Origin of the sequence: Lichenicoccus sp. (genome assembly GCF_965277665.1) — a bacterium.
Lineage (GTDB): Bacteria > Pseudomonadota > Alphaproteobacteria > Acetobacterales > Acetobacteraceae > Lichenicoccus.
Genome location: NZ_OZ255835.1, coordinates 3,399,990 through 3,455,495, shown reverse-complemented (window position 1 = coordinate 3,455,495; position 55,506 = coordinate 3,399,990). Strand labels below are relative to the sequence as shown.

At 67.3% G+C, this 55,506-nt stretch carries 57 protein-coding genes and 2 tRNA genes (2 of these 59 running past the window's edge); 32 read left to right on the top strand and 27 right to left on the bottom strand.

Annotated elements, in window-relative coordinates; genetic code table 11:
• The 5 genes in view from ACQY4O_RS16180 to rpiA are tightly spaced (at most 16 nt apart) and all read left to right on the top strand, a layout consistent with a single transcriptional unit that may run on beyond the window.
• Nucleotides 1-985 carry the 3' portion of an aldehyde dehydrogenase family protein gene (locus ACQY4O_RS16180; protein WP_428377370.1) on the top strand. 467 nt of this gene lie to the left of the window's left edge, so the window shows 985 of its 1,452 coding nt (coding positions 468-1,452); its start codon lies beyond the left edge, outside the window; it ends in the stop codon at nt 983-985.
• Nucleotide 986: 1 nt separating this feature from the next.
• Nucleotides 987-2,513, top strand: coding sequence for a xylulokinase (gene xylB, locus ACQY4O_RS16175; protein ID WP_428377369.1), 1,527 nt, complete (start codon nt 987-989; stop codon nt 2,511-2,513).
• Complete coding sequence (locus tag ACQY4O_RS16170; protein ID WP_428377368.1) at nt 2,510-3,160, top strand: HAD-IA family hydrolase; 651 nt, start codon at nt 2,510-2,512, stop codon at nt 3,158-3,160. The genes xylB and ACQY4O_RS16170 overlap by 4 nt, the downstream gene beginning before the upstream one ends.
• Before the next feature lie 9 nt (nt 3,161-3,169).
• Nucleotides 3,170-4,003, top strand: coding sequence for a MurR/RpiR family transcriptional regulator (locus ACQY4O_RS16165; protein ID WP_428377367.1), 834 nt, complete (start codon nt 3,170-3,172; stop codon nt 4,001-4,003).
• A gap of 16 nt (nt 4,004-4,019) precedes the next feature.
• Nucleotides 4,020-4,736, top strand: coding sequence for a ribose-5-phosphate isomerase RpiA (gene rpiA / locus ACQY4O_RS16160; RefSeq protein ID WP_428377366.1), 717 nt, complete (start codon nt 4,020-4,022; stop codon nt 4,734-4,736).
• Between the two features lie 17 nt (nt 4,737-4,753).
• Here rpiA and ACQY4O_RS16155 read toward each other — a convergent pair whose 3' ends face one another.
• From ACQY4O_RS16155 to ACQY4O_RS16145, 3 genes are read right to left on the bottom strand one after another with little or no spacing between them, the layout of a single operon-like run.
• Nucleotides 4,754-4,939, bottom strand: a complete 186-nt coding sequence (locus tag ACQY4O_RS16155) for a hypothetical protein (protein WP_428377365.1) — start codon at nt 4,937-4,939, stop codon at nt 4,754-4,756.
• A gap of 52 nt (nt 4,940-4,991) precedes the next feature.
• The gene (locus ACQY4O_RS16150) at nt 4,992-5,354 is read right to left on the bottom strand and encodes a hypothetical protein (protein WP_428377364.1); all 363 of its coding nucleotides are present in this window, start codon (nt 5,352-5,354) and stop codon (nt 4,992-4,994) included.
• Nucleotides 5,351-5,947, bottom strand: a complete 597-nt coding sequence (locus tag ACQY4O_RS16145; protein WP_428377363.1) for a hypothetical protein — start codon at nt 5,945-5,947, stop codon at nt 5,351-5,353. The genes ACQY4O_RS16150 and ACQY4O_RS16145 overlap by 4 nt, the downstream gene beginning before the upstream one ends.
• Nucleotides 5,948-5,974: 27 nt before the next feature.
• On the opposite strand from ACQY4O_RS16145, the gene ACQY4O_RS16140 reads away from it, so the two are divergent.
• Nucleotides 5,975-6,568 (top strand): cytochrome b, encoded by a 594-nt coding sequence (locus ACQY4O_RS16140; protein WP_428377362.1) that lies wholly within the window; start codon nt 5,975-5,977, stop codon nt 6,566-6,568.
• A gap of 19 nt (nt 6,569-6,587) precedes the next feature.
• Here the strand turns inward: ACQY4O_RS16140 and ACQY4O_RS16135 are convergent, their stop codons facing one another.
• The 5 genes from ACQY4O_RS16135 to ACQY4O_RS16115 all read right to left on the bottom strand — a co-directional run bounded on the left by ACQY4O_RS16135 (nt 6,588) and on the right by ACQY4O_RS16115 (nt 13,947).
• On the bottom strand, nt 6,588-7,709 hold the full coding sequence (locus ACQY4O_RS16135; RefSeq protein WP_428377361.1) for a Gfo/Idh/MocA family protein: 1,122 nt from the start codon (nt 7,707-7,709) through the stop codon (nt 6,588-6,590).
• 23 nt (nt 7,710-7,732) lie between these two features.
• Nucleotides 7,733-9,811 (bottom strand): DUF6311 domain-containing protein, encoded by a 2,079-nt coding sequence (locus tag ACQY4O_RS16130; protein ID WP_428377360.1) that lies wholly within the window; start codon nt 9,809-9,811, stop codon nt 7,733-7,735.
• Nucleotides 9,812-9,850: 39 nt separating this feature from the next.
• The gene (locus ACQY4O_RS16125; RefSeq protein ID WP_428377359.1) at nt 9,851-11,113 is read right to left on the bottom strand and encodes an AI-2E family transporter; all 1,263 of its coding nucleotides are present in this window, start codon (nt 11,111-11,113) and stop codon (nt 9,851-9,853) included.
• Between the two features lie 57 nt (nt 11,114-11,170).
• Complete coding sequence (locus ACQY4O_RS16120; RefSeq protein WP_428378224.1) at nt 11,171-12,958, bottom strand: ATP-binding protein; 1,788 nt, start codon at nt 12,956-12,958, stop codon at nt 11,171-11,173.
• 287 nt (nt 12,959-13,245) lie between these two features.
• Entirely contained in the window at nt 13,246-13,947 is a 702-nt protein-coding gene (locus tag ACQY4O_RS16115) for a response regulator transcription factor (protein WP_428377358.1), read from the bottom strand.
• Between the two features lie 83 nt (nt 13,948-14,030).
• On the opposite strand from ACQY4O_RS16115, the gene ACQY4O_RS16110 reads away from it, so the two are divergent.
• The 9 genes from ACQY4O_RS16110 to ACQY4O_RS16070 all read left to right on the top strand — a co-directional run bounded on the left by ACQY4O_RS16110 (nt 14,031) and on the right by ACQY4O_RS16070 (nt 25,343).
• The gene (locus ACQY4O_RS16110) at nt 14,031-14,750 is read left to right on the top strand and encodes a HugZ family protein (RefSeq protein WP_428377357.1); all 720 of its coding nucleotides are present in this window, start codon (nt 14,031-14,033) and stop codon (nt 14,748-14,750) included.
• 92 nt (nt 14,751-14,842) lie between these two features.
• Nucleotides 14,843-15,514: a nucleotide exchange factor GrpE gene (locus ACQY4O_RS16105; RefSeq protein ID WP_428377356.1), complete on the top strand. Its 672-nt coding sequence runs from the start codon at nt 14,843-14,845 to the stop codon at nt 15,512-15,514.
• A 161-nt stretch (nt 15,515-15,675) separates the two neighbouring features.
• Nucleotides 15,676-17,625 (top strand): molecular chaperone DnaK, encoded by a 1,950-nt coding sequence (dnaK, locus tag ACQY4O_RS16100; protein WP_428377355.1) that lies wholly within the window; start codon nt 15,676-15,678, stop codon nt 17,623-17,625.
• Between the two features lie 156 nt (nt 17,626-17,781).
• The gene (gene dnaJ / locus ACQY4O_RS16095) at nt 17,782-18,918 is read left to right on the top strand and encodes a molecular chaperone DnaJ (RefSeq protein ID WP_428377354.1); all 1,137 of its coding nucleotides are present in this window, start codon (nt 17,782-17,784) and stop codon (nt 18,916-18,918) included.
• A gap of 237 nt (nt 18,919-19,155) precedes the next feature.
• Nucleotides 19,156-20,211 (top strand): IS110 family transposase, encoded by a 1,056-nt coding sequence (locus ACQY4O_RS16090; RefSeq protein WP_428374762.1) that lies wholly within the window; start codon nt 19,156-19,158, stop codon nt 20,209-20,211.
• 488 nt (nt 20,212-20,699) lie between these two features.
• Nucleotides 20,700-21,473 (top strand): 4-hydroxy-tetrahydrodipicolinate reductase, encoded by a 774-nt coding sequence (dapB, locus tag ACQY4O_RS16085; RefSeq protein WP_428377353.1) that lies wholly within the window; start codon nt 20,700-20,702, stop codon nt 21,471-21,473.
• 124 nt (nt 21,474-21,597) lie between these two features.
• Complete coding sequence (metK, locus tag ACQY4O_RS16080) at nt 21,598-22,782, top strand: methionine adenosyltransferase (RefSeq protein ID WP_428377352.1); 1,185 nt, start codon at nt 21,598-21,600, stop codon at nt 22,780-22,782.
• Entirely contained in the window at nt 22,779-23,477 is a 699-nt protein-coding gene (gene trmB / locus ACQY4O_RS16075; protein ID WP_428377351.1) for a tRNA (guanine(46)-N(7))-methyltransferase TrmB, read from the top strand. The genes metK and trmB overlap by 4 nt, the downstream gene beginning before the upstream one ends.
• 24 nt (nt 23,478-23,501) lie before the next feature.
• Nucleotides 23,502-25,343: a cation:proton antiporter gene (locus tag ACQY4O_RS16070; RefSeq protein WP_428377350.1), complete on the top strand. Its 1,842-nt coding sequence runs from the start codon at nt 23,502-23,504 to the stop codon at nt 25,341-25,343.
• Here the strand turns inward: ACQY4O_RS16070 and ACQY4O_RS16065 are convergent.
• Nucleotides 25,327-26,271, bottom strand: a complete 945-nt coding sequence (locus ACQY4O_RS16065; RefSeq protein ID WP_428377349.1) for an oxidoreductase — start codon at nt 26,269-26,271, stop codon at nt 25,327-25,329. The two genes, ACQY4O_RS16070 and ACQY4O_RS16065, sit on opposite strands and share 17 nt — an antisense overlap.
• Nucleotides 26,272-26,421: 150 nt before the next feature.
• Here ACQY4O_RS16065 and ACQY4O_RS16060 point away from each other — a divergent pair, with 150 nt between their 5' ends.
• From ACQY4O_RS16060 to ACQY4O_RS16045, 4 genes are all read left to right on the top strand, one after another.
• On the top strand, nt 26,422-26,889 hold the full coding sequence (locus ACQY4O_RS16060) for a nucleoside deaminase (RefSeq protein ID WP_428377348.1): 468 nt from the start codon (nt 26,422-26,424) through the stop codon (nt 26,887-26,889).
• Between the two features lie 151 nt (nt 26,890-27,040).
• On the top strand, nt 27,041-28,669 hold the full coding sequence (locus ACQY4O_RS16055; RefSeq protein ID WP_428378223.1) for a 4Fe-4S dicluster domain-containing protein: 1,629 nt from the start codon (nt 27,041-27,043) through the stop codon (nt 28,667-28,669).
• Between the two features lie 27 nt (nt 28,670-28,696).
• A complete protein-coding gene (locus ACQY4O_RS16050) occupies nt 28,697-29,446 on the top strand; it encodes an electron transfer flavoprotein subunit beta/FixA family protein (RefSeq protein WP_428377347.1) in 750 nt (249 codons plus the stop codon).
• Nucleotides 29,447-29,448: 2 nt separating this feature from the next.
• Nucleotides 29,449-30,390: an FAD-binding protein gene (locus ACQY4O_RS16045; RefSeq protein WP_428377346.1), complete on the top strand. Its 942-nt coding sequence runs from the start codon at nt 29,449-29,451 to the stop codon at nt 30,388-30,390.
• A gap of 313 nt (nt 30,391-30,703) precedes the next feature.
• On the opposite strand, the gene ACQY4O_RS16040 is transcribed toward ACQY4O_RS16045, so the two are convergent.
• Together ACQY4O_RS16040 and ACQY4O_RS16035 are read right to left on the bottom strand one after the other, a co-directional pair.
• Entirely contained in the window at nt 30,704-31,087 is a 384-nt protein-coding gene (locus tag ACQY4O_RS16040; RefSeq protein ID WP_428377345.1) for a VOC family protein, read from the bottom strand.
• Nucleotides 31,088-31,218: 131 nt separating this feature from the next.
• Nucleotides 31,219-31,809, bottom strand: a complete 591-nt coding sequence (locus tag ACQY4O_RS16035; protein WP_428377344.1) for a TetR/AcrR family transcriptional regulator — start codon at nt 31,807-31,809, stop codon at nt 31,219-31,221.
• Nucleotides 31,810-31,818: 9 nt separating this feature from the next.
• Here ACQY4O_RS16035 and ACQY4O_RS16030 point away from each other — a divergent pair, with 9 nt between their 5' ends.
• Entirely contained in the window at nt 31,819-32,766 is a 948-nt protein-coding gene (locus ACQY4O_RS16030) for an SDR family NAD(P)-dependent oxidoreductase (RefSeq protein ID WP_428377343.1), read from the top strand.
• A 168-nt stretch (nt 32,767-32,934) separates the two neighbouring features.
• Complete coding sequence (locus ACQY4O_RS16025) at nt 32,935-33,396, top strand: hypothetical protein (protein ID WP_428377342.1); 462 nt, start codon at nt 32,935-32,937, stop codon at nt 33,394-33,396.
• Between the two features lie 44 nt (nt 33,397-33,440).
• On the opposite strand, the gene ACQY4O_RS16020 is transcribed toward ACQY4O_RS16025, so the two are convergent.
• The 3 genes from ACQY4O_RS16020 to ACQY4O_RS16010 are packed head-to-tail and all read right to left on the bottom strand — an operon-like array spanning nt 33,441 to nt 35,982.
• Nucleotides 33,441-34,502, bottom strand: coding sequence for an SDR family oxidoreductase (locus ACQY4O_RS16020; protein WP_428377341.1), 1,062 nt, complete (start codon nt 34,500-34,502; stop codon nt 33,441-33,443).
• 47 nt (nt 34,503-34,549) lie between these two features.
• The gene (locus ACQY4O_RS16015) at nt 34,550-35,332 is read right to left on the bottom strand and encodes a class I SAM-dependent methyltransferase (RefSeq protein ID WP_428377340.1); all 783 of its coding nucleotides are present in this window, start codon (nt 35,330-35,332) and stop codon (nt 34,550-34,552) included.
• Between the two features lie 14 nt (nt 35,333-35,346).
• Nucleotides 35,347-35,982, bottom strand: a complete 636-nt coding sequence (locus ACQY4O_RS16010) for a DedA family protein (protein WP_428377339.1) — start codon at nt 35,980-35,982, stop codon at nt 35,347-35,349.
• On the opposite strand from ACQY4O_RS16010, the gene ACQY4O_RS16005 reads away from it, so the two are divergent.
• Nucleotides 35,956-36,180, top strand: coding sequence for a hypothetical protein (locus ACQY4O_RS16005; protein WP_428377338.1), 225 nt, complete (start codon nt 35,956-35,958; stop codon nt 36,178-36,180). The genes ACQY4O_RS16010 and ACQY4O_RS16005 overlap by 27 nt on opposite strands.
• Here ACQY4O_RS16005 and ACQY4O_RS16000 read toward each other — a convergent pair.
• The 4 genes from ACQY4O_RS16000 to ACQY4O_RS15985 all read right to left on the bottom strand — a co-directional run bounded on the left by ACQY4O_RS16000 (nt 36,161) and on the right by ACQY4O_RS15985 (nt 37,906).
• Nucleotides 36,161-36,475, bottom strand: a complete 315-nt coding sequence (locus ACQY4O_RS16000) for a hypothetical protein (protein WP_428377337.1) — start codon at nt 36,473-36,475, stop codon at nt 36,161-36,163. The two genes, ACQY4O_RS16005 and ACQY4O_RS16000, sit on opposite strands and share 20 nt — an antisense overlap.
• Nucleotides 36,476-36,506: 31 nt before the next feature.
• Entirely contained in the window at nt 36,507-36,818 is a 312-nt protein-coding gene (locus ACQY4O_RS15995) for a putative quinol monooxygenase (RefSeq protein WP_428377336.1), read from the bottom strand.
• Nucleotides 36,819-36,991: 173 nt separating this feature from the next.
• Nucleotides 36,992-37,067: transfer RNA gene (locus tag ACQY4O_RS15990), tRNA-Ala, on the bottom strand.
• Nucleotides 37,068-37,147: 80 nt separating this feature from the next.
• The gene (locus ACQY4O_RS15985) at nt 37,148-37,906 is read right to left on the bottom strand and encodes a Maf family protein (protein ID WP_428377335.1); all 759 of its coding nucleotides are present in this window, start codon (nt 37,904-37,906) and stop codon (nt 37,148-37,150) included.
• Nucleotides 37,907-38,113: 207 nt separating this feature from the next.
• Here ACQY4O_RS15985 and hemE point away from each other — a divergent pair, with 207 nt between their 5' ends.
• From hemE to ACQY4O_RS15965, 4 genes are all read left to right on the top strand, one after another.
• A complete protein-coding gene (hemE, locus tag ACQY4O_RS15980) occupies nt 38,114-39,169 on the top strand; it encodes a uroporphyrinogen decarboxylase (RefSeq protein WP_428377334.1) in 1,056 nt (351 codons plus the stop codon).
• Nucleotides 39,162-39,509, top strand: a complete 348-nt coding sequence (locus ACQY4O_RS15975; RefSeq protein ID WP_428377333.1) for a hypothetical protein — start codon at nt 39,162-39,164, stop codon at nt 39,507-39,509. Before hemE ends, ACQY4O_RS15975 begins: the two co-directional genes overlap by 8 nt.
• On the top strand, nt 39,506-39,955 hold the full coding sequence (gene hemJ / locus ACQY4O_RS15970; protein ID WP_428377332.1) for a protoporphyrinogen oxidase HemJ: 450 nt from the start codon (nt 39,506-39,508) through the stop codon (nt 39,953-39,955). The genes ACQY4O_RS15975 and hemJ overlap by 4 nt, the downstream gene beginning before the upstream one ends.
• Before the next feature lie 77 nt (nt 39,956-40,032).
• Nucleotides 40,033-41,181, top strand: coding sequence for a glycoside hydrolase family 5 protein (locus ACQY4O_RS15965; protein WP_428377331.1), 1,149 nt, complete (start codon nt 40,033-40,035; stop codon nt 41,179-41,181).
• 33 nt (nt 41,182-41,214) lie between these two features.
• On the opposite strand, the gene ACQY4O_RS15960 is transcribed toward ACQY4O_RS15965, so the two are convergent.
• The 6 genes from ACQY4O_RS15960 to mnmE form a co-directional block, all read right to left on the bottom strand.
• Nucleotides 41,215-41,290: transfer RNA gene (locus tag ACQY4O_RS15960), tRNA-Lys, on the bottom strand.
• Between the two features lie 178 nt (nt 41,291-41,468).
• Entirely contained in the window at nt 41,469-42,365 is an 897-nt protein-coding gene (locus tag ACQY4O_RS15955) for a ParB/RepB/Spo0J family partition protein (protein WP_428377330.1), read from the bottom strand.
• Nucleotides 42,362-43,162, bottom strand: coding sequence for a ParA family protein (locus ACQY4O_RS15950; RefSeq protein ID WP_428378222.1), 801 nt, complete (start codon nt 43,160-43,162; stop codon nt 42,362-42,364). The genes ACQY4O_RS15955 and ACQY4O_RS15950 overlap by 4 nt, the downstream gene beginning before the upstream one ends.
• 13 nt (nt 43,163-43,175) lie before the next feature.
• Nucleotides 43,176-43,775: a 16S rRNA (guanine(527)-N(7))-methyltransferase RsmG gene (rsmG, locus tag ACQY4O_RS15945; RefSeq protein ID WP_428378221.1), complete on the bottom strand. Its 600-nt coding sequence runs from the start codon at nt 43,773-43,775 to the stop codon at nt 43,176-43,178.
• A 14-nt stretch (nt 43,776-43,789) separates the two neighbouring features.
• Nucleotides 43,790-45,697 (bottom strand): tRNA uridine-5-carboxymethylaminomethyl(34) synthesis enzyme MnmG, encoded by a 1,908-nt coding sequence (gene mnmG, locus ACQY4O_RS15940; protein WP_428377329.1) that lies wholly within the window; start codon nt 45,695-45,697, stop codon nt 43,790-43,792.
• Nucleotides 45,698-45,706: 9 nt separating this feature from the next.
• A complete protein-coding gene (mnmE, locus tag ACQY4O_RS15935; protein WP_428377328.1) occupies nt 45,707-46,990 on the bottom strand; it encodes a tRNA uridine-5-carboxymethylaminomethyl(34) synthesis GTPase MnmE in 1,284 nt (427 codons plus the stop codon).
• Nucleotides 46,991-47,107: 117 nt separating this feature from the next.
• Here mnmE and ACQY4O_RS15930 point away from each other — a divergent pair, with 117 nt between their 5' ends.
• Nucleotides 47,108-47,551 (top strand): methylated-DNA--[protein]-cysteine S-methyltransferase, encoded by a 444-nt coding sequence (locus ACQY4O_RS15930; RefSeq protein ID WP_428377327.1) that lies wholly within the window; start codon nt 47,108-47,110, stop codon nt 47,549-47,551.
• Nucleotides 47,551-48,525 carry a quinone oxidoreductase family protein gene (locus tag ACQY4O_RS15925; protein WP_428377326.1) on the top strand — a complete coding sequence of 325 codons (975 nt, stop codon included), beginning with the start codon at nt 47,551-47,553 and terminating at the stop codon, nt 48,523-48,525. The genes ACQY4O_RS15930 and ACQY4O_RS15925 overlap by 1 nt, the downstream gene beginning before the upstream one ends.
• 69 nt (nt 48,526-48,594) lie before the next feature.
• On the opposite strand, the gene rho is transcribed toward ACQY4O_RS15925, so the two are convergent.
• The 3 genes from rho to ACQY4O_RS15910 all read right to left on the bottom strand — a co-directional run bounded on the left by rho (nt 48,595) and on the right by ACQY4O_RS15910 (nt 51,650).
• A complete protein-coding gene (gene rho, locus ACQY4O_RS15920; RefSeq protein WP_138327013.1) occupies nt 48,595-49,869 on the bottom strand; it encodes a transcription termination factor Rho in 1,275 nt (424 codons plus the stop codon).
• 222 nt (nt 49,870-50,091) lie between these two features.
• A complete protein-coding gene (locus ACQY4O_RS15915; protein WP_428377325.1) occupies nt 50,092-50,724 on the bottom strand; it encodes a hypothetical protein in 633 nt (210 codons plus the stop codon).
• A complete protein-coding gene (locus tag ACQY4O_RS15910) occupies nt 50,721-51,650 on the bottom strand; it encodes a magnesium transporter CorA family protein (RefSeq protein WP_428377324.1) in 930 nt (309 codons plus the stop codon). The genes ACQY4O_RS15915 and ACQY4O_RS15910 overlap by 4 nt, the downstream gene beginning before the upstream one ends.
• Nucleotides 51,651-52,047: 397 nt before the next feature.
• Here ACQY4O_RS15910 and trpB point away from each other — a divergent pair, with 397 nt between their 5' ends.
• The 4 genes from trpB to ACQY4O_RS15890 all read left to right on the top strand — a co-directional run.
• On the top strand, nt 52,048-53,310 hold the full coding sequence (trpB, locus tag ACQY4O_RS15905; protein WP_428378220.1) for a tryptophan synthase subunit beta: 1,263 nt from the start codon (nt 52,048-52,050) through the stop codon (nt 53,308-53,310).
• Nucleotides 53,307-54,173 carry a tryptophan synthase subunit alpha gene (gene trpA / locus ACQY4O_RS15900; RefSeq protein ID WP_428377323.1) on the top strand — a complete coding sequence of 289 codons (867 nt, stop codon included), beginning with the start codon at nt 53,307-53,309 and terminating at the stop codon, nt 54,171-54,173. The genes trpB and trpA overlap by 4 nt, the downstream gene beginning before the upstream one ends.
• A 5-nt stretch (nt 54,174-54,178) precedes the next feature.
• Nucleotides 54,179-55,078, top strand: a complete 900-nt coding sequence (accD, locus tag ACQY4O_RS15895; RefSeq protein ID WP_428377322.1) for an acetyl-CoA carboxylase, carboxyltransferase subunit beta — start codon at nt 54,179-54,181, stop codon at nt 55,076-55,078.
• Between the two features lie 174 nt (nt 55,079-55,252).
• A protein-coding gene (locus tag ACQY4O_RS15890; protein ID WP_428377321.1) for a bifunctional folylpolyglutamate synthase/dihydrofolate synthase crosses the window boundary here: on the top strand, nt 55,253-55,506 show its 5' end (the start). It continues 1,075 nt past the right edge of the window; the window shows 254 of its 1,329 coding nt (coding positions 1-254); it begins with the start codon at nt 55,253-55,255; its stop codon lies off the right edge, out of view.

The following is a 55,506-nucleotide window of genomic DNA, read 5'->3' as shown; positions in this document are numbered from 1 at the left end:
TCCGGTCGAGCTGATCGGCTGGAAACTCGGCGGCGCGCTGGCGGCGGGTTGCACGCTGGTGGTGAAGCCGTCGGAATATTCGCCGCTCTCGGCGGTCGCGCTGCTCGACTGCGTTCTCGCCGCCGGTTTTCCGCCCGGCGTCGTCAACCTGGTGCAGGGCGCGGGCAAGACCGGTGCGGCGCTGGTGTCGCATCCGGGGATCGACAAGATCGCCTTTACCGGCTCGGCCAGTGTCGGCGAGACTATCTTCCGCACCATGGGCGGCATCAAGTCGGTGTCATTGGAACTCGGCGGCAACTGCCCGATGGTGGTGGCGTCCAGTGCCGATGTCGATGCTGCCGTCAAGGGCGCGCTGCGACGCGGGTTTCGCAACATGGGGCAGATCTGCATCGCGGTGAACCGGATCTACGTGCACCGCTCGCTGCATCAGCGCTTCGTGCAGCAGCTGGTGCACGCCGCCGAGAGGCTCACCATCGCCGACGGGCTGGAGCGGCCCAGCGCCGATCTCGGCCCGATGACCAATGCCGACGGCATCGCCAAGGTCGAGCGCCATGTCGCCGACGCGCTGGATCGCGGCGCCGCGCTGCTGTGCGGCGGCGGCCCTCCGGCCGGCATGCAGCAGGGGCATTTCTATGCGCCCACGGTGTTCGACAACTGCACGCCCGACATGCTGGTGATGAGCGAGGAGACGTTCGGCCCAGTGCTCGGCGTTTGTGCGTTCGACAGCATCGACGAGGTGATCGGGCTCGCCAATGCCGGGCCGTATGGTCTCGCCGCCTACGTGTACGCGCGCGACGTTGCCGAGATCTTCGGCCTGACCCGGGCGCTCTGCTTCGGCAGCATCGCGGTCAACACGGTCGATGCCGGCATCATGAACGCACCCTATGGCGGCCGCAAGCAGAGCGGCATCGGCTACGAGCATGGTCGCGAGGGCATGGAAGGCTATCTCGCGATCAAGCACGTCCGGCTGAAGCACGGGGCATAGCGTGACGCGCTGCCTGGTCGGGCTCGATCTCGGCACCTCGGCGTGCAAGGCGCTGGCGATCGACGGCGAGGGCCGGGTGCTGGCGCGCGCCGCCGCCGGATATCCGATGGCGACGCCGCGTCCGGGCTGGGCCGAGCAGGCGCCGGCGGACTGGTGGGATGGCGCCGACCGCGCCATGCAGTCTGTGGTGCGGGCGCTGCCGGCCGGCTGCGAGGTCGCAGCCATCGGGCTCTCCGGCCAGATGCACGGGCTGGTGGCACTCGATGACGCGGGCCGCGTGCTGCGCCCCGCCATGCTCTGGTGCGACAACCGCACCGGACCCCAGTGCGACCGTATCACCGAGCGCGTCGGCGGCCTCGATGCGCTGCTGGGGCTGACCCGCAACCGCATGCTGCCGGGCTTCACCGGCGGCAAGCTGCTGTGGATGCAGCAGCACGAGCCGGCGCTGTTCGAGGCCATGCGGCGCTTCCTGCTGCCCAAGGACTATCTGCGCCTGCTGATGACCGGCGAGCACGCAACGGACGTGTCGGACGCGTCCGGCACCGGCCTGTTCGACGTCGCCGCGCGCTGCTGGTCGCAGCCGATGCTGGGCGTGGTCGGCCTGTTGGCCAGCCAGGTGCCGCACGCGCTGGAAAGCCACGAAATCTCGGGCCGCCTGCGTGCCGATATCGCCGAACGCTGGGGCCTGCCTGCTGGCGTGCCCGTCGTCGCCGGCGGCGGTGACTCCGTGATCCAGACCACCTCGATGGGGGTGATCGCCAGCGGCACCGTCGGCGTCACCATCGGCACCGCGGGACTGGTCGGCGCCGCCGCGCCCCATTGCCCGGAGAACCAGGGCGGCCTGCTCCAGGTCTCCTGCGGCAACGCGCCCGGCCTGTGGCACGTGATGGGGGTCACGTTGAACGGCGGCGGCGCCTTTGCGTGGCTGCGCGACGCGCTGCGGCCGCTGCCGGATGCCGCCGCCGGCTTCGACGAGTTGATCCGGTTGGCCGAGGCGATCGAGCCCGGCGCCGGCGGCCTGCTGTTCCTGCCGTCGCTGCTCGGCGAGCGCTGCCCGGTGGTGGCGCCGGAGGCACGGGGCGCCTGGGTCGGGCTGACGCAGGGCCACGATGTCCGCCACATGACACGCGCCGTGCTGGAGGGCGTCCTGCTCAACCTGCGCTCGATCCTGGAGCTGGTGCGCCGGTCCGGGTCGGCGTTCGACACGGTGCGCGCGTCAGGCGGCGCGGTGGTCTCGCCGGCCTGGCTGCAACTGCTCGCGGACGTCACCGGCCACGCGGTGTCCACGGTGACCGGAGCGGCCGAGGGCGGCGCCTATTGCGCGGCGCTGCTCGCGGGCATCGGCGCCGGGCACTGGCGGGACCTGCACGAGGCCGTCGGCGTCATCGAGGAATGCGAAACCGTGCCACCCCGTCCGGACGCCGCCCGCACCTACGACCGGCTGCACCCGATCTTTGCCACGCTGCATGAGCGCCTGCACCGCAGCATGCAGGACCTGGCCACGCTCAAGGCAGGCGCGCGCGCATGAGGGCGGTCATCTTCGACCTCGACGGCACGCTGGTCGACAGCGCACCCGATATCGCCTGGGCCATCAACCGCATGCTCGCGGTGCGCGGCCTGCCGGCGCAGGAGGTGCGCGCGATCGAGCGCCTGACCGGCGAAGGCGCGCATGCGCTGGTTGCCAAGCTGTATGAGCATCTCGGCCACGTCGTCGATCACGGCCGCGTGGTGCGCGACACCGCGATCTACCTCGCCTATTACCGGCAACGTCCGGCGGAGGAATCCACCCTCTACGCGGATGCGGCAGCGACCGTGCCGGCGCTGCATGCCGCCGGCCTGGGCCTCGCGGTCTGCACCAACAAGGCGCAGTCGCTGGCCGAGGCGGTGCTGCGGCATTTCGGCATCGCCCACCTGTTCGACATCGTCGTCGGCTCGGACACCACGCCGCACCGCAAGCCGCATCCGGCCCCGTTGCAGCACGCCCTCGCGCATCTCGGGGTGGCGGCCGGCGACGCGCTGTTCATCGGCGACACCGTCATCGATCGTGACACGGCGCTGGCCGCCGGCATCGATTTTCGCGTCGTCGGCTGGGGCAACGGACCGCTCGTGCAGGTTTCCGCCGCGCAACGGCTGCAGCGCTTCGCCGACCTGCTGCCGCAAGCCGGTCCTGACTGAATGGGCCACATGCTGACGCTGGTCGCCCAGGCGCGCGACGGCCTGAGCAATGCCGAGATGCGGCTGGCCGAGATCGTGCTGACGCGCCCCGAGGACGTCATCACCATGAGCATGACCGACCTCAAGGGCTTCGCCTCGGTCAGCGACCCGACCATCGTCAGGTTCTGCCGCCGCTTCGGCTGCACCGGCTATCCCGACTTCAAGGTCCGGCTGGCCCAGGGCCTGGCGCCGAAACCGCCCTTCACCCACCAGGCGATCACCGGCAGCGACAGCGTCGCCGCGTCCGCCACCAAGCTGCTGGAGAACTCGATCAACGCGATCCGGCGCTTCGGCGAGGATCTCGACCCGGCCGCGATCGAGGCCGCTGCCGACCGCCTGCTGGCCGCCAAGAACAGTTTCTTGTTCGCCCTCGGGCTGTCCGAGACCGTCGCCTTCGACGCCGAGCACAAGCTGTTCCGGCTCGGGGTGCATTGCCGTCTGGTGCTCGACGCGCACCGGCAGACGCTGATCGCGCCGACGCTGCGGCCTGATGAGGCGGTGATGTTCTTCTCGCACTCGGGCGCGACGCGCACCCTTGTTGCCGCCGCCGCCGCCGCGCACGCCCACGGCACCGCGACGATCGCGCTGACCGCGCCCGGCTCGCGGCTCGCGCGGCTGTGCGACGTGGTGATCGGCCTGCCGCGCTACGAGGATAGCGAGCTGTACACGCCGCTCACCGCGCGGATAAACCATTTCCTGGTGGTCAACATGCTGGTGGTCGCCATCGGTCTGAAGCAAGGCCGCGCCATGCCGGACAACCTCGCGGCGCTGGAGCCGTGGCTCACCGAGAAATTCGTCGACTGAACAGGGAGAGTTCACCATGCAGCCGGAACAGCCCCAGGACCACGCCAAGCTCGCCGCCGGGCGCCGCGCGATCGAGACCTACCTGCAGGACGGCATGCGGATCGGCCTCGGCTCCGGCACCACGTCGCACTGGTTCGTGCGCGCCCTGGGCGAGAAGGTGAAGCAGGGCTTCGACATCGCCGGCGTGCCGACCTCGACCGCAACCCGCGATCTCGCGCTGGAAGTCGGCGTGCCGCTGCTCGACCTCAACGACATCACCGAGCTCGATTTCACCATCGACGGCGCCGACGAGATCGACCATGCCGGCCGGATGATCAAGGGCGGCGGCGCCTGCCTGCTGTGGGAGAAGATGGTCGCGCGAGCCTCTAAGCGCATGGTCGCGGTGGTGGATGACAAGAAGGTCGTGGACACGCTCGGCGCGTTCCCGGTGCCGGTCGAGGTGATCCGCTTCGGCTGGCGCAGCACCGAACGCGAGCTACGAAAACTGTTCACCGAGTTCGGCTACAGGGATTTGCGCATCGCACTCCGCGGTGGTGCCGAGGAGCCGATCCGCACCGATAGCGGGCACTATATTCTCGACTGTCACCTACAGCGCATCACCGATCCCGACCGCCTCGCGCCGCGCTTCAACGAAATCCCCGGCGTGGCCGAACACGGGTTGTTCGTGGGCATCGCCGACGAGATGGTCATCGGCCACGCCGACGGCAGCGGTGAGGTAATCCGGCTGCGGTGAAAGGGGCCCCGATTCAATCACGGCTCAGGCTTGAGACCTCGCATCAGAGCATCGCAGGCTGCTTTTGGCCGATGGTGATTTTCATCACCATTGGCGCACAGGCTGCTCGCATTGCGGCGGATCACATCATTGGCAGGTTCCTTGGGCAACGCCGCCAGAAGATCCCGCGCGCAATGTCCGTGATCACGCAGGTCTATGTCCACGCTGTGAATCAGGAGCTGGATAGGAACCCACCATTCATATACACCAGGGCCATCAACCCGGAACCTCGAGATCAGCTTCGCACCCGTCGCACAGAGCGGGACGCGTGAGCAAGACCTGGTCCAGGCGGCGCCCCGCAATATGCGGACGTTTCCCAAGAAAGAGACTGGCAACGCCATTGGCGTCGCCGTCCTGGAATTTTTCAATGTCGACCAGCTCATTGATTAAAATAATGGCTTTGCAGGCTGGGCTCTCGCAGTGCGTCGAGCGTGCACGAGCAGCTGCCGAGGCCACGTCTTCACTCGTCGGTAGAGTGTCATCCGGGTTCCACTCGTGTACTGGAGCCGCGGCCGCCATCGGTCCAGTGGTGCCGCCATAACAGACCGCTGCGTAGAGAAGAACGAGAGCTTTATTCATAGTCGAAAGAACTTGAAGTCTTTGTCCTGTATGCCGGGAATGCGAATGGGCGAGACATTCTTTGCCCAGCCAGGACGGTAATTCTCCACCGGCTGGCCATTCCTGCCTACTACGCCAGGAACGCTTTCCAACCCCCCGAGCACGTCGACGTTAGAAGAAGGTCTGTCCCCTCTTTTTGGCATAGCGCGCGGCGAGTAGAAGTGAGTGGCGCCCTGGCTGATATCGAGAGCGCAGCCGCTGAGGATGTCGTCGGCGAGCTGAAGGCTTGTGAGCGTCGACATGGAACTGTGGGAGTAATTGCCATGGGCCAAAACCGAGGATACTTGGGTAAAGCTGTGCTTCTTCATGCGGTTTACAGCTGTCCAGGCAACCGTTTTTTGTGAAGTCTCGTTCTCGCCACGAGCTTCGGAGGCGACAATACGAGCAAGAACTTCAATATTCTCTTGCAGCAGCAGATCGTCAGATGCTCTGGCACTCTGGTCGTTCGGCAGAGGCGGCGTCGGCGTGGCTCCCGTTGACGACGTTCCGCTCAGGTTACTATGTCTCAAGCCTCCGGCGACTTCGGTCTGGTCCCTCCGGATGTCTTGCGCCATCCTGGCGCCCTGTTCCAGGAACGCGCCATGAGCATGAACCTCGCCCCCTTGTCAGTCGCCGCAGTCGCAGCCACCGGACGTCGCTACAACCCGACCGCGCAGGCGCTGCACTGGGTCTCGGCCCTGCTGATGTTCATCGTGATCCCGCTCGCCTGGGTGATGGTGGCGCTGCCGAAGGACGCGGCCTCGCGGGAAACCTACTACATGCTGCACAAGTCGGTCGGCCTGACGATCCTGGTGATCGTCGCCGTCCGCCTGGCATGGCGTGCGGCCCATCCGGCGCCCCCGTCGCCGTCGAGCCTGGCGCCCTGGGAGCATGCAGCCGGCCGCCTCTCGCACTGGCTGCTCTACCTGATCCTCGTCGGCATGCCGTTCAGCGGCTACGTGATGTCGGCCGCCGGCGGTCATGCGGTAACGTTCTTCGGCCTGTTCCCGCTGCCCGGACTGCCGCACAACAAGGCCGTCTCGTCAGACGCGCATTGGGTCCATGTCGCCATCGGGCAGTGGGCGGTCTATGCGCTCATCGTGCTGCATCTGCTCGCCACCGTCTGGCACGTTGCGGTCAGGCGCGACGCCGTGCTCGGCCGGATGCTGCCGCCAACGGAACACGATTCCGTCTGAGCCTCACCCTCCTCGCGGCTCAGCCAATATCGAGCCAGCGCCGCTCGCGCGACGAGCGTATGGCAGCCTCGATAATCTTCTGGACTTCCCAGGCCTCGCGGAAATCCGGACCGTTCGGCTCGCCCGAGCGGATGGCCCCGAGGAATTCGGCGACCTCGATCGTCTTGAGGTCGTTGAAACCAAGCTGGTGGCCGCCGGCGATGCAGAACAGGCTGTACGGCGAATGCGCCGGGCCCGCCTCGATCCGGGTGAAGCCGGACCGGCCCGCCTCGCCGCCCGCTTTGAAGACCTGCAGCTCGTTCAAGCGCTCCTGGTTGAAGGCGATCGAGCCGCGACTGCCGCTGATCTCGAAGGCGAGCTGCATCGAGCGTCCGGTCGCCGACCAGTTCGCCTCGATGCTGCCCGCCATGCCGCGCGCGAAGCGCACCAGCAGGCGCGCCGCATCGTCCACCGCAACCGCATGCATCTCGCTCGACCCGAGTGCCACCGGGCGCTGCTGCACCATCGTGTCGAGATCGGCCATCACCGCGCCGATCGGCCCGAGCAGATAGCGTGCCATGCCGATGATGTGGCTGCCGATATCGGCGACAGCGCCACCGCCGCCGGCCGGATCGAGCCGCCAGCTGTACGGGATTGCCGGGTCCGACATGAAGCCCTCGGCATGGATGCCGCGAAACCCGGTGATCTCGCCGAGCTCGCCCTGCTCGATCATGTCGCGCGCCAGCTTCAGGATCGGGTTCTTGATGTAGTTGAACCCGGTCTGCGTGCGAACGCCCGCCGCCTCCGCCGCCTCGGTCATGACCCGCGCGTCGCGGGCGGAGGGGGCCAGCGGCTTCTCGCAATGCACATGCTTGCCGGCGGCGATCGCCGCCAGCGCCATCTCCCGGTGCAGCAGGTTCGGCGTGGTGATGGACACGATCTGCACGCGCTCGTCGGCCACCAGCGCGCGCCAGTCGGTGGTCGCTCGTGCGAAGCCGAACTGCTGCCGGGCGCGCTCGGCGGCCACGCCGTCGATATCGGCCACGACCTCCAGCACCGGCTGCGGCAGGTTCGGGAAGATGCCGGCTGCCGCCCGGTAGGCCAGCGCATGGGTGCGGCCCATGAAGCCGGTGCCGATGACGCCGATGCCGATCTTCTGCATAATCGTGGTGCCGCCGACCTGTTCTACCCCGGCACGAACTCTACCGAGCTCAGCCAGATCCCGAAACGTCGCGGGTCCGGTGTGTGCCCGAGATCGAGCATGCTGGCGAGCGGGCCCGTGCGCAACTCGACGATGACGGCGTGCTGCTGCCGGATCCAGTCGGCGGGAACCACGGCCTCGAACTGGCCCGGCTTCCGGCCGAGCGACCAGTCGGCGATCTTGCGCTCCCCCGCCCAGACCGACACCGCGCGTCTGGGCGATGCCAGCCCGAGCCAGATCCGCGTCGGCATGGCGAACGCCCTGATACGGATGCGCACGGGTCCCGTGGGCTCCGGCTGCAGCCTGCCGCCCAGCAGCGCGGATGGCGCGTTGCTCCACAGGCCGGGTGCGCCCGGGACCGGCGTGGTCCAGCCCGACAGCAGGGCGTCGGCGCCTGCCTGTCCCGCGCGCGTCGGCAGGATCCTCGACATCGGCAGCGTGCGGAGATCGACAGGCGGCAGCCCGTCAAGCAGCGACGACCGCCTGCTGCACACGATGAACGGTGCCAGGACGCGGCAATCCGTCTGGCTGTAGGGCAGGGCCGCCGCCAGCCTGTCGAAGCCCGGCATGACGACGCGCACCTCGCCCGCTGCCGGTCGACTCTGCAGGGCGGCTTCGGGAACGCAGGCCTGCTGGCGTGACGTCCGCGCCGAATACATCGAGGCGATGGCCAGGTGCGACTGCGCCGCGAGCCAGAGCACATCCAAGTTCGGTGCCAGGCCGCCGCCGTTGCAGGGAAAGGTCGGCAGCACGGTGAGTGCTGCATGCGCACGCAGGATCGCCGACAGCCGTGGCTGGTCGAACGGATACGCCACCGGCTCCGCCAGGCTGTTGTGATCGACGCGGCGCAGTTCGCCGGCATCCGCGACCTGCAGCAGCGCTGCCGCCAGCACCAGAAGAATGCCGGCCCGTGGCAACAGACGCAGCACCGCCAGGATCGAGCCGATCAGCAGCACATAGGAGACCGGCCAGAACAGCCGCCCGCTGCCGCGCAGCTGCGCGAACAGCAGCGACGGGAACGGGATGTGCAGCAGCCTGGTGTGCAGGAAGAAGATCCAGTTGGTAACGGCGACCATGGCCAGCGTCACGCAGGCGATCAGCAGCCCGGGATGACGGCGCACAGTCTGCGGCCAGTGGCGGCAGCCGGCGAGCGAGACCGCGATCAGGCCAAGCAGCCCGAGCCCGAGATACTGGTAGCCTTCCGCCTGACCGCCGGTGCCGTCCGCCGGCGTGTAGGAGATACCGGGGAACAGGCCCGAGAGGGTCGGCCAGAACGGACCGGCCAGGTTCATCGAGTAGAAGCCGTAGCCGCCATCGCTGCCCTGGCCCCAGTATCCGAGCACCTGCCCGACCAGCAGCACCAGCGCGCTGGACGCCGCCCAGGCCGCAAGCGGCCCACGCCAGCGCGGATCGTGCCGCAGCAGCAGGGTGAGTGGTGCCGCGAGCAGCACCCAGCTTGCCATCAGCATCAGGTAGGGGTGGATCAACAGCAGGACGACCGGCAGCACGCACCCCGCCACCGTTGCGGCCCGGCTGCCGCGCACGATCCGGAAATACAGCCCGAGCGCCACCAGCAGCATCCAGTGGCCGCTGAGGGCGGCGTGCCAGAGTCTGAAGAGAAAGGTCGGCATCGACGCCGCCATCAGGGCGACCGCCAGTCCCGGTAGCCAGCGCCGCTCGCCGGTGCTGCGCAGCGCGAACACCCCGGCGATAGGCTGCATCACCCACGCGGCGGCCTGGTACACCGTGATGGTCTGCTCGAATGGCGGCAGCAGCGGCCTGAGCAGCTTGCTGAGGATGGTCAGCAGCGGAATGCTGTCGGCCAGCGCGATGTTGACGCCGCGCGGGGCGTCGAGACCGCGTGCTACCAGCAGCGTGCGCAGCGACCGGAACGAAAACTCCCACGGCTGCGCGAAAAAATAGATCTGGCCGATCGCGTGCTGCGCGAAGTCGGGTTCCGGCGGCGCTCCCGGCGGCAGGCGGCCGGTCAGGGCCCAGTGCGGGAACGCAAGCAGCACGATTGCCACCCCGACCAGCAGCGCCGTCAGATAGGCGGGGACCACACTCCTCAGGATGCCAGGCTCCTCAGGATGAGAGGCTCCTCAGGATGAGAGGCGCGCCCGCCAGCTCATGGTGCCCCGATCCCTCGGCGCGCCACCGACGACGTGGCCGATCGCGGTCAGGCTGTCGACATGGTCGCAGACGATCTTGAACACCGCCAGCAGCGGCACGCTGAGGAAGGCGCCGGGAATGCCCCACAGCCAGTCCCAGAACATCAGCGAGGCCATCACCAGCACCGGGTTCAGCGTGAAGCGTCGCGCCAGCAGCATCGGCGTGATGGTCTCGCCCTCCAGGAAGTGGATGCCGAGATAGACGGCAGGCGCCAGCAGCGCATGCAGCACCGAGGGGAAGGCGAACAGGCCGACGAAGAAGTAGATCACCACGCCGGTCAGCGGCCCCAGGATCGGGATGTAGTTCAGCAGGAACGCGACCACGCCCCAGAGCAGCGGGTTGGGCACGCCAAGCAGCCAGCACTGGACGAGGTTGGCCACGCCGACCAGCAGGTTCATCGCGGTGATGGTGGCGAGATACAGCGAGACGTTGCGCTCGATCTCGGAGGCGATCTGCACGGTGCGGCGCTTGTCGGCCCAGGTCGGCATGATCTCCACGAAGCGCCGCAGCAGGCTGTCACCCTCGTAGAGCAGGAAGAACAGCATCAGCAGCATGGTGAAGACCTGGCCGAGGAAGAACCTCGTGCCGAGCAGCAGCGACGAGCCAACGCTGGTCAGGCCGCTGCTGTTGCTGGACTGCACCTGGATGATCTGGGCGCCGGCCACCTGCGGCCCGCCGGTATGGTCCATCAGCGCCTGCAGCTTCTTCATGCCGTCCTGCGCCGCCTGGATCGGCCCCTGCAGGAAGGCGAGCTTGGCCTGCAGCGCCGGCAGGCTCTCCGGTGCCTTGCTGATCCAGCCGGTGGCCGGCACCGAGATCGCAGCCCCGATGCCGCCGACGATGCCGAACAGCACCAGGATCAGCAGCAGTGCCGCCAGTGGCTTGGGCACCCGCAGGCGCCCGTTGAGTAGGCGCATCGGCCCGCTGAGCAGCAGGTTGAACACCCCGGCCAGCACGAACGGCAGCACGATCGCGCTGGCAAAATACAGGGTGTAGAAGGTCGCCAGCACGCTCAGCAGCGTCAGGCAGACCGAAAGCGTGCTGAGCGCGCGGGCGCGCGCCGCCTCGACGACAAGCCCGGCCTGGCCGTCTTTGGCCAGCCACTGCCGTATCAGTTCCGCATCCACGTGCGCCTGTACGCGAGCCCGCTCGGCAACGGCGGCGGCATCATTCGCAATGGTCTGATCCGACATGCTGCCTACCCCGTGTGCCGAGCGGCGAACGCGCCGTGCAGCCGCCCGTTGCGAGTTTCATGCCGGTTTCGGTAGCAGCACCACGAAACGCGCGCCGAGCACCCGGCCTTGGGCATCGACCCGGTTCTCCGCCGAGATCCGGCCCCTGAGCGCTTCGACGATCTGCCGGCTGATCGACAGCCCGAGCCCGGAATGCTGGCCGAAATGCTCGCCGGGCGGCCGCTCGGAATAGAACCGGTCGAACACGCTGTCGAGCCGGGCTTGCGGGATGCCGGGCCCCTCGTCGCTGACCGACAGCTCCACCATCCCGCCTGCCTCGGCGGTGGCGAGGATGATCCGCCCGTCCGGCGGCGAGAAGCTGACCGCATTGCCGATCAGGTTGCGCAGCACCTGGACCAGCCGGTCCTCGACCGCCAGCACCACCACCGGGACTGCCGCCTGCACTTCCATGACGGGTCCATCCTCGGCCCGCGTGGCCTGGTGGATCTCGACCAGCGCCGCCAGGATCGGCAGCGCGTCGACCGGCTCGGCGCGGGCGCGCGACAGTTCCGCATCCACCCGGCTCGCATCCGAGATGTCGGTGATCAGGCGATCCAGCCGCCGGACATCCTCGCCGATGATGGTCAGCAGCCGGCGCTGCTGGTTGAGGTCCTCGATGCGCAGCAGGGTCTCGATCGCCGAACGGATCGAGGAGAGCGGGTTCTTGATCTCGTGGGAGACGTCAGCCGCGAACCGCTCGATCGCATCCATGCGCGCCCACAGCGCCCGCGCGCTGTCGTCCAGCGCCTTCGCCAGCTCGCCGATCTCGTCGCGCCGGTTGAGCAGCCGACGCGGCACGCTGCCGCTGCGGCCGATGCCCTCGCGCATGACATGCGCCGAGCCCGCGAGCAGCAGCAGCGGCCGCGCGATGGTGAGCGACAGGTACCACGACAGCAGGACGGTCAGCACCAGCGCCACGCAGAACAGCACCAGGATCGAGAAGCGCACCGCGAACAGTGACCGGTCCACGTCGCGCGCCTCGCGGGTGAGCTGGATGATGCCGACGGTATGGCCGTCATGCATGACCGGCTCGGCCACCGTCACCAGCAGCCGGTGATCGGCGGTGCGGCGAATGTAGGGCGGCGTGTCGGACGGGTCGCTGTCGCCGATGAGCAGTTGCTGGCGCTCGTCGCCGTCCGTGGCGCTGTCGGGGGTATCGGGCGGCTGCGCATCCGGGTCGGCATTGGCCCCGAGGGTTGCGACCCGCAACCGGGTCTCCGGCAGCAGGCTCAGCAGCCGGTCATACACGCGCTGCAGGATGGCACCGAAATCCCGGCTGCTGCCCCGGCTGGCGGCCGGCCGGCCCGCGGCGGCCGCGGCGGACCCCTTGGTCTTGGGATCGGGGGGCTTGGGATCGGGGGTCTCGGGATCGGCGGCTTCGGGATCGGCGCGGCTGTCGGCGATCTGCTGCCCGTCGGGCGCGAACAGGCGAGCCTGCGCGCTCGGGCTCGGCTCGGTCAGGCGCAGCAGCAACGGCCTGACCAGTTCCGGCACCAGCACGGTGTTGTCGTCGATGTCGGCGCCCCCCGGATGGCTCGCCGGGTGCGCAGCATCCCCCGTGCGCACGCGCGGGCGGCTGTGCATCGCCACCCTTGGCAGCGCCACCCGTGGATGCGGCGTCGCGGGAGCGCCGGCTGCCCGCTGCCCGATCGCGCTCTGGCCGAGCGCGCCGGCATAGATCCGGGCCTGCTCGCGCAGCGCGGTGACCTCGGCCTCGAGCAGGCTGTTCTGGAACTGGTTCAGGTAGAGCAGGGTCGCGACCAGCAGCGCCAGCGGCAGGGCGTTGACCAGCAGGATCCGGCGCATGAGCGGGGAGACCCAGCGGCGCGAGCGGCGCGGCGATGGAACGCCCGGTTTCGCGGCCACGGCGGGAGACGGCGTGCCCGGAGGTGTTGCCTCCCGCGTTGCAAGCGTGTCCGGCACCGCGCTAGGGGCCCGTCCGAAAATGCGCTACGCTGAGCAAGAGTGTCGCACCGCAGCACGGCCGTCGTGGCATTCGAGAACCGGAGCGGAGCGGCCTTTCTGGCCGTGAGCACCGGAAGCGCAGAAAGCCGCGTCGGATTGCCAGTGTAGTAGCATTCTCGGATGGGCCCCTACTCTTCCTTGTAGCGGTAGCCGATGCCATACAGCGTCTCGATCTGGTTGAAGTTGTCGTCGATCTGCCGGAACTTCTTGCGGACGCGCTTGATGTGGCTGTCGATGGTGCGGTCGTCGACGTAGATGTTCTCGCCGTAGGCCGCGTCGATCAGCTGGTCGCGCGACTTCACCAGGCCGGGACGCGCCGCCAGAGCCTTGACCAGCAGGAACTCGGTCACCGTGAGCTGGATGTCGGCGCCGCGCCACAGGCACTGGTGCCGGGTCTCGTCGAGCGACAGGTCGCCGCGCACCACGCTGCTCGGCGGCGGCGCGCCCGACGGGTCGCCGCGGGTCGCATCGTTGCGCCTGAGCAGTGCCCGGATGCGCTCGAGCAGCAGGCGCTGCGAGAACGGCTTGGTGATGTAGTCGTCCGCGCCGAGGCGCAGGCCCATGAGCTGGTCCACCTCCTCGTCCTTGCTGGTCAGGAAGATCACCGGCAGCTGCGACCGGCTGCGCAGGCGCTGCAGCAGCTCCATCCCGTCCATGCGCGGCATCTTGATGTCGAGCACGGCGAGGTCCACCGGCTTGGCGATCAGGCCCTGCAGCGCGCTCTCGCCGTCGGTGTAGGTGCGGACCTGGTAGCCCTCGGCCTCCAGCGTCATCGAAACCGAGGTCAGGATGTTGCGATCATCGTCGACGAGGGCGATCGTCTGCTTCATCGCGTCCAATCGTGTATCTCCTGGATGACGTTAGCCGGCCGGGTGGAAGGCGGCATCCTTAGCCGGTAGCCGGAGGGAAATAAATGAAATCGGACGCCGGCACGGTTCGGCTCGCACGCGACATCCTGCGCTCCAGCCGCTCGGCGAGCCTGGCGACACTCGCCGACGGCGCGCCGTTCGCGAGCCTGGTCACGCCCGCGACCTCCTGCGGGCTCGACCTGCTGATGCTGGTGTCGGGCCTGTCGCGCCATGCGAGGCACCTGCGGTCCGACCCGCGTTGTGCGCTCCTGGTGGCGGGCAGTTCCGAGATGGCGGGCAGTTCCGGGGCCGCCAACCCGCAGACGATCCCGCGCCTCACCGTCACCGGGACCGCCGAACCGGTGCCGCCGGACGATCCGCACGGCAGCCTGCTGCGCGACCGGTGGGTGCGCATCCATCCCTATGGCGCGCTCTATGCCGGGTTCGGCGATTTCACCCTGTGGCGGCTGCGCCCGCAGGCGATCCACATGGTGGCCGGCTTCGGGCGGACGCACGCGCTCGATGGCCGGATGGTGCAGCCGGACATCGACCTCGCGGAGCAGGAGGCCCCGCTGCTGCAGACGGCGCGGGCGCGCTGGCCGGAGGCGGAGATCGTCGCCATCGACGCCGACGGCTACGATACCGGCCCGGCGCCCAGCCCCGATCCGGACGGCACGGCTGTCACGCAGCGGATCGCCTTCGATCAACCGATCGCCTCGCCCGATGCGGCACTTGCGGCCTTGGATGACATCTTATCGAAGGACGGCGCCACAAGGGCGGGCTGAGCAGCCGCGCGGCTTTATCGCTTGTCCACGCTCGGCGCCTCACCTACGTGGACCCTATGAAGCACGACGATATGGAATCCATGTCAGCACACATGCCCGACCCGCACGACGCCGAACCAACCTCCAGCGCCAATGCCGTGCCCGCGGACCTGCAGGAGGACCCAACTCCGGCCGCCGGTTCGGAGACGGTGATGCAGGCCGCGACGGCGCGCATACGCGAGCTAGAAGCCGGCCTCGAGGAGATGCGGGACAAGTGGCTGCGCTCCGAAGCCGAGATCCAGAACGTACGCACCCGCTCGCGGCGCGACGTCGATGACGCGCGCCAGTATGCGGTGCAGAAATTCGCGCGCGACGTGGTCGAGGTGGCGGAGAACCTGCGGCGCGGTCTCGCCAGCCTGCCGCCCGCGTCGGAGAACGACAACCCGCTGACCAGCAAGCTGCGCGAAGGCTTCGAGAGCGTCGAGCGGTCGTTCCTCGGTATCCTGGAGCGCAACGGCATCACCGGCACCGACCCGACCGGCGCGCTGTTCGACGCCAACCTGCACCAGGCGATGGCGGAGCAGCCGAGTGCGGATCATCCGCCCGGCACCGTGCTGCAGGCCTGGACCTCGGCCTGGACCCTGAACGGGCGCCTGCTGAAGCCCGCCATGGTGGTGGTCGCGAAGGCGACCGGGGATGACGCGGCCCGCGCGCATGCCGGCGCTGCGGCCAAGGCGCATGCCGGTGCTACGGGAGCGACGGAAAGCCTCGACAAGACCGTCTAGGCCCGTCACTTTACCCCTGTTAAGGCTCTGCCCGCATTTTGTGCATTTGGGCGGACCCCGAGGGCTTGTCGGCAACGATGGCCCTGAATACATCAAATGACATCCATTGGGCCGTTTCCGGTGCTTCGGGCCGGATCCGGCTGCTGAAAAGGAGAGTTTGCATGAGCAAGGTTATCGGCATCGATCTCGGCACCACCAATTCCTGCGTATCGATCCGCGAAGGCGACGACAACCGGGTGATCGAGAACAGCGAGGGTGCCCGCACCACCCCCTCCATGGTCGCCTTCACCGAGAACAACGAGCGCCTCGTCGGCCAGTCCGCCAAGCGCCAGGCGGTCACCAACCCGACCAACACCCTGTATGCCGTCAAGCGCCTGATCGGGCGTCGCTTCGAGGATCCGACCGTCGAGAAGGATCGCGGGCTGGTGCCGTATGCCATCGTCAAGGGCGAGAACGGCGATGCCTGGGTCGAGGCGAGAGGCCAGAAATATGCGCCGAGCCAGATCAGCGCCTTCGTGCTCGGCAAGATGAAGGAGACCGCCGAGACCTATCTCGGCGAGCCGGTGACGCAGGCCGTCATCACCGTCCCGGCCTACTTTAACGACGCCCAGCGCCAGGCGACCAAGGATGCCGGCCGCATCGCCGGCCTCGACGTGCTGCGCATCATCAACGAGCCGACCGCGGCGGCACTCGCCTACGGCATGGACCGCAAGAACGGCGGCACGGTGGCGGTGTACGATCTCGGCGGCGGCACCTTCGACGTGTCGGTGCTGGAGATCAGCGACGGCGTGATCGAGGTGAAGTCGACCAACGGCGACACCTTCCTGGGCGGCGAGGACTTCGATGCCCGGATCATCGATTACCTGGCGGACGAGTTCAAGCGCGAGCAGGGCATCGACCTCAAGCGCGACAAGCTTGCCTTGCAGCGCCTCAAGGAAGCTGCCGAGAAGGCCAAGATCGAGCTCTCCTCCTCCAAGGAGACCGAGATCAACCTGCCCTTCATCACCGCCGACGCCACCGGGCCGAAGCATCTGGTGCTGAAGCTGAGCCGGGCCAAGCTCGAAAGCCTGGTCGACGACCTGATCCAGCGGACGCTCGGCCCGTGCCGCGCGGCGCTGAAGGATGCGTCGGTTTCGGCCGGCGAGATCGAGGAGGTGATCCTGGTCGGCGGCATGACCCGCATGCCGAAAGTCATCGAGACGGTGAAGCAGTTCTTCGGGCGTGAGCCGGCCCGCAACGTGAACCCGGACGAGGTGGTGGCGATCGGCGCCGCGATCCAGGGCGCGGTGCTCAAGGGCGACGTCAAGGATGTGCTGCTACTCGACGTGACGCCGCTCTCGCTCGGCATCGAGACACTCGGCGGCGTGTTCACCCGCCTGATCGACCGCAACACCACGATCCCGACCAAGAAGAGCCAGACCTTCTCGACCGCCGAGGACAGCCAGAACGCGGTGACCATCAAGGTCAGCCAGGGCGAGCGCGAGATGGCGGCCGACAACAAGATGCTCGGCCAGTTCGACCTGATGGGCATTCCGCCGGCGCCGCGCGGCGTGCCGCAGATCGAGGTGACGTTCGACATCGACGCCAACGGCATCGTCTCGGTGTCGGCGAAGGACAAGGCGTCGGGCAAGGAGCAGCAGATACGCATCCAGGCCTCGGGCGGCCTTTCCGACAAGGACATCGAGCGCATGGTGCGCGAGGCGGAGGCGAACGCGGAAGCCGACAAGGCCAAGCGCGAGGGTGTCGAGGCACGCAACCAGGCCGAGGGCCTGGTGCACCAGACCGAGCGGACACTCTCGGAGAGCGGCGACAAGGTCGCGGCCGCCGACCGCAGCGAGGCCGAGGCGGCGATTGCGGCAGTCAAATCGGCGATCGCCGGCAGCGACGTGGCGGCGGTCAAGGCTGCCTCGGAGAAGCTCGGCCAGGTGGCAATGAAGATCGGCGAAGGCCTCTACAAGCAGGAGCAGGCCAGCGCGGGTGCCACGGGTCCCAGTGCTGCGGGACCAGGTGCCACGGGTCCGGGTTCGGCGGGGCCGTCCACCGGGCCGTCCGGCGAAAAGGTGGTCGATGCCGACTTCGAGGATGTGGACGACAAGAAGAAGTCCGCCTGAACCGGATCAGACCACGCGAGACGTCCGGGCCTGCCAGAAGCGGTCCGGACATGATCCAGGCGGAGGCGCCCGTGCTTCGTGAGAAGGCGGGCGCCGCTTTGTCATGACGACCACGCAGTCCCTTGACGGGAGGCGTGTTGCGCCGATGAGGACAGGATGGCGAAGCAGGATTACTACGCGACCCTGGAAGTCGCCCGGGACGCTTCCGCGGACACGCTGAAGAAGGCCTACCGCAAGCTCGCCATGAAGTATCACCCGGACCGCAATCCGGGCGACAGGGCCGCCGAAGGTCGCTTCAAGGAGCTGAACGAGGCCTACGACATCCTCAAGGACGACCAGAAGCGGGCCGCCTACGACCGCTTCGGGCATGCCGCCTTCGAGGGTGGCGGCGCGGGGGCGGCGGCCGGCGGCTTCGATTTCGGCGGTGGCGGCCTCGGCGACATCTTCGACCAGGTGTTCGGCGACATGATGGGCGGACGCCGCGGCGGAGGCCGCCAGCGTGCCGGCGCCGACATTCGCGCCCAGGTCGAGATCAACCTGACCGACGCCTTCACCGGGTCGAAGGTGCCGCTGCGGGTGCCGACCCGGATCGCCTGCGAGGCCTGCGCCGGCACCGGCTCGGAGAACAAGGACCGCGCGGCCGAGACCTGCCCGACCTGCCACGGCGCCGGCAAGGTGCGGGCGCAGCAGGGCTTCTTCCTGGTCGAGCGGGCCTGCCCGACCTGCGGCGGCAATGGCCGCGTGGTGCGCAACCCCTGCAAGGTCTGCCAGGGTGCGGGCACCGTCGAGCGCGAGCGCAGCCTGAACGTGCAGATCCCGGGCGGCGTCGAGGATGGCACCCGCATCAGGCTGTCCGGCGAGGGCGAGGCCGGCGGCGCCGGCATCCCGGCCGGCGATCTCTATGTGCATGTCGGCGTGCGCCCGCACGAGATTTTCCAGCGCGACGGCGCCAACATCTTCTGCCGGGTGCCGCTGCGCATGACCCAGGCGGCGCTCGGAGCGGAGGTGGAGGTTCCGGTCATCGATGGCAGCCGGACCCGGGTGAAGATCCCCGCCGGGACCCAGACCGGCGAGCAGTTCCGCCTGCGTGGCAAGGGCTTCTCGGTGCTCCGCTCCGCAGCCCGGGGCGACATGTATATCCAGGTCGCGGTGGAGACGCCGCAGCATATCAACAAGCGGCAGCGCGAGTTGCTGGAGGAGCTGGAGGGCGAGGCGGCGGCCCATGCGCGGTCGAGTCCGGAGAGCGACGGCTTCTTCGCCAAGGTGCGCGACTTCTTCGAGGGCAAGGTCTGAGAGCTTGTTTGCAAACCCCTGTTGCTGGCGATCCGACGCACCTTTTCTGTGCTCCGCGGCTCACGGCCAGACGGCCGCTCCGCTCCGGTGCTCGGAAAGCCACGACGGGCGCGGGCTTGCAGCCCGCTATCATCCAGCATCAGGCGTTTGCAAACTGATGCGGTGGACGGCTCCTGTGCGGCATCGATGTGCCAGGCTCGTAGCTGTTGAGGCAACGGGCAAAAGGAGCCGTCCACCATGGAGATTACCACGATCGGTCTGGACATCGCCAAGCGCGTGTTCCAGGCACACGGCGTTGACGCGTCCGGCCAGGCGGTGCTGCGCCGCAAGCTACAGCGGGCGGAAGTGCTGGCGTTCTTCAAGAGCCTGAAGCCGTGCCTGGTCGGCATCGAGGCGTGCGGCACGGCGCATTATTGGGCACGGGAGATCAAGGCGCTGGGCCACGAGGTGCGGCTGATGCCGGCGAGCTACGTCAAGCCCCCAAGCTACGTCAAGCCCTACGTCAAGCGCGGCAAGACGGACGCAGCCGACGCGGAAGCAATCTGCGAGGCCGTCACCCGGCCGACCATGCGTTTCGTGCCGGTCAAATCGGCCGAACAACAGGCCGTGCTGATGCTGCACCGGACGCGCGAGCTGCTGGTGCGGCAGCGAACCATGCTGGTGAACGCGTTGCGCGGGCATATGGCCGAGCTCGGCGTGATCGCTCCCCAAGGGATCAGCCGCGTGGCGGACCTGGTCGCCGTGCTCATGGGGGAGAACACGGCGAGCGTGCCGACGCTGGCCCGCCACGCCCTGCGTGGGCTGGCCGCGGAGTTGGAAGCAGTGGGCATCCGGGTAAAGGAAATCGAGGCGGCAATCCTGGCCTGGCACAAAGACAACGAGGTCAGCCGCCGGCTTGCGACCATTCCCGGCGTGGGGCCGATCACCGCTTCCGCCATCGTGGCCACCGTCACCGATCCCACCCAGTTCCACTCCGCCCGTCAGTTTGCCGCCTGGATCGGGCTGGTGCCCAAGCAGAACAGCAGTGGCGGCAAGCAACGCCAAGGCGGCATTTCCAAGCAGGGCGATCGAACCCTGCGGCGGTTGCTTGTGCTCGGTGCAACGGCGGTAATCCGCCACGCCCGAACCAAGAGCACACCGGAGGTGGCCTGGCTGAAGGGTGTGCTGGAGCGTCGCCCGGCACGGCTCGCATCCGTGGCGCAGGCTAACAAAACGGCGCGCATCGTTTGGGCGCTGCTGGCCCGGGGCGGAAGCTATTGCACGCCGGCAGCAGCTACACCGGCCGTGGTTTGACGGCGTAACAGGATCCCTGCCGGCCAACGCCGCGGCTGGCAGGGTGTGAGGGCAGCAACGACGTGATGGCAAACCGGTCGAACCCGGGGCTTGGCAGAACCCGTTTAGAGTCTTGCGCCTCCGAGCGCGCGAAACTGATTGGGAGCCAGGCCGCGAACTGCATCAAGGCCAGCGGTCATGGGCCGCGCAAACAGGCCGGACACATGACCGCACCCGACCGCGGCGCCGAAGTCAAATTGCCCTTGCGTCAAGGGAGCCGTCCACACAAGGCTCTAAGCTATCCAGCTGTGGCATGACGGCCACGTCACAATTGTAGCAAGTGCGTGACAACCAGTTTCTGCTTGACAGTGATGTTGAAACCACTCGGAGGAGGTCGTAGTTAATGAGTTGTCCGCGGTGACGTCCCCCCCCCCACCCGCACCTCGGGCAAATACAGGCGGCGCGGCCGATGCGGTCGCGCCGCCGCCTTTGCGGGCTCCGGCTGAGTGATGCGCATCGGCGTTGCCGGGATCAATGGTCGGGTCGGCAGCGTGCTCATCGAGGCAATCCGGCAGCGCGGCGACCAGCTCACCGGTGGTTTCGACCGTCCCGGTGCCGGGCGCCAGGCACCAGCGCCGGACATCACGTTGTTCCACAGCCTCGAAGAACTCGCCGCCGTCTCGGACGTGGTCGTCGATTTCACCGTGGCTGCAGCCGTGACGGCGCACTCAAACGCCATCTCTCGGCATCGGGCGGCGTGGGTGCTCGGCACCACCGGATTGTCCGAGGCGGCCCAGCTCGGGGTGGTGCAGGCAGCGCGACACGTGCCCGTGGTGCAGGCCGCCAACTTCTCGCCCGGCGTGACGCTGGTGCTCGACCTCGCTGCCCGCCTGGCGGCGGCGCTGCCGCCCGAGGACTACGACGCCGAGATCGTCGACATGCATCATCGTCAGAAGCTGGACGCACCGTCGGGCACCGCGCTTGCGATCGGCAACGCGGTCGCCGCCGCGCGCGGTACCACGCTCGCGGCCGTTCGCGACAGCGGGCGTGACGGCGTGACCAGTGCGAGGGCGACCGGCGCGATCGGCTTTGCCTCGCTGCGCGGCGGCCAGGTGGTCGGCGAGCATACGGTGCTGTTCACCGCATCTGACGAGCAGATCGGCCTGACGCATCGCGCCTTCGATCGACGTACATTCGCAGCCGGCGCGATCCGGGCGGCCCACTGGGCCCACGGCCGGCCACCGGGCCTGTACAGCATGCGGGACGTTCTCGGCCTGCGCTGAGGCACACCGGGCTGCGGCTGCCGTCCTTGACCGCACCGGCCAATTCCGCCAAATCTCCGGCGCCCAAACGTCGCCGGAACGTTACTCCCGTCGCGGCGGGGTCTTACGCGGCGAGAGGCATACCATGCGCGACAAGGGCGAGTTCCTGTTCACCTCGGAATCCGTGTCCGAAGGACATCCGGACAAGGTGGCGGACCGGATCAGCGACACGGTGCTCGACGCCTACCTTGCGGCCGATCCCGAGGCTCGTGTCGCCTGCGAAACCATGGTCACCACCAACCGGATCATTCTCGCCGGTGAAGTGCGCGGGCCCGAGGGTGTCAACGAGACGCTGGAACATGCGGTGCGCGAGGCGGTGCGCGACATCGGCTATGACCAGAAGGGCTTCTCCTGGCGTCACGCCGAGTTCCACAACTACCTGCACGAGCAGTCCGCCGACATCGCGGTCGGCGTCGACAGCGCCGGCAACAAGGATGAGGGCGCCGGCGACCAGGGCATCATGTTCGGCTTCGCGACACGCGAGACGCCGTCGCTGATGCCGGCGCCGCTGCACTACGCGCACGGCATCCTTGCCCGCATCAACACCCTGCGCAAAGCCGGCGATGCGCGCGCGCGCGGCCTGCTGCCGGATGCCAAGAGCCAGGTCACGCTGCGCTACCTCGACGGCAAGCCGGTCGGCGCGACCAGCGTGGTGATCTCGACTCAGCACGAGGAGAGCCTGACCCAGGCCGAGATACGCGAGGAACTCACCGCCATCGTGCGCGACGTGCTGCCCGAGGGCTGGATGTGCCCGGATGCCGGGTTCTACACCAACCCGACCGGCATCTTCGTGATCGGCGGCCCGGACGGCGATGCCGGACTGACCGGACGCAAGATCATCGTCGACACCTATGGCGGTGCGGCGCCGCACGGCGGCGGCGCGTTCAGCGGCAAGGATCCGACCAAGGTCGATCGGTCGGCGGCCTATGCCTGCCGATACCTCGCCAAGAACATCGTCGCCGCCGGTCTCGCCGACAGCTGCACGCTGCAGATCTCGTACGCGATCGGCGTCTCGCATCCGCTGTCGGTCTATGTCGATCTGCACGGCACCGGACATGACGTCGAGGAGGCCAAGCTCGAGGCGGTGTTGCGCCAGGTGATGGACCTCACCCCGCGCGGTATCCGTCGCCACCTGCGCCTGAACCGGCCGATCTATGCGCCGAGCGCCGCCTATGGCCATTTCGGACGGACCCCGGATGCTGCCAGGGACGACTTCACGTGGGAGCAGACCGACCTCGCCGCGACGCTGGGCGACGCCTTCGGGCATTGATTGCGGCCAAGCCGCCGCCCGGCCGCCTGTACGGCCGCCAGCGCAGTCATCCGCTGCGGCCCAGGCAGCAGAAGCTCCTCGACGAGACGCTGCCACGCCTGCGCTTCAAGCCGGAGCTGGCCGCCGACCCGGCTGCGGCCTTCGGACGACCGCCATCGGCGCTGTGGCTGGAAGTCGGCTTCGGCGGCGGCGAGCACACGCTGGCCCAGCATGCGGCGCATCCCGACATCGGACTGCTCGCCTGCGAGGTGTTCGAGAACGGGCTGTGCTCGCTGCTGACGCGCCTGGTGCCGGACGGCGAGGAGGCGACCGCGCCGCTGCCGGACCTGCTGCGGCTGTGGGATGACGACGCGCGCACGCTGCTGCAGGCGCTGCCGGAAGGCTGCCTCGACCGCATGTTCCTGCTGTTCCCCGACCCCTGGCCGAAGTCGCGCCACGCCAAGCGCCGGTTCGTGCACCCGCAGACAATTTCGCTGGTCGCGACCAAGCTGCGTCCCGGCGGCGAGTGGCGGATCGCCAGCGACGATCCGACCTACCAAAGCTGGGTTGACGAGGTGATGCGCGAGCAGTCGCTGTTCACCGGCAAGGCGCCTGCTTTTGTGCGTCCGGATGGCTGGCCGCCGACCCGCTACGAGGCCAAGGCGCTGGCTGCGGGACGGAGGCCGTTGTACTGGAGCTTCATCCGGGCCGGCTGATCAACGTCGGGAGGCTGCCGCAAGATGCTGCAAACGCTCGTTGCCCTGTTGCTTGCGAGCGTGGTGATGGTGCCGATCTCGCGCCGGCTGGGCTTCGGCGCCGTGCTCGGCAACCTGGTCGGGGGTGCTGTGATCGGACCGGTCGGCCTCGGCCTGATACGCAGCCCAGGCCAGATCGCCAGCGTCTCGCAGCTCGGCGTGGTCATGCTGCTGTTCCTGATAGGGCTGGAATTGCGACCGCGGCGGCTCTGGGTGATGCGTCGCGCGGTGTTCGGGCTCGGCTCGGCGCAGGTGGTCGCAACCAGCGTCGTGCTGGCCTTGCTGATGGTCTGGCTGCCCGGGCTCGGCCTGCATACCGGCGGCTGGGCCGGCCCGACCGTCCTTGCGGTCGGACTCGCGCTGTCCTCGACCGCCATCGTGCTGCCGATGCTGGGCGAGCGCGAGCTGCTCGGAGGCCGGGCCGGGCGGGATGCCTTTGCCGTGCTGCTGCTGCAGGACGTCGCCTTCATCCCGCTGGTCGCCCTGGTGCCGCTGCTGGCCGCCGGCAACACCGCGCTCAGCCATGCCATCCCCTGGCAGAGCGTATCGCTCGGCGCGGCGGCGATCGCCGTGATCCTGGTCGGTGGCCGCTACCTGGTTCCGGCCTTGTTCCGGCTGATCGGCGGGGCGCGGTCGCCGGACGTGTTCACCGCCATGGCGCTGCTGACCGTGCTCGGCACCGCCTGGATCGCCAGCCTGGTCGGGCTGTCGATGTCGCTCGGCGCCTTCCTGGCCGGCGTGCTGCTGTCGAACTCGACCTGGCGGCACGAGATCCAGGCCGATATCGAGCCGTTCGAGGGCGTCCTGCTCGGCTTCTTCTTTCTCTCGGTTGGCATGTCGGCGCGCCTCGGCCTGCTGGTCACCGCACCGGTCACCATCCTGCTCGGCAGCATCGGCCTGATCGCCGTCAAGGCCCTCGTGGTATTCGCACTCGGCCGGATCGCTGGGCAGCCGGCCAAGGAGGCGGCGCGTTTCGCCGCCGCGCTGCCGCAGGGCAGCGAGTTCAGCTTCGTGCTGTTTGCAGCCGCGATCGGGGCCGGGGTGCTGGCGCCGGCGCAGTCCGAGATCGCGACGCTGGTGATCGCGCTGTCGATGGCCGCGACCCCGGTGTTGTTCAGCCTGTCGGAGCGGCTGCTGATCCCGCGCCTGGGCCGAGCGGCGGCGCCGGTCTATGACGAGATCGACGGCCAGGACGCGCCGGTGATCATCTGCGGCGTCGGCCGGGTGGGCCAGATCGTCGGCCGTGTCCTGCGCACCCAGGGCATCCGCTTCACCGCGCTGGACCAGGACCAGGACCAGATCGAGATCCTCCGCAGGTTCGGCACCAAGGTCTATTACGGCAATCCCTCGCGGCCGGACCTGCTGCGCGCGGCCGGCGCCGAGACCGCGAAGCTGCTGGTGGTGGCGCTGGCCGATCCCGAGGAGAGTGTGCGCGTGGTGGAGATCGCCCGACGCAACTTCCCCGACCTGCGCATCCTGGCCCGCGTCCGCAACCGGCGGCATGCCCACCTGCTGATGCAGCTCGGGGTGCACGGGCTGGTGCGCGAGACCTTCCATTCGAGCCTGCGCCTGACCGAACAGGTACTGGACGGCCTGGGCTACGACCGGGCCGTCTCGCGCGAGCTTGTCGCCCGCTTCCAGGAGGCCGACGAGCGCACCCTGTACGAGAGCCTGGCGTATTTCGATGACGAGAAGCGACTGATCCAGGGCAGCAAGCAGATCAGCGCCGAGCTCAGCGGGCTTCTGCAGGGTGATACGCTGCCGCAATCCCCGCGGCCGGGTGCCACCGGCCCGAGGCCGGAGCAGACCGTCACGTCTCGAAGCTGACGCCGGTCAGTTGCTCGGAGAGCGTCCACAGGCGCGAGGCAATGACGGGATCGGCTGCCTGCGGCATGATGACCGAAGCGCCGACCGGGCCACGGGTCTCGCCGAGGCCGGTCGGGCCATAGTAGCCGCCGCCCCTGGCATCGGATGCGATGGCGGCGAACAGCGACGGCAGCGCGCCGTCGCGGGCACTCTGCGCCAGGGTGTTGAAGCTAAAGGCCATCAGCTTCTCCTTCAGCCCCGGGGCGCCCTGGCCGGGCCCGTTGAAGACGATGTCGGTGCGCGACCAGCCGGGATGGGCCGCCACGCTGAGCAGGTTCCAGTGATGTTGCAGGGCACGCCGCTGCAGCTCGATGGCGAACACCAGCATGGCCAGCTTGCTGCGGCCGTAGGCACGGAACGGGTTGTAGTTGCGTTCGGACTGCAGGTCGCCGAGGTCCAGGGTCGCGCGCCGGTGCGCGAGGCTCGCGACGCTGGCGACGCGGCCGCCGCCTGCGGCGTTCTGCAGGGCGTGGCGCAGCCGTCCGGTCAGGGCGAAGTGCGACAGGTAGTTCACGCCGATCTGCCGCTCGAAGCCGTCCTCGGTCAGCAGACGCTCGGGGAAGCCCATCACGCCGGCATTGTTGACCAGGATGTCGACCGCGGGATGCGCCGCCAGGATGCCGTCGGCGAAGCGCGCCACCGACGCCAGGCTGTTGAGGTCGATCATCTCGAAGCGCGCGTCGGAAGCGGGCAGGGAGCGCTTGATGCGTGCCACCGCCTCGGTGCCCTTCGAAGGATTGCGGGCAGCGAGGATGGTGGTGGCCCCGCGGCGGGCCAGTCCGAGCGCCGTCTCGTAGCCGATCCCCCCGGTCGCACCGGTGACGATGGCAATCTTGCCGTTCAGGCTTGGTGCATCACCCAGGGTCCAGCCGTCTCTCGTGCGCGCCATGCTCCCGCCCCCTGCTGCCTGCTCACAAACGCTGCCCACTCACAAACGCCGTCGGGCCACAAACACGGCGCCCCCGCGGCAGTTGCCCGAACCCCCCGGCACCCCGGGCGCTGCACCGTTATGGATCATGATGACACCAGCATCGCCCATATGCGCCAAGCCATCGCGCTGGCGAAGGCAGCGCGGACGGCGCCCGGCAGCTCCCCGATCGGCTGCGTGATCGTGCTGGACGGGCGCATCGTCGGCGAGGCGCATAACGAGGTCGGGCTGCGGCACGATCCGACCGCCCATGCCGAGATCGTCGCCATCCGGCGCGCCTGCGAGAGCCTGGGCCGCGACGATCTGCGCGGCGCCACCCTCTACTCGACGCTGCAGCCCTGCGGCATGTGCAGCATGGCGAGCATCTGGTGCAGCATCGCGCATATCGTTTACGGCGCCTCCCGCCAGGACGTGCACCGGATGTATTTCGAGGATCGCCATCTCGATGTGGTGGACATCCTGCACGACGCCTTCCGCCGCGACATGTCGACAACCGGTGGCGTGCTGGCGGAGGAATGCGCAGCCTTCTACTACAAGCCGGGCGATGCGCCACCGCGCGACGAGCAGGCGAACGTCTGATGCGCGAGGCCGTTGGCTGGATGCGGGCGGGCGCGATTTGAGGCAAGGCCGGAACCGGCTATATCGTGCCGAAGAGATGACCATGTCTGCACTCCAGCCCTGAATGCGGCTGGAGCGAGGGAGAGTTCTGGCTGTGTCCGAGCGGGAAGCGATGGCGTTCGATGTCGTGGTGGTGGGGGCCGGTCCGGCAGGACTGGCGGCCGCGATCCGGCTGAAACAACTGGCGCCGGACGCCACCGTCTGCGTGGTCGAGAAGGGCTCCGAGGTCGGCGCGCACATCCTGTCCGGCGCGGTGATCGAGCCCCGCGCGCTGGACGAGCTGATCCCGGACTGGCGCGAGCGCGGAGCGCCGCTGCACACGCCGGCGACCGAGGACCAGATGCTGTACCTCACCGCGACCGGCTCGTACCGGGTGCCGATGCTCGGCACGGTGATGCCGCACATGAACAACCACGGCAACTACATCGTGAGCCTCGGCGAGGTCTGTCGCTGGCTCGGCAGGCAGGCCGAGGAACTCGGCGTGGAGATCTATCCGGGTTTCGCGGCCGCCGAACTGCTCGAGGAGGACGGCCGCATCGTCGGTGTCGCCACCGGGGACATGGGCATCACCCGCGACGGCGAGCCCGGCCCGAACCACGCACCGGGGATGGAGCTGCGCGCCAGCTATACCCTGTTCGGCGAAGGCTGCCGCGGCTCGCTCGCCAAGCAGCTGATGGCGCGGTTCGGCCTGCGGGAGGGCGTCGATCCGCAGACCTACGGGCTCGGGATCAAGGAGCTCTGGGAAATCCCGGCCGCCAGGCACAGACCGGGCCTGGTGCAGCACAGCTTCGGCTGGCCGCTGGACCGCGCCACCTATGGCGGCTCGTGGCTGTATCATTTCGGCGAGAACCTGGTGTCGTATGGCTTCGTGGTCGGGCTCGACTATGCCAACACCTGGCTGTCGCCGTTCGACGAGATGCAGCGCCTGAAGACGCACCCGTCGGTGCGGCAGCATCTCGAGGGCGGCAAGCGGCTCTCGTATGGCGCGCGCGCACTGTCCGAGGGCGGGCTGCAATCGGTGCCGCGGCTCAGTTTCCCGGGCGGCGCGCTGCTCGGCGACAGCGCCGGCTTCCTCAACGTGCCCAAGATCAAGGGCACGCACACGGCGATGAAGTCCGGCATGCTGGCGGCCGAGGCGGTGGCCGATGCGCTCGCGAAGGGCCGGCCGGCCGAGCCGCGCTCCTATACGAAGCGGGTGCGGGCCTCGTGGCTGTGGACCGAACTGCGCGACGTCCGCAACGTGCGGCCGTCATTCGCGCACCTCGGCACGCTGGGCGGCGCGCTGTATTCCGGCTTCGATGCGATGGTGCTGCGCGGCCGCGCGCCGTGGACGCTGCGGCACCGGCACGCCGACAACCAGGTGCTCGACGACGCCTCGGCGTCGCCGCCGATCGCGTATCCGAAGCCGGACAACACGCTGACCTTCGACCGGCTGTCCTCGGTCTATCTGTCCAACACCACTCACGAGGAAAACCAGCCGGTCCATCTCAGGCTGCGCGATCCGGCACGCTGGCAGAGCGTGAACTGGGAGCGCTACCGCTCGCCCGAAAGCCGGTACTGCCCGGCGGCCGTGTTCGAGGCGGAGGATACCGAGGCCGGCAGCGCTTCGGGCCCGCGTCTGCAGATCAACGCGCAGAACTGCGTGCACTGCAAGACCTGCGACATCAAGGACCCGACGCAGAACATCGACTGGGCGGCGCCCGAAGGCGGCGGCGGCCCGAACTATCCCGGCGGCATGTAGAAACTTCCCGAAAGCGATAACGAGCTCATGAAACTCCTCGTCCCCGTCAAGCGCGTCGTCGACTACAACGTGAAGGTGCGGGTGAAGGCCGACGGCTCCGGCGTCGAGACCGCGGGCGTCAAGATGTCGATGAACCCGTTCGACGAGATCGCTGTCGAGGAAGCGGTGCGCCTCAGGGAGAAGGGCATCGCGACCGAGATCGTGGCGATCTCGATCGGCGTGCAGCAATGCCAGGAGACGCTGCGTACGGCGCTGGCGATGGGCGCCGACCGCGCGATCCTGGTGCTCACCGAGGCGAGCCCGGAGCCGCTAGCGGTGGCCAAGCTGCTGCGTGCGCTGGTCGAGCGTGAGCAGCCCGGCCTGGTGATCATGGGCAAGCAGGCCATCGACGACGACATGAACGCGACCGGGCAGATGCTGGCCGGGCTGCTCGGCTGGTCGCAGGGCACCTTCGCAAGCCGGGTCGAGCTGTCGGACGGCACCGCCACGGTCACGCGCGAGGTGGATGGCGGACTGGAGACCGTGGCCCTGACGCTGCCAGCGATCGTCACCGCCGACCTGCGGCTGAACGAGCCGCGCTACGCCTCGCTGCCGAACATCATGAAGGCACGCAAGAAGCCGCTGGAGACGGTGTCGCCGGGCGATCTCGGCGTCGATGTGGCACCCCGTCTGACCACGCTGAAGGTGGCCGAACCACCGGTGCGCCAGGCCGGTGTCAAGGTAGGCTCGGTCGCCGAACTGGTGGCAAAGCTGCGAACCGAGGCAAAGGTAATCTGACCATGACCGCTCTCGTCCTGCTCGACCATGTGGACGGCCACATCACGCCGGCCTCGCGTTCCGCCGTCACCGCCGCCGCGGCGCTGGGCGATGTGCACGTGCTGGTGACCGGCACCGGGATCGGCGGTGTTGCCGAGGCGGCATCGAAGATCGCCGGGGTCGGCCGCGTGCTGCGCGCCGATGCCGAAATCTACGACCGCGCGCTGGCGGAGCCGCTGGCGGCCCTGCTGGTGCGGCTTGCACCCGGCTACGATCATGTGCTGGCCGCCGCCACCGCATCCGGCAAGAACGTGATCCCGCGCGCGGCCGGCCTGCTCGATGTGCAGCCGATCAGCGAGATCGTCGCCGTGATGGACGCCGAGACCTTCGTGCGGCCGATCTATGCCGGCAACGCGCTCGCAACTGTGCGCTCCGCGGACGCGAAGAAGCTGATCACCGTGCGCGCCGCCAATTTCGATGCCGCTGCCGCCGAGGGTGGCAGGGCAGCGATCGAGGATGTGCAAGCAGGCGAGGTGCCGGCTTCGATCTCGCGTTTCGTCTCGACCGAACTGTCGAAATCCGAGCGTCCGGAACTGGCCTCGGCGCGGGTGGTGATCTCCGGCGGCCGCGGCATGCAGAACGGCGAGAACTTCAAGCTGATCGAGCCGATCGCGGATGCCCTGGGGGCCGCGATCGGCGCGTCGCGCGCGGCGGTCGATGCCGGGTACGTGCCGAACGACTACCAGGTCGGCCAGACCGGCAAGATCGTGGCGCCGGAACTGTATGTCGCCATCGGCATCTCGGGCGCGATCCAGCATCTCGCCGGCATGAAGGACAGCAAGGTCATCGTCGCCATCAACAAGGATGCCGAGGCGCCGATCTTCCAGGTTGCCGATTACGGGCTGGTCGCCGACCTGTTCGCGGCACTTCCCGAGTTGCAGGCGGAGCTCGCCAAGACCGCCTGAGCGCGCTGCGGAAAAACCCGCGAACTATGCATTCACTACGAAACGAAAGCAGGCCAGGGGCTTTGCCCCCTTCGATCCGCTTCGCGGCTCAAGCCCATCAAGGCGAGGCCTTGAAATCCCTTCTTTTAGAGGAGCGGGGTCTAGGGCCCCCACTGCTCCAAGACGGGGCCCCAGCGGGTCAAGGGCGGAGCCCTTGCGCTTGCTTCTTCGCAGCCCGCTAGGGGTCCGGTAAAAGCGTACCCGAGTGTTCGATTCAGGTTGCCGACGGCATACAACGCCAGGCTCGCCCCGAACCATACCCCCGCCACTTGAATCAGCGGCGCTCCTCGGCGATGTGCCAAAGCACGCCTGTCGGGTCCCACACATAGGCAACGACGAGACCCCATGGCTGGAGCGTCGGCGCGGCCGGCGGGCCGACGCCATAACGGGCAGCAAGATCAAGAGCAGCAATGCGTGCCCACCAAGCCTCTACGTCTTTGACAAGCAAGTGCATCATGAAATGCTCGGCAAAGCCGTCCCGATCATAAGACTGAAGCAAGAAGGCGAAGGGGCCGAGGTGCATAGACGCCATCCCGTCTCCAAGCCGAAAGGTAATGAAACCCAGATCTGTATAGAATTGCAGGCTGATATTAAAGTCTTTGGCGGGCACGAACGGTCGCATTGCGATGACGTCTGCTGCGGAATTGCGGTCGTCCATCTATGTCTCCCCAATCACGATCCGAGCTTTGGGATGGGCTTATACCGCCGCAGTCAGGCTATATTTGCTATAGCCACGGAGCAGCTTCGTTCCCCGGACTCGGCGGTAGGCATGCGTTAAACCGGGATTTGTCAGATATTCACGATCTGCTTGACCTGTGCAAGCAGGTCGAGCAACAGGTCCACGGTCGCTTCGATACTGCCCAACCCTTTTGCTTCCCTGGCGCGGCCGCCGAGCTCGAGGTCAATCGCGCCGTGCAGCGTGGCGTAGATCAGCCCGGTCAGCCTTGTCGTTTCAATCGGTCGGAGGCTTCCGCCCGCCTGGCACCGCTGGACAATGGCGCCAAAGGCCTGGAACGCACCCACTGCTGCGATCTCCATGGCGCCGCCTGCCGATGGCAAATCCGGGTCGCTGAACAGCAGGCGGTACCGGGCCGGGTGTTCCCGCGCATAAGCGATCAGCACCCTCGCTGCCCCCCCGAGTGACGGGCCGACATCCTGCAGATTGCCGGCTTCTGCCTGGAACGCTTGTCTCAGCCCGTCGAAGTCCCGCTCCGCAACTGCAGCCAGCAGGGCGCTGCGGTCGCGGAAGTGCCGGTACGGCGCGTTATGCGACACGCCCACCATGTCGGCAACCGCCCGCAACGTGACCGCGCCCTGCCCGCCGGCGTCCAGCAAGTCGGACGCTACCGCGACAAGGCGCAGCTTGGTGTTTTCGACCATGCGGGAAACTTGACCGTTCAGGTTGACAACGTCAACCGCACCGCCCAGGTTGACGCTGTCAACAAGAGGATCTTGGGTATGCAGACTGTCGTTGTAACAGGTGTCTCCAGCGGCATCGGCAAGAGCATCGCCTTGCTGATGGTCAAAAGCGGCTGGCGGGTTTTCGGCAGCGTACGGAAGGATGTGGACGCTCAGGCGCTCCAGGCTGAGCTTGGCGAGGCGTTCGTCCCGCTCGTTTTCGACGTTGCGGACGATGCCGCCGTCATCGCGGCATCGGTCGCGGTCCGGGCACGATTGGCCGGCCGAACCCTGGACGGACTGGTGAACAACGCAGGCATCGCCTTATCCGACCCTCTGCTTGTCCAGACCGTTGCCAACTTCCGCAAGCAGATCGAGGTCAACCTGGTCGGGATGTTTGCCGTCACGCGGGCTTTCGCACCGCTGCTCGGCGCAGACCCGGCCCTTACAGGACCCAAGGGGCGGATCGTCAACATGAGCTCGGTCGGCGGCAGGATCGGGCCACCCTTCCTGGGCGCCTACGCCGCTGCCAAGCATGGCGTGGAGGGCTTCTCCGACAGCCTCCGCCGGGAACTGCAACTGGTCGGCATCGATGTGGTCATCATCGGACCCGGTTCTGTCGCAACACCGATCTGGGACAAGTCGGAAGCAGTGCCATCCGCCCATCTCGCCGGAACGATTTGGGAACGGCCTTTCCGCGCGTTCACCGACTACATGATAAAGGATGGACGCAAAGTGCTGGCGCCTGAGCGCATCGGCGAGGTCGTAAGGACGGCGCTCACGACCGCCAAACCCCGAGCACGCTACGCGCCGGTTCCGGGCAAGTTGCTGAACTGGATCCTGCCCACGACGCTGCCTCGCCGCGTCGTGGACCGATTGATCGGCAGGCAGCTTGGCCTAATGAAGGGCCCGGAGACCGCGAACGGGCGCCAGCAGTAGCAGGCCTCCTGCGGCGTGCGCCCGCAGCGTCGCCAAGCGCTGGTGGCTTCTCCGCAGCCTGTTAGGCCGGCTTTATGCGCGGGCCGTAGATCCGCATCGATCTTTTATGGCCCGGGATCTAACTCTTTCTGCACCGGCGATACGATACGCCGCGATGGAGAGAGATACATGGGCGAGACACTTCGCGATCGTCGACTTCGCTATGCGCGCGCGATTCTGGACTCCCGGTCGACGGCGACCGCACTGCTCGGGGAGAGTTCCGACCTGGACGGCCTCCGCGTTCTCGTACTCGGCGCGGCTGCGTCCGAGACACTCTGCGCGTTGATGCATACCGAATGCCGCAACGCCGAGGCGCGACTGCCGGATGCGAGTTGCGACGCCCGTATGGCGGACCTCGTCCTGGCGCCGCATGTGACGCTGGTCACCCTTGGGCGTGTGGTCAGACAGGCGGCGTGGGCGCTCGACCAGCATGGCCGAATCGTGATTGCGGTGCCGGGCGGCGAGCGCGACTTCATCGGCAGCGCGACCAGGGAGCTGCTGCAGGCCGGCTTCGAGACACCGATCCTGCAGGGCGGGCACGGACAGATCTGCATCCATGCCTCGCCCGGCGAAAGATCAAGCCGGAACTGACCTGTCCCCCTGCATCAAGGCCCCCTGCATCAAGGCCTGGGGGATCAGGGAATGACGCGGTTGGCCTTCAAGGTGGTGAACAAATCGAAGAACGAGTCGAGCGTCGGCTGGTAGTCGAGAAAGCCCAGTCGGCGGCTCTTGCTCATGTCGGTGACAACCTCGAATGGGCGCCCGAGATCGGCGTCCGTGTGCCAAGGCGACACCAGCCGGTCGAGTACAGGCTCGACCAGGCCGCGCCGGGCGGCGATTTGCGACCAGGCTTCGGCATCGTGCTGCATCTGGGTTTCGAGCGGCGCCGGCTGGTCCGGATACGGCGCCGGCTCGACGCCGAAATACTCGGCGAGACGCTGCCACATCCAGTTCCAGCGGAAGATGTCGCCGTTGACCACGTTGAAGTCCTGGTTGCGTCCGGCGGCACACGTCGAAGCCCATTCGAGGTGACGAGCCAGCAGGCGCGCATCGGTCATGTCGGTCAGGCCGTTCCATTGCGCCGCAGAGCCCGGAAACAGGAACGGCCGGCCGAGTTCGCGGCACAGGCTCGCATAGACCGCCAGCGTCACGCCCATGTTCATCGCATTGCCGAGCGCATAGCCGATGATGGTGTGCGGCCGGTGCACGCTCCAGCCGAAGCCGCGCTTGTCGGCAGCCTCGAAGACCGCGTCCTCCTGCACGTAGTAGAAGTTCAGGACAGGCAACCGCCCCTGCTCCTCGCGGAACGGCGTCGGCGGCAGTGCGCCCTGCCCGTAGGACTCGAACGGCCCGAGATAGTGCTTGAGCCCGGTCACCAGGGCCACGTGCTGCAACGGAACATCGGCGAGGGCCCCGAGGAGGTTGCGGACCAGGGCGCCGTTGACGGCGCAGTTCTCCGCTTCGGTGGCCTGGCGCATCCAGGTACTGAAGAACACGTGCGTCGGCCTGACATGTGCCACGGCGGAATGCAGCGCCCCGGGCTGCAGCAGGTCGGCGGCGAGCGGAATGACACCGTCGATGTCGGTGCGTGGGCGGCGTGCGAGGCCGTGCACAACCCAACCCTGGTCTGCGATATGCCGGGCGAGCGTTGCGCCAACGATGCCGCTGGCTCCGACTACGAGGGCAGTATGCGGCATTCGGCTTGTCTCCGTGGGTTCCGTCGGCAGATGGGGCCGGGCCGGCTCTACGTCGAGATGGCCGGCGCGCTTTCGCCATCCCGGTCCATCCTGCGGCAGACCAGCAGCACCGTATCGACGCCGGGGAGCTCGACAAGTCCGTCGACCAGATGCAGAGGTTTCGCAAGGCACAGCCCAAGCGGCATGAAGATGCGGTTGTACCACCACATCGCGCGCGATCGGTGGCGTTCGAGATAACGCATGCCGAAGCCGACCAGCCGCGGATTGCGCGGCTGCATTCCGAAGATCGCACTCTGCCGGACCTCGAGCCGCGCGCCAGCGAGTTGCTGCAACAGCCGGACCGGTTCGTAGCGCCGATGATGGCCGACCATGTCGTCGAACGGCGTCCAGGCCTCGGGATGCAGCGGCACCGACAGCAGCAGGGCCGCACCCGGCGCCGCGACTCGCGACAGTTCGGCGAAGGCAGCCGCGTCGTCATCCACATGCTCGACGATGTCGAGCGCGCAGATCAGGTCGAATGCGCCGGTGGCCATCGGCAGGTCGGTGACGAGGCCGCAGGCGACATGGCCACCGGCGGCGCGCAAGTGTCGCAGCGGCGGCAGGCTGAGATCGACGAAGCTGGTGCCGGCGATCGGCAGCCGTGGCCGCAGGCCGGGGGCGATCTCGAGCCGGCGCGTCGCGCGAGCCGCCAGGTCCGCAACTAAAGGCCAGGAATTAAAGCGCTCCGGTGCCACCAGCCGGGCGTCGGACCAGAGCGTGTCGTAGAAGCGACGATTCGCCTCGCGCAGTGCGACGCCCGACAGGGGTCGCCGGTCCGGCGTTGTCCGCATCAGGCGTCCTGCATTCATGCTTCCTGGGCGTTGGCCGCCCGCTCGGCATCGTGCGTCAGCCGGGCCTCGTTGCGCTTGAGGAACACCAGCGCCGCGACCACGACGATGGCCGCGACGATCCCGACGGCGATGCCAAGCGGTCCCGAGATGCGCAGCACCTGGCGGCCAAGGAAGTAGGCCGCGAACCCGTAGCCGCTGGCCCAGCCGATGCCGCCGAGCGCGTTCCAGAGCAGGAAGCTGTGCCAGGGCATGCGGTTGGCGCCGGCGAGCAGAGCGGCAAAGGTGCGCAGGATGGCGATGAAGCGGCCGAAGAACACCACCTTGCCGCCATGCATGCGAAACAGGTAGCGGCCGAGCTTCAGGCGCCGGTCGTTGAGGCCGATATGCCTGCCGTAACGGGCCAGCGCCCGGAAGCCGAGGGAGTGGCCGATCAGGTAGCCGAAATTATCGCCCATGATGGCGCCGGCGATGGCAGTGATCACCACCCAGACGATATCCAGCCGGTGGGTCGTCGCGCAGTAGATCGCGGTGCCGATGATCAGGCTTTCGCCGGGAAGCGGCGCGCCCATGCTTTCCAGCATGACGATCAGCCCGATCACGCCATAGCCGTAATGCTGCAGCAGGTGGTCGAGATGGTGGAGAAGAAACATCGTTCCCGCCCGACGAACGACAGCCAACCCGTCGCGCTGTTGCAGGAACCGCCTCGGGGAGGCCATGTCAAGCCGAACCGCATGCGCAGGAGAAGGCCGGTGATGATGCATCACGACGCTGAGGCGCCGCGTCGGCTGCTGCACCTGGAGCTTGCGTTCTACGGCGAAGTGTTCGGCTTCACTCCGGCTGAACCGTGAAGCCGAAAGCCGCGAGCATCGCCTTGGTCGACTGTCCCTCGGGTACGATCAGGATGCGCTGCGGCTCGGAGCCGCGCAGAGCCACCACGCCGCCCTTCGGACAGATCCCGAAGCACCCGGTCTCGATGATCCGGGTCTGGCGGCGACGACCGATGGCACGCAATCCGTCCCGCAGCGCGCGGCGCAGGTCGTCGCGGCCTTTGTCGCCAAAGCCGCCTTTCAGCTTGCGGCTGCATTTGCGGCAGACGACGAGGACATCGAGCCAGGGCGTGGGCCGCGTGGTGACCTCGGCCACAGCCGCTTTGCGCTTCCTTGCCACCGGCGTGTCAGGGGTGGGCGCGGGCGAGGAAGCGTACCAGCCGCGTCTGCACGCCCAGCTTCTCGACGGCGGCGGCAAACACCTTGTAGTGCGGCGTGGTGAGATGGTGGTCGAAGGCGGCCCGATCGTCATAGACCTCGTACAGAATGACGGCGTTCGGCGTCTCTTCGGAGGTCAGCGTATCGAACTGGCGGCAGCCGGGCTCGTTCGTCACGGACCCTGCGCCGTCCATGCGGCAGATCTCGAGGAACTCGGCCTTGAGCTCCGGAGCCACCTCCAGTTCTGCAATGACAGTGAACGGCGTGGTTATGCTGGTCATCTCGTGATCTCCGGGGAATACGTCTCTGCGACAGCAGACCTGGCCCAGTCGTAGGGCGCCCCTGATCGAGCGCAGGCTGGCGACCGCTCGGAACTACTGGATCGATTCGGCCCCGTCGCGAACTGTGGTGCTACCGTGTCGGGCAGCCTGCGCAGCCGTTTGCGTCATGAAGGTGGTGGAGCCAGGCGGGTTCGAACCGCCGACCTCCTGAATGCCATTCAGGCGCTCTCCCAACTGAGCTATGGCCCCGGTATTCCGGTCAACCTTCCTTCGGGAAGACGCTTGGGTCGCGGCGATATAGTCCGGGCGACGCCGGGAGGCAAGTCTGATCACGCGAGCAGCACGCCCTGCTCGCGCAGCCAAGCGAGCAGCGCAAGCATCGGCAAACCCAGTATTGCGGCATGCTCGCCTTCGATGCGATCGAAAAGATGGATACCGGGACCCTCCACCCGGTAGGCGCCCACGCTGGCCAGCAGCCTGTCACCTTCCAGGTCGAGGTAGGCGTCAAGAGTGGCATCCGAGAAGTCGCGCATTGTCAAAGCGGGTCGCGCGACGTGCGACCAGATCAGCCTGTCGTTGCACTGCACGCACGCGGCCGTATGCAGGACGTGTCTCCTGCCGCGCAGCGCCAGCAGGTGCGATCGTGCCTGTCCCATGTCCGCCGGCTTATCGAACCAGCGCTGCTCGCTGACCAGCACCTGGTCGGCGCCGATGACCAGCGTGTCGGAGTGCGATGCGGCCACCTGACGCGCCTTGGCGACGGCAAGCAGCAGCGCCGTCGCTTCCGGCGTGCGATGCGCCGACCGGGCCTCGTGCTTGATTGCGGCTTCATCGACTGACGAGGGAAGCACATCCATGACAATGCCGGCGCTGCGCAGCAGCGCGGCACGGGCCAGCGATCCGCTTGCCAGCACCAGGCGGGATCCGTGGGTCTGCAATCCATGCGACAGCGCAAGTACTGGCAAAGAATCGGGGTTGAACATGCAGTCCAGCATATCGGGGTACTTGGGGATGAAAAGCAGTGATGCCCCGGTTGTACCGAGTCGTGTTGATGGGACGCTTCCGGCTTGGTACGGGGGGTTGTACACAGCGGCCTGTCGGCAACTTCTGGATAATCCTCAACCCGTCTGACTCCAGAAGCCGCCGCGGTCTGTACATCCTGTGGAGAAGTCGGGGTACGTTTTGCGAAACGCGGGTACCCCGTCTTCCACAGGGACCTACACCTACCACTCCATTTCTTTCTTCTTCTTTCCTGGTTAGAGGAGAGACAGGCTGCTGGGGACGAGTGACGGACGATGACCACGAAGCGATTGCTGCGTGCGCTGGGCGGGGAGGCCGTCTGGCCGCCGCCGGTCTGGCTGATGCGCCAAGCCGGCCGGTATCTGCCCGAGTTCCGCGCCATGCGGGCACAGGCGGACTTCATCACCCGCTGCATGACCCCTGATATCGCGACCGAACTGACCTTGCAGCCGATCCGCCGTTTCGGGATGGATGGGGCCATCCTGTTCAGCGATATCCTGATCCTGCCGTGGGCCATGGGTCAGAGCCTGCACTTCGTCGATGGCACCGGCCCGGTGCTCGAGCCAATCCGCAGCAGAGCGGACCTGGCCCGGCTGGATCCCCGACGCGTCGTCGAGCGCACCGCGCCGGTCATGGAAGCTCTGCGGCGACTACGCGCGGCCCTCGATGCTCCGGCCGGAGTGGGAGTGGCGCCCGGCGGCGGAACAACCCTCATCGGTTTCGCCGGCGCCCCGTTCACGGTGGCCTGCTACATGGTCGATGGCGGCGGCTCGCGCGAGTTCGCACACACGCGTCTGATGGCCTACTCGGAGCCGGTCTTGTTCGAGCGGTTGATGGCGCTGCTCATCCACTCGACGGCGGACATGCTCTGCGCCCAGATCGAAGCCGGCGCCGAAGCGGTGATGCTGTTTGACAGCTGGGCCGGCTTGCTGCCACCCGGAGAGTTCGCCCGTCATGTGATCGCTCCGGCCCGGGCGATCGTGCAGGCCGTCCATGCCAGCTATCCTGAGATCCCGGTCATCGGCTTTCCTCGTCTCGGCGGTGTCTCGGTCGGGCGCTATGCCACGCTGACCGGCGTGCAGGCCGTTGGACTGGATACCGGGGTCGATCTGGAGGTGGCGTCCACCCTGCTGCCCACCGGCATCACGACCCAAGGCAATCTCGACCCGCTTGCGCTGCTGGCCGGCGGCCGCTCCCTCGCCGACGCCATCGAGGCGATCCGCACCGTGGTGCGCGGCCGTCCGCACGTGTTCAATCTCGGCCACGGCGTGTTGCCGCAGACTCCGCCGGAGCATGTCGCAGCACTCGTCGAGGCCGTCAGGCATGCTTGACCGGCGCCTGACACGGGCCCCGTTGCGGCTGGTGATCTTCGATGGCGACGGGGTGCTGATCGACAGCGAGCCGCCTGCAAACCGGCTGGGCGCCGCGGAGATACGCGCCTGTGGGTACAGCCTCACTGACGTAGCGATGCGGCAACGCTTCGCCGGCAAGGCGCTTGGCATGATCGCAGCGAGAGCCGCCGGGATGGCCTGCATCGTGCTGCGTCCTGATGGCGACCTCGTGGTGCCGGCTTTGTCCGATGCTCCTGGCCAGATCGTCCACAGGATCAGGCACCTCGATGAACTGGCTCCCTTGTTGATGCACGCGCCACACGGAACCCACGTCTCGTGATCGCGGCCCTCGGACCTTATCTGCTTTGGGAGAAGTCGCTGCATGTGATGGCGGTGATCGCCTGGATGGCCGGGCTGTTCTACCTGCCGAGGCTATTTGTCTATCATTGTCAGGCGGCGGCCGGATCGGCGCAGAGTGAACTCTTCAAAACGATGGAACGACGTCTGCTCCGTCAGATCATGAACCCCGCCATGGTGGCGTCTTTCTTGTTCGGCTTGCTGCTGGTGCTCACCCCCGGAGCGGTCGACTGGCACGCCGGTTGGTGGTGGGTGAAGCTGGGGAGTGCATTATTGATGGCAGGCTTCCATGGGGCCTGCGCGCGCTGGCGCCGTGATTTCGCGCTGGACCGCAACACCAGGTCCGAGAGATATTTTCGGGTCGCAAATGAAGTTCCGACCGTGCTGATGCTGGTGATTGTCATTATGGCGATCGTGCAACCGTTCTGACCAGTGACGAAGTTCCGTATCCCGCCTTGGACGTTTCAGAAAGCATGATGCCCGCAAACTGTGAAAGGCGCCCACTCATGAGGCTATCGACGTTCCTCAGGGGGTGGGCCGGCGTCGTCTCCGTGGCTTTTGCGCTCGGCTGTCTGCTGACCGGTTCGGTCATGGCGGACGCGCCGTCGGCACGGATCGCCATGCTGGCGCGAGGCATAAACATTTCGCACTGGTTCCGCTTCCCGCCAAGCAATGCGGCCTCAGCCATGCGGTCGTATCTCGACGAGGCCTCGCTTGTTTCCTTGCAGCGCAGCGGCTTCACCTATGTCCGGCTAGCGGTGGGTCCAGAGGAAGTCATGCAGGGCAACCGGATTGATCCGCAGAAGCTGCAGGCGCTTCTTGACGCGATCGCCCGCATCGAGCGTGCAGGTCTTGCGGCGATGGTGGAGCCACACCCGGAATTGATGCAGAACTGGGATCTGACCAGCAATGCTGGCGCGCGAGACAAGCTGTTCGGTTTCTGGCACGATCTGGCACCAGCCCTCCGCCGTTTTCCCGCAGCGATGACATTTCCGGAACTGGTCAATGAACCGTCTGTGAAGGAGTCGCCGCAGTGGGACGCGCTGCAGGCCCAGCTTCTGGCAGTCGTTCGCAGGTCGTTGCCCACTGCCACCGTGATTCTCACCGGCGACGAATGGAGCAGTATCGACGGTCTGCTGAAGGTGCAGCCGGTATCGGACCGGAACGTCATCTACAGCTTCCACACGTATGACCCAGCCTTGTTCACGCTTCTCGGCTTCTGGGATCCCGCGACAAACAAGACGGAGCTTGCAGATTATCTGCCGTTTCCGGCCAATGATGACCCGGTCTGCAAGCGCGCCATCGCGCCTATCCACGACAGCCATACCCAGCAGGTTGCGCAATACTGGTGCTCCCTGCACTCTGATCAGGGCTCGCTGGAGCATAATCTTCGTCGGGCCACCGACTGGGGACATGCACACGGGGTTTCGGTCGCAATGACCGAGCTCGGTGCGATGGGCATGATCAATCCGGGCAGCCGGATGCGGTATCTGCAGGCCATGCGTATGTCCGCAGATCATTTGAATCTGCCCTGGTCGATCTGGGCCCTGGACGATCAGATGGGGTTCGGCATCGACGCGCACGCCTTCCGCTCGGCGTCACAGCTCTCGCCTGCGGTCCTCAGGGCGTTCGATTTGAAGCTGCCAGGACGCTGACCCCGGGCTCTGCGATACATACCGATCGGATCGTGGTGGGCGCAGTAGGGTTCGAACCTACGACCCGCTGATTAAGAGTCAGCTGCTCTACCAACTGAGCTATGCGCCCACGATCGCGACCGAAAGCGCGCAACCAGCTTCGCTCCGGTGGCAGGGGAAGTAGGACAGGACTGCGCCGGGCGCAAGAGACTAAAGCACGCTGTCGACGCGAGATCGCAGAGCGGATCGGTGCCGGCCGCCGATGCGACTGTCGGAGTGCGGCATGATCAAGCGATCATGGTCCCGCGCTACTGGTTCAGCAGGGCAAGCACGCCGTCGAGCTGATCCAGGTTGTCATAGAGGATCCTGAGGTTGCCGCCCTTGCCGTCGAAGGTGATCTGGACACGCAACCCGAGCTTCTCCCGCAGGCTCCGTTCCAGCGCCGCGATCTCCGGATCCTTGCGCGCGGCGTCGTCCGGCCGTGGCCGCCGATCCGGCATGAGCCGGGACGCCGTATGCTGCTCATGCGCCAGAGCCTCGGTCTGCCGGACGGTCAAACGTTGCGCAATGACCTTCAGAGCTGCTTTTGCGGGGTCGGGGTGGCCGAGGAGCGCCCGGGCATGGCCTGCACTCAGCGCTCCGTTTTCGACTTCCCGCCGGACGGTCTGCGGCAATTGCAGCAGTCGCACGGTGTTGGCGACGTGACTCCGCGATTTTCCGATCGCACCGGCCAGCTCGTCATGCGACAGCCCGAACTCGCCGATGAGCCGCTGCAGACCGTCCGCTTCCTCGATGGGATTCAGGTCCTGGCGTTGCAGGTTCTCGACCAGGGCGGCTGCCATGGCATCGCCGTCATCCAGGGATCGGATATGCACCGGCACTTCATGCAGTCCGGCGAGTTGCGCCGCCCGCCACCGCCGCTCCCCGGCGATGATCTGGAAGATACCAGGGCGTGCCGGGTCGGGACGTGCCAGGATCGGCTGCAGGATGCCGCGTGATCGGATGGACGCCGCCAGCTCCGCGAGAGCCCCCGGCTCCATGGCCTGCCTCGGCTGGAACGGCCCTGCTTCGAGTGCCTCAACCGGCAGGCGCTGTATGGAGGATTCGGCTGCGGGACTGGGAGACAGGGTGGGCGGCGTGTCGCCCAGGAGTGCCGCCAGACCACGCCCCAGACGCGATGGTGGCGGCTCCTTCCTGCGGCTCACCGGGAGACGCTCCGACCGGCATCCGATCGAAGCCGGTCAACAAGCTCGTCCGCGAGTTTGGCGTAGGCCAGCGATCCGGCGGACTTGGAGTCATACACCGACGCCGGCTTGCCGTGGCTCTGTGCTTCGGAAATGCGGATGTTGCGCGGGATCAGCGTTTCGAACACCTGCGCACCGAAAAAGCCGCGAGCATCCTCTGCCACCAGTTCCGAGAGGTTATTGCGCCGGTCGAACATGGTCAGTACCAGCCCCTGCAGATAAAGTTGCGGGTTGAAGGCCCGGCGAACCCGTTCGATGGTCCGAACCAGATGGCTCACCCCTTCAAGAGCGAAGAATTCGCATTGCAGCGGCACCAGCACACCATCCGCCGCGACCAGGGCATTGAGCGTCAGCAGCCCGAGGCTTGGCGGGCAGTCGATCAGGATGAAGTCGTAGGGGAGTTCCTCGGACCGATCTGCCGACAAAGCCTCGCGCAGCAGGAATTCCCGCCGGTCGTAGCTCACGAGCTCGATTTCCGCACCTGCAAGCTCGGTGTCGGCGGGCAAGAGGGAAAGCCGCTCCACGATGGTCTCGCGCACCAGGCCAGCGAGCGGTTGATGATCGGCCAGCACCGCGTAGCTGCCGGTTCTGCGGGCGCCATATTCCAGGCCCAGCCCGGTCGAAGCATTGCCTTGTGGGTCGAGGTCGATCAGGAGGATGCGCAGGCCGGTTCCGGCGAGGGAGGTGGCGAGGTTGATCGCCGTGGTGGTCTTGCCGACGCCGCCCTTCTGGTTGGCGATCGCGATGATGTGGGGAATGGGGGCCTCGCCGCTAGCAGTTCATGGGCGCCACGCGCCTGATCTGGCTCAGGCTCAGGATCACGCCATCCGGATCAGTCCGACTCTGGGTCCGTGCGACCATCATGTGCCACCGCGATCTTACCGCGGTCAATTCCTCCTCGGCCTTACGGCCCTTCAGGAACAGGCATCTGCCGCCCCCTGTGAGCAGTGGCTGCGCCCAATCCAACAACCGTGGCAGTGGTGCGAGCGCGCGCGCTGTCACCACGTCGGCGGCCGGAAGTCTGGCATCCTCGATCCGGCTGTTGACGATGGTGACGTGAACGCCGCTTGCACGGGCGGCTTCCCGCAGGAAGCTGCACTTGCGGCCGTCGGCCTCCACCAGGGTCACGCCGTCGCAGCCACAGATCGCCATAATCAGGCCGGGAAAACCAGCTCCGCTCCCGAGATCGGTAACCGCCTCATGTCTGGCGATCAGGCCAAAAAGCTGGACGCAATCGGCAATATGCCGGTCCCAGAGCTGGTCGAGGTCGCTGGGGGCCACGAGATTGATCCGGCTGTTCCAGCGCGTCAGCAGGTCCGCAAAGACCGTCAGGCGTGCGATCACCGCTTCTGACACGTCCTCTTTCAGCATATCCCGCTGGTGTTTCACGTGAAACTATCCACAGGCGGCGCTGTCCGGCCTGCCTGTTGCAGATACCCCAGAAGTGCCACCAGAGCCGAAGGCGTCACGCCCGGGACGCGCTGGGCCGCACTGAAGCTCGCCGGCCGGGCGGCGGCCAGCCGCTCTCGCATCTCGGAGCTGAGGCCGCCGATGCGGTCGTAATCGAGGTCGAGCGGCAACGTCATTGCCGTCTCCGTGGCGAGCTGCCGGATCTCCCTCGACTGGCGGCCGAGATACCCGCTGTAGCGCGCTTGCGTCTCGACGTGGCGCCGAACGCGGCCAGGCAGATCAACGAACCAGGGGGCGAGCTTTTGCAACTGCTCGTCGGCAATCGGAGCGCCTGAGAGCATTGCAGCCAAACTCTTCTGGCGCCCGTCGCCAGGCGCTGCAAATCCTGCCCTGCGCAGCGTGCGGGTGTCGTAGCTCTCAGCAGAAGCGCGTTGCACCGCCTCGGCAATTGCGCGTTCTATTCGTGAAAAGCTGGTGCCGCGCGGACCGCCGACGCACCCCAGCTGCATACCCAGCCGGGTCAGCCGCAGATCCGCATTGTCGGCGCGCAAGGACAGCCTGTACTCGGCGCGCGACGTGAACATGCGATAGGGTTCGCTCACGCCCTGCGTTGTCAGGTCGTCGATCATGACACCGATATAGCCGGCGCCGCGATCGATCGTGATCCCGTCGGTGCCGTCGGCGCGTCGTGCCGCATTGATCCCCGCAACGATGCCTTGCGCTGCAGCCTCCTCATAACCGGTGGTTCCGTTGATCTGCCCGGCCAGGAAGACGCCCTTGATCGTCTTGAGCTCCAAGCTCGGCAGCAGCGCCCGGGGATCGACATAGTCGTACTCCACCGCATAGCCGGCCTGGACGATGCGAGCCTGCTCGAGGCCAGGGATCGTGGCGACGAAGCGCCGCTGGATGGCCAACGGCAGGCTGGTCGAAATGCCGTTCGGATAGACCAGATCGGAGCCCGGATTGCCGGGCAATGCTTCGGGCTCGAGAAAGATTTGGTGACTGCCACGGTTCTTGAACCGGACCACCTTGTCTTCGATCGAGGGACAATAGCGCGGCCCGCGGCCGGCGAGCGCCCCGCCATAGACCGCCGACAACTGCAGGTTCTCGACGATGACCGCATGCGTTGCCGCATTGGTGGCGGTGACACCACAGGACACCTGCCGGTTGGTGATCGCGGGGGTCAGCGGGCTGAACGGCTCGGGCTCGGCATCGCCGACATCCTCGGCAAGCGAGGCCCAGTCGATGCTGTCGCGGGCCAGTCTCGGCGGCGTGCCGGTTTTCAGCCGCCCCATCGGCAGCGCCAGGCTCTGGAGGCGCGCGCCAAGCCGGGCGGCTGGTGCCTCTCCGATACGACCCGCCGGGCTGGCCGAGAGACCGAAATGCACAACGCCACGCAGAAAGGTCCCCGCGGTCAGCACGACCGCCGAGGCATCGAACTCCCGGGCATCCGCGCACAACACGCCGCACAGGCGACCTTGCGCATCGAACCGCAAATCGTCGACCGCACCCGGCTCGATCATTAGGCCGTCGGTCTCGGCCAGCAGCATCTGGATCGCACTGCGATACAGCGACCGGTCAGCCTGCGCGCGAGGGCCCTGCACAGCGGGACCTTTCGAGCGGTTCAACAGCTTGAAGTGGATCCCGGCCGCATCCGCAGCCCGGCCCATCAGCCCGTCCAGCGCGTCCACCTCGCGCACCAGGTGACCCTTGCCGATCCCGCCGATGGCCGGGTTGCAGGACATCGCCCCGATGGTGTCCAGCCTGTGCGTGAGCAACAGGGTGCGGGCTCCCATACGCGCCGCCGCGGCCGCCGCCTCGCAGCCGGCATGACCGCCGCCCACGACAATCACGTCGAACTTCCCGGTCGATGCAGCGCCCACGTGCTCGCCTTACTTGCCGATGCAGAACTGGCTAAAAATGCTGTCTAGCAGATCCTCGACATGCACCGCGCCGGTCAGCCGTCCCAGCGCACGCATGGCCAACCTGAGTTCCTCGCCGCGCAGCTCCGGCCAGGCCGCGGCCGCTGCACAGACCAGGTGCGACGCGGCTTCCACGATCGCGGCGCGATGCCTTGCGCGGGTCGGCGGCACGCCGGCACTCCTGCTGGTCAGGCGACGAGCCGCACCGGCGAGGACATCCCTGAGCGCCGGCACGCCCGTCCCGGTCAGGGCGCTCACCCCCAGAAAACCCTCCGCGGCCGGCCTCTGATCGATCTTGTTGCAGATCAACAGCGTTCGATCATCGGGATCGGGACGGCCGTGTCCGGCTTCGACAACATGAAGGACAAGATCCGCCTGCGTCGCGTGCCGTCGGGCCCGACGCACCCCCTCGGCTTCGACGAGATCGTTGGTCGCCCGCAGGCCCGCAGTGTCCACCAGCGTCACCGGAACATCGCCGAACACGCAGCGGATCTCGAGCGCATCGCGTGTGGTTCCGGCGGCGGCCGAGACGATGGCGGCGTCTCGCTGTGCCAGGCAATTGAGCAGGCTCGACTTTCCGACATTCGGTGGGCCGACGATGGCAAATACCAGTCCCGACCGCAGCCGCTCGCCGGCCTCGCCGTCCTGGAGATGGGCCTGCATCTCGAGCTTCAAGGCCGCTATGTCATGGCGCAGGCCAACCTCGACCTCCGCAGGCAGGTCCTCGTCGGGAAAGTCGATCAGTGCCTCCTGCTGTGCCAGCAGCCGGCGGAGCCGCGTTCCCCACTCGCCATACAGCGCGCTCAATGTCCCGCCGCTCTGCTGCAGAGCCTGTCGTCGCTGCGCCTGGGTCTCGGCCTCAACGAGATCCGCGATGCCCTCGGCTTGCAGAAGGTCGAGACGGCCACGGGCGCAGGCGCGCCGGGTGAATTCGCCAGGCTCCGCAGGAATGGCACCGAGCCCCACCAGGGCGTCGGCAACCGCGTCAACCACGGCTGGGCCGGCGTGCAGATGCAACTCCGCGCAATCCTCGCCGGTATAGCTTCGAGGGCCGGGAAACCAGAGGACGAGCGCACGGTCGAGCAGTTCGCTGGCATGCAGATCGCGCAGGGCCGCTTGCCGCGCAGGCGGACGCCGACCCTGGCACAGACGGTCGAGGATCGAGCCGCACTCCGGCCCGGTGATGCGCATGATGGCGATGGCGGCCCGACCGGTACCGGTCGCGAGTGCAAAGATGGTGCGCTCGCTCGTCATGACGGCTCTCCGGGGTGCTGCTTTGTGTTCATGTGCGGCGCGAGGTCGGCGCCGACAGGGCGTCGCATCGCTCGATGTGCTCTATAGTGAGCTCCGGGTGCTTGCCGGAGCCATGCTGTGCCGCAATTGTCTCTGCACGGGCCATTGGGGAGCCTGACCTTGTCCGAGGAAGACGAGGGATTGGTCTCCCTCGACTGGGGATGGGGCGGAGACCAGCAGCAGACACTCCTGCTGCGCCGTGCGCGGGATCAGGTGCAGTCATACTTCGATCAGCAGTTGCGCTGCTTTGACCTGCCGCTCGCGCCGCAAGGCAGCCGGTTCCAGAAGTCCGTATGGGCGGCGATCGCCAGGATTCCGTTCGGCGCCACATGCACCTGCAGCGAGCTGGGCAAGCGCCTTGGCGCGGACTTCCGGACCGTCGGCATGGCCCGCACGCGCAACCCGCTGCCAATCCTGATACCGAGCCACCGGCTTGTCGAGACCGGGCGGCTTGGATCCTCCGCTGCCGAGGGAGGCGCCACCACCAAGCGCTTCCTGCTCGACCTCGAAAGGAATGATTGATGTCCAAGGCGATCCGCATCCACGAGTATGGCGGCCCGCAGGTCCTGCAGTGGGAGGATGTGCCAACGCCTGAACCTGCTGCTGGCGAGGCGCTGATCCGGCAGCATGCCGTCGGTCTCAACTTCATCGACATCTATTATCGCACCGGCCTCTACAAGGTCCCCGGGTTTCCGGCCGTCCTCGGCATGGAGGGCGCCGGCGTCGTCGAGGCGATCGGCTCCGATGTCACCACTCTGGCTCCGGGTGATCGCGTCGCCTATGCCTCGAGCTTCGGTGGGTATGCAAGGCGTCGCGTCGTGCCGGTCGACCGTCTTGTCCGTCTGCCGGACGCGATCGACTTCTCGACCGCGGCAGGAATGATGTTGCGCGGCCTGACCGTGCAGGCCCTGCTGCGCCAGGTTCGGCCGCTGCAAGCCGGGGACACCATCCTTGTTCACGCCGCCGCGGGAGGAATCGGGCTGCTGATGTGCCAGTGGGCGCGACATATCGGCGCCAAGGTCATCGGCGTTGTCTCCACGCCGGAGAAAGCAGAACTGGCGCGACAGCATGGAGCCTGGGAAACCATCATCGGGCTCGCCGATCTGCCGGCACAGGTGAAGCGTATCACCGACGGCGCCATGGTGCCGGTGGTCTATGACAGCGTCGGCAAGGAGAGCTTCGTGTCCAGCCTGGACTGCCTGGCGCCGCGCGGCCTGATGGTCAGCTTCGGCAACGCGTCCGGCGAGGTGACGGGCGTCAGCCTGAGCCAGCTGGCGGTGCGCGGCAGTCTCTACATCACTCGTCCGACCCTGATGAGCTTCATCTCCAAGCGGGAGGTCCTGGAACAGGCGGCTCTCGAATTGTTCGACATCGTCGGCAGCGGCACCATCAGGATCACGGTGGGCCGGCAATTCCCGCTGCAAGACGCAGGGCAGGCCCACCGGGCGATGGAGTCACGCACGACGACCGGCAGCACGGTCCTCATTCCCGACTGACCAGTGCCGCAAGGTCCGGCTTGGGAACCCTGCGCAGAACTCCTTGAGAGCCTGTTTGCACACAGGCTCTCAGGTGTTCATGGCGTCGAAGAAGTCCTGATTGGTCTTGCTGTATTTCAGCTTGTCCAGCAGGAAGTCCATCGCGTCCATGGTGCCCATCGGCGACAGGATGCGACGCAGCACCCACATCTTGGACAACGACGCCTTGTCGACGAGGAGTTCTTCCTTGCGGGTGCCGCTCTTGGTGATGTCGATTGCTGGGAAGGTCCGCTTGTCGGAGAGCTTGCGGTCGAGGATGAGCTCCGAATTGCCGGTGCCCTTGAACTCCTCGAAGATGACCTCGTCCATGCGGCTGCCGGTGTCGATCAGGGCGGTGGCGATGATGGTCAGCGACCCGCCTTCCTCGATGTTGCGCGCCGCGCCGAAGAAGCGCTTCGGCCGCTGCAGCGCATTGGCATCCACGCCGCCGGTCAGCACCTTGCCAGAGGACGGCACGACCGTGTTGTAGGCTCGCGCCAGGCGGGTGATCGAATCCAGCAGGATCACCACATCACGCTTGTGCTCGACCAGGCGCTTGGCCTTCTCCAGCACCATCTCGGTCACCTGGACGTGGCGGGTCGCAGGCTCGTCGAAGGTCGAGGACACCACCTCGCCCTTCACCGAACGCGCCATGTCGGTCACCTCTTCCGGCCGCTCGTCGATCAGCAGCACGATCAGGAAGGCTTCCGGATGGTTGTGCGAGATCGCGGTGGCAATGCTCTGCAGCATGACCGTCTTGCCGGTCCGGGGAGGTGCCACGATGAGCGCGCGCTGGCCCATGCCGATCGGCGACACCAGGTCGATGACGCGCGAGGTGAAGTCCTTGGTCTGGCCCTTCACCGGGATCGGCGCGTTGTCGAACTCCATCTTGAGACGGCGATCGGGGTAGAGCGGTGTCAGGTTGTCGAAATTGATCCGGTGGCGGACCGCCTCGGGCGCCTCGAAATTGATGGTGTTGACCTTGAGCAGTGCGAAATAGCGCTCGCCATCCCGCGGTGCGCGGATCTGGCCCTCGACGGTGTCGCCGGTCCGAAGGCCGAAGCGACGCACCTGGCTCGGACTGACATAGATATCGTCCGGCCCGGGCAGGTAGTTGGCTTCCGGGGACCGCAGGAAGCCGAACCCGTCGGAAAGGATTTCGAGCGTGCCCTCGCCATGGATCGCCTGGTCGTTCTCGGCGAGGTTCTTGAGGATGGCAAACATCATGTCCTGCTTGCGCAGGGAGGATGCGTTCTCGATCTGCAGCGATTCCGCATAAGACAGCAGATCGGACGGTGTTTTGGCCTTGAGTTCGGCGAGATGCATTCGTGATGCCTCGAATGGCAGGTCGAGAGGAGAAGTGGAACGATTACGCTCAAGGAGGGGGAACGGGTCGGGGATTTCCTGACCTGAACCGAGCGCAAGCCGGTCTGCGACGGGAGAAACTCCCGCGCTCATGATGTCCGACGCGTTCCCGAGGGGAGGGAGCTCCGGAAGGTTTGACCACATCCAGAACGGTCTGACTCTACGGCCGCCCGCCCGTCGCCGTCAACATTCTTCCTCTACAGGGCCTAGCAGCCTGATCCGATCGATCAAATTCATCTTGTCGTTTGAGAGAGCAGCCTTGTCCGTCACGTGGCATCGCGAAGCGATCCCACGTGAGTCGATCGAGCCGGTCCTGGTGAGCCAGTAGCGGCCGCCGGTGTCTCCGCTGTCCCACCAGAAGATCTGCCGGGCGAGCCAGCCCGGCCTCGGTCCGTGGGTCCTGATTGCACCGGAGAGCGTGCTCGGCGAACATAGGCCGTCGAGGATCAGCACCTGGCCCGACGCATGGTCGCCAGCAAGCGACAGGTCGAGCGTACAGGCCGCGCCGCCCGGCACGTGTCCGGACCGGATCAGCCCCGCGACGGTACCGGATGTCCCGGTCTCACCGGCCGCCGACCAGAGCAGCGCGTGACCCTGCAGACGCCCGTTTGCATCCGGTGCCTGCAGCGCCAGCAGCAGGCGTCCCTGGAGCGGCCCGTCGAGGTCGCCGCCGTAGCGGAGCGGCGCGCTCGCCATGTCTTGCGAGGTCGCCTCCGGGCCCGGCGCGACGCCCGCAGCCAGCGACCGGCATGGTGCTGTCGCATTGCCGCCGAGGACGAGGAGGGCGCAGGGGGCGGCCCGCAGCCATGGGCTCATTGGGTTCCTAGCCATCCGCGTCTCCAGAACCAGATCATCGGCGCGATCACGGTGAGCGCCATGAGTCCCAACGCGTAGTAATAGCCATAGGTCCAGTTCAGCTCCGGCATGACCTTGAAATTCATTCCGTAGAGGCTGGCGATGAAGGTCGGGGGGATGCCCACGATGCTGACCACGGTCAGCAGCCGGATCCCGTTATTCTGCTCGATGTTGATGAAGCCGAGCGTTGCGTCGAGGAGGAAATGGATCTTGTTGCTGACCTCGCTCATATAGTCGTTGAGGCTGTCGATGTCCCGGCTGCAGCTGTTCAGGCGCGTCCGTAGCGTCGCATGCAGGGCGTCTCCGCCATGCTCCACCACATAGAGCGCGATCCGGCCCAGGCCCAGCAGGCTCTCCCGGATGTCCGAAACCAGGCCCTCGGTGCGTCCGACATGCCGAAGCTGGCTGCGCAGCTTCTTGTCGGCTTTGCCGTGGCGATTGCGGTCGCCACGGAAAATGTGCCGCGACAGCCGGTCCAGTTCCGCGCCCATGCGCTCGAGAAGATCGGCGAGGCGGTCGATCATGGCCTCGATGAGCATGACCATGACGGTATCGGCAGCGCAACTCGCATCCCGCTGCTCAATGTGCCTGGCGACGGTCTTGAAGACGCTGAAATCCGTGTAGCGGATCGTGATGAGCCGATCCGGGCTCAGGACAAAACCGATCGGGGTCACGAAGGTGTTGTCGTCGACCCTGCGCACCAACGGCATCGACAGATAGAATGTATCCTGCTCCATCGACATGCGGCTGGAGTTCTCGATCTCTTCCAGGTCGGCCCGGCGGGGGAGGCGCAAGCCGGTCAGACGCGACGCAAGCTCCAGCTCAGCCTCCGTCGGCTCGATCAGGTCGAGCCAGCCGGTCAGGTCCGTCTCGCGCTCGTCCTGCACTGCAAGAGGCGGCCGGCCGGCTGCGTGGGCAAGGAACATGGACACTCCGCAAGCATGGACGCCCGGCGCACGATCGCCTCGCGGACCGTGGAAATCTGGCGGGATCACGGCCGAGCCGCAAGATCGCCTGATCGTGCCGGCCGGTTCGGGCGAGGCACGTGACCTGCCTGCCGCGCTGCGCTAGTGGTAACAATCCGACGGAAGGGTCGTCAGGTTTTACCACTAGCCTTTGGTTTGGTGGGACGATTGAACATGCCGCTCGGGTAGTGAGCGTCAGGATCGGGCCACTAGGAAGTTCGCTGCACCGGAGGCCGCTTTGAACACGCAGGTTGAGACAGGAACCCGACCGGACGAGGCGCCTGCGCAGGCGTCCGCGGCCGCCGCGTCGGCGCGCCCGATGGCTGGCGGACCTCAAGGGGTGACGGCGGCCCTGGCCGACCTGGCGAGTAGCGATCGAGCGAACAGTCTGCGGCATGGCCCGGACGCCCGTGGCCGGTTCGGCATCTTCGGCGGCCGCTTCGTCGCCGAAACCCTGATGCCGCTGATCCTGGAACTCGAAGCGGCCTACGAGGCGGCAAAGGCCGATCCGGCGTTCCGGCGCGACCTCGACTTTCATCTCAGGGACTATGTCGGCCGTCCCAGCCCGCTTTGGCTGGCCCGTCGCCTGACCGCCGAGCTTGGCGGTGCGCGCATCTATCTCAAGCGCGAGGAGCTGAACCATACCGGCTCGCACAAGCTCAACAATGTGATGGGCCAGATCCTGCTGGCCCGTCGCATGGGTCGCACCCGGATCATCGCCGAGACGGGCGCCGGCCAGCACGGCGTCGCCACCGCCACCGTCTGTGCGCTGTTCGGCCTGCAATGCGTCGTCTACATGGGAGCGACCGATGTTGAGCGGCAGCAGCCCAACGTGTTCCGCATGCGCCTACTGGGAGCCGAGGTGCATGCGGTCAAAAGCGGCGCCGGCACGCTGAAGGACGCGATGAACGAGGCGCTGCGCGACTGGGTTGCCAACGTGCACGACACCTACTACCTGATCGGCACGGTCGCCGGCCCGCATCCCTATCCGGCGATGGTGCGCGACTTCCAGTGCGTCATCGGCGACGAGGCCCGCGCGCAGTTGCACCAGGCCGAGGGCAGGCTGCCGGATGCGGTGGTCGCCTCGGTGGGCGGCGGGTCGAACGCCATGGGCATCTTCCACGCCTTCCTGGACGACCCGGCGGTGCGGCTGATCGGCGTCGAGGCGGCCGGCCGGGGTCTGGACAGCGGCGAGCAGGCAGCGAGCATCACTCGCGGACGCCCCGGGGTGCTGCACGGCAACCGCACGTACTTGCTGCAGGATGGCGAGGGCCAGATCACCGAGGCGCACAGCATCAGCGCCGGCCTGGACTATCCCGGCATCGGTCCCGAGCATTCATGGCTGCATGAGATCGGCCGCGCCGAATATGTCGCCATCACCGATCAGGAGGCACTTGACGCGTTCGAGCTCTGCACCCGCACCGAGGGCATCATCCCGGCCCTGGAATGCGCCCACGCTTTGGCCCACATCGCCAAGATCGCACCGAGGATGAGCCCGGACGAGATCATTCTGATGAATTTGTCCGGTCGCGGCGACAAGGACATCTTCACGGTGGCCAAGCACCTGGGTGTCACGCTGTGACACACCAGCACCGGATCCGCGCGCGCTTTGCCGAACTCGCCCAGGCCGGGGGCGGGGCCGGACGCGGTGCGTTGATCCCGTTCCTCGAGGCCTGCGATCCCGACTTCGATACCTCGCTCGCCATCCTGCGCGGCATGCCGGCGGCCGGCGCCGACCTGATCGAGATCGGCGTCCCCTTCACCGATCCGATGGCGGACGGCCCGATCATCCAGGCGGCGGCCTGGCGAGGCCTGCGCGGCGGCTCGACCTTGAGCCGGGTGCTCGAGATGGTGCGCCGGTTCCGCGCCACCGACGCCGCGACGCCCGTCATTCTGATGGGATACCTCAACCCGATCGAGAGCTATGGAGCGGCCCGCTTCTGTGCGGATGCGGCGGCAGCGGGAGTGGACGGGCTGATCGTCGTCGATCTGCCGTCCGAGGAAGCCGATCTCCTCGAAGCGCCGGCCGAGGCGTCTGGCCTGGACATCATCCGGCTGGTGGCTCCGACCACCACGTCCGAGCGTCTGGCCGTCGTGCTGCGGGGCGCCTCCGGCTTCGTGTACTATGTCAGCATCACCGGTATCACCGGCACCCGCTCCGCCAGCGACACCGATCTCGCGGCGGCCCTGCCGCGCCTGCGTGCCGCCACCGACATGCCGGTGGCGATCGGCTTCGGCATCCGGACGCCGGCGCAGGCAGCCGGCGCCGTGCGTGTCGCCGACGCGGCGGTGGTGGCCTCCGCGCTGATCGAGACCCTTGCAGCCTCGCTCGACGAGTTTGGTCGTGCCGGTCCCCAGACCGTCGAGCGCGTGCTGGAGCAGATCAAGGCACTCGCGGACGGGGTCCGCTCCGCCCGCCTCGCCCTCACGTCCACGGAGATCTGAACCAGATGAGCTGGCTGACCGAGTTTGTCCGCCCGAAGATACGCAACCTGCTCGGCAAGCGCGAGGTGCCGGACAATCTCTGGACGCAGTGCGGCGCCTGCAACCAGATGATCTTCGTCAAGGAGCTCGAGCGCACTCTCAAGGTCTGTCCGTATTGTGGCCACCACATGCGGGCGCTGGTCAACGAGCGCCTGAACTGGACCTTCGACGAGGGCAGCTTCACCCGGATCGAGCTGCCGAAGGCGCCGGTCGATCCGCTCGGCTTCCGGGACCAGAAGCGCTACACCGACCGCCTCAAGGAGAACCGCGGCAAGACCCATCTGGACGAGGCGCTGGTGGTGGCGCACGGCACCATCACCGGCCACCACGCGGTGGTCGGCATCATGGCCTTCGAGTTCCTGGCCGGCACGATGGGGGCCGCCCTCGGCGAGGGCGTCGTCGCGGCGGCGAAGCTTGCGGTGCTGCAGCGTGCGCCGCTGATCATCTTCACCGCGTCCGGCGGAGCCCGCATGCAGGAGGGCATGATCTCGCTGATGCAGATGCCGCGCACAACGATCGCCGTGCAGATGGTGCGCGAGGCAGGACTGCCGTACATCGTGGTGATGACCGATCCCACCACCGGCGGCGTGACGGCCAGCTTCGCGATGCTGGGCGATATCCAGATCGCCGAACCGAACGCCCTGATCGGCTTTGCCGGCCAGCGGGTGATCGAGCAGACGGTACGCGAGACGCTGCCGGAAGGCTTCCAGCGCGCCGAATACCTTCTGCAGCACGGCATGCTCGACATGGTGGTGCCGCGTGGCGAGCTGCGCGAGACGCTCGGCCGGTTGATCGCCCTGCTGGGCAAGCTCGACCACCCGGTCGAGACTTCTCAGGACCTCGCGCCGGTCACCCGGGCGGCATGAGGAACCGTTCGAGACTGCTACTACGGCGGTCATCCAACGCGACTTTCTGCGCTTCCGGTGCTCACCGCCAGGGGGCGGCTCCGCTCCGGTTCTCGGAAGCCACGCCGGACGGCGCAAAGCTAGCGCCTCTGACTCCCCGTAGCGCATTCGCAAACGGCCTCTGAGTTGGGGAGAATGAGCCAGGCGCCGGGGCTTGCCGCGGCGCTTGGGGCGAGCCCGGAATTCGTCGGTCGGTCCGGTGCCGTGCTGGAGCGCCTGCACCGGCTCTACCCGGCGCTGATCGACCTGTCGCTCGGGCGGCTGCAGGGCCTGCTGGACGCGCTCGGCCATCCGGAGCGCAGGCTGCCGCCGGTTGTCCATGTGGCCGGCACCAACGGCAAGGGCAGCACCTGCGCGACCCTGCGTGCGATTGCGGAAGCGGCTGGCTG

Bases quoted from the DNA above. Each gene is read 5' to 3' on its own strand.
- ACQY4O_RS16050 (WP_428377347.1), top strand. From the start codon at position 28,697: ATGAAACTCCTCGTCCCCGTCAAGCGCGTCGTCGACTACAACGTGAAG.
- ACQY4O_RS16010 (WP_428377339.1), bottom strand. From the start codon at position 35,982: ATGTTTCTTCTCCACCATCTCGACCACCTGCTGCAGCATTACGGCTAT.
- ACQY4O_RS15915 (WP_428377325.1), bottom strand. From the start codon at position 50,724: ATGAGCCCATGGCTGCGGGCCGCCCCCTGCGCCCTCCTCGTCCTCGGC.
- ACQY4O_RS16135 (WP_428377361.1), bottom strand. From the start codon at position 7,709: ATGCAGAAGATCGGCATCGGCGTCATCGGCACCGGCTTCATGGGCCGC.
- rho (WP_138327013.1), bottom strand. From the start codon at position 49,869: ATGCATCTCGCCGAACTCAAGGCCAAAACACCGTCCGATCTGCTGTCT.
- rsmG (WP_428378221.1), bottom strand. From the start codon at position 43,775: ATGCTGAAAGAGGACGTGTCAGAAGCGGTGATCGCACGCCTGACGGTC.
- ACQY4O_RS16170 (WP_428377368.1), top strand. From the start codon at position 2,510: ATGAGGGCGGTCATCTTCGACCTCGACGGCACGCTGGTCGACAGCGCA.
- ACQY4O_RS15925 (WP_428377326.1), top strand. From the start codon at position 47,551: ATGTCCAAGGCGATCCGCATCCACGAGTATGGCGGCCCGCAGGTCCTG.
- accD (WP_428377322.1), top strand. From the start codon at position 54,179: ATGAGCTGGCTGACCGAGTTTGTCCGCCCGAAGATACGCAACCTGCTC.
- ACQY4O_RS16055 (WP_428378223.1), top strand. From the start codon at position 27,041: ATGGCGTTCGATGTCGTGGTGGTGGGGGCCGGTCCGGCAGGACTGGCG.
- ACQY4O_RS16140 (WP_428377362.1), top strand. From the start codon at position 5,975: ATGAGCATGAACCTCGCCCCCTTGTCAGTCGCCGCAGTCGCAGCCACC.
- ACQY4O_RS15975 (WP_428377333.1), top strand. From the start codon at position 39,162: ATGCTTGACCGGCGCCTGACACGGGCCCCGTTGCGGCTGGTGATCTTC.
- ACQY4O_RS16020 (WP_428377341.1), bottom strand. From the start codon at position 34,502: ATGCCGCATACTGCCCTCGTAGTCGGAGCCAGCGGCATCGTTGGCGCA.
- ACQY4O_RS16070 (WP_428377350.1), top strand. From the start codon at position 23,502: ATGCTGCAAACGCTCGTTGCCCTGTTGCTTGCGAGCGTGGTGATGGTG.
- ACQY4O_RS16060 (WP_428377348.1), top strand. From the start codon at position 26,422: ATGCGCCAAGCCATCGCGCTGGCGAAGGCAGCGCGGACGGCGCCCGGC.
- metK (WP_428377352.1), top strand. From the start codon at position 21,598: ATGCGCGACAAGGGCGAGTTCCTGTTCACCTCGGAATCCGTGTCCGAA.
- ACQY4O_RS16015 (WP_428377340.1), bottom strand. From the start codon at position 35,332: ATGCGGACAACGCCGGACCGGCGACCCCTGTCGGGCGTCGCACTGCGC.
- ACQY4O_RS16110 (WP_428377357.1), top strand. From the start codon at position 14,031: ATGAAATCGGACGCCGGCACGGTTCGGCTCGCACGCGACATCCTGCGC.
- trpB (WP_428378220.1), top strand. From the start codon at position 52,048: ATGGCTGGCGGACCTCAAGGGGTGACGGCGGCCCTGGCCGACCTGGCG.
- ACQY4O_RS16120 (WP_428378224.1), bottom strand. From the start codon at position 12,958: ATGCGCCGGATCCTGCTGGTCAACGCCCTGCCGCTGGCGCTGCTGGTC.
- ACQY4O_RS16115 (WP_428377358.1), bottom strand. From the start codon at position 13,947: ATGAAGCAGACGATCGCCCTCGTCGACGATGATCGCAACATCCTGACC.
- ACQY4O_RS16105 (WP_428377356.1), top strand. From the start codon at position 14,843: ATGCCCGACCCGCACGACGCCGAACCAACCTCCAGCGCCAATGCCGTG.
- hemE (WP_428377334.1), top strand. From the start codon at position 38,114: ATGACCACGAAGCGATTGCTGCGTGCGCTGGGCGGGGAGGCCGTCTGG.
- ACQY4O_RS15965 (WP_428377331.1), top strand. From the start codon at position 40,033: ATGAGGCTATCGACGTTCCTCAGGGGGTGGGCCGGCGTCGTCTCCGTG.
- mnmE (WP_428377328.1), bottom strand. From the start codon at position 46,990: ATGACGAGCGAGCGCACCATCTTTGCACTCGCGACCGGTACCGGTCGG.
- ACQY4O_RS16035 (WP_428377344.1), bottom strand. From the start codon at position 31,809: ATGGTCGAAAACACCAAGCTGCGCCTTGTCGCGGTAGCGTCCGACTTG.
- ACQY4O_RS16165 (WP_428377367.1), top strand. From the start codon at position 3,170: ATGCTGACGCTGGTCGCCCAGGCGCGCGACGGCCTGAGCAATGCCGAG.
- ACQY4O_RS16125 (WP_428377359.1), bottom strand. From the start codon at position 11,113: ATGTCGGATCAGACCATTGCGAATGATGCCGCCGCCGTTGCCGAGCGG.
- dapB (WP_428377353.1), top strand. From the start codon at position 20,700: ATGCGCATCGGCGTTGCCGGGATCAATGGTCGGGTCGGCAGCGTGCTC.
- rpiA (WP_428377366.1), top strand. From the start codon at position 4,020: ATGCAGCCGGAACAGCCCCAGGACCACGCCAAGCTCGCCGCCGGGCGC.
- ACQY4O_RS16145 (WP_428377363.1), bottom strand. From the start codon at position 5,947: ATGGCGCAAGACATCCGGAGGGACCAGACCGAAGTCGCCGGAGGCTTG.
- dnaJ (WP_428377354.1), top strand. From the start codon at position 17,782: ATGGCGAAGCAGGATTACTACGCGACCCTGGAAGTCGCCCGGGACGCT.
- ACQY4O_RS16090 (WP_428374762.1), top strand. From the start codon at position 19,156: ATGGAGATTACCACGATCGGTCTGGACATCGCCAAGCGCGTGTTCCAG.
- ACQY4O_RS16150 (WP_428377364.1), bottom strand. From the start codon at position 5,354: ATGAATAAAGCTCTCGTTCTTCTCTACGCAGCGGTCTGTTATGGCGGC.
- ACQY4O_RS15995 (WP_428377336.1), bottom strand. From the start codon at position 36,818: ATGACCAGCATAACCACGCCGTTCACTGTCATTGCAGAACTGGAGGTG.
- dnaK (WP_428377355.1), top strand. From the start codon at position 15,676: ATGAGCAAGGTTATCGGCATCGATCTCGGCACCACCAATTCCTGCGTA.
- ACQY4O_RS16040 (WP_428377345.1), bottom strand. From the start codon at position 31,087: ATGGACGACCGCAATTCCGCAGCAGACGTCATCGCAATGCGACCGTTC.
- ACQY4O_RS16045 (WP_428377346.1), top strand. From the start codon at position 29,449: ATGACCGCTCTCGTCCTGCTCGACCATGTGGACGGCCACATCACGCCG.
- ACQY4O_RS16065 (WP_428377349.1), bottom strand. From the start codon at position 26,271: ATGGCGCGCACGAGAGACGGCTGGACCCTGGGTGATGCACCAAGCCTG.
- ACQY4O_RS16025 (WP_428377342.1), top strand. From the start codon at position 32,935: ATGGGCGAGACACTTCGCGATCGTCGACTTCGCTATGCGCGCGCGATT.